Source organism: Rhodospirillaceae bacterium, from assembly GCA_018662005.1.
In the GTDB taxonomy this organism is placed as follows: domain Bacteria; phylum Pseudomonadota; class Alphaproteobacteria; order Rhodospirillales; family JABHCV01; genus JACNJU01.
This window is the reverse complement of the sequence record JABJHA010000037.1, coordinates 57,162-111,359: the sequence shown is the minus strand read 5'-3', so window position 1 is coordinate 111,359 and position 54,198 is coordinate 57,162. Positions and strand designations below refer to the sequence as shown.

The following is a 54,198-nucleotide window of genomic DNA, read 5'->3' as shown; positions in this document are numbered from 1 at the left end:
GGTCCTGGGCTCCGGAAATGATCATGTTTTCGTTGAAGACGTAGGAAGGGACACCGTTAATGCCTAAGCGGTGGGCATGGGCGTTGGCGTCGTAGATGTTGGCAATGCCGTCGTCACTTTTCAGGTGGGTGCTGAAGGCGTCTGCGTCCAGACCTGTATTATCTGCGATGCCGATCAGGACATCCGTCTCGCCAATATTCAGGCCTTCGACAAAATATCCCTCGAACAAGGCCTCAACGGCGGTTTCGGCTTTGTCCTCATGGGCCGCGAATTGGACCAGCCTGTGGGCGTCTATGCTGTTGGGGGTGTGGCGGATGGTGTCGAAATTAAAGCCGATCTCGACAGACAGGCCGACATCGGCGATGGCCCCGTAGATGCGCCTGATGCGGCTTTCGGAACCAAACTTTCCGGCCAGATAAGCATTGCGGTCAATGCCACCTGATGGCAGTTCCGGGTTGAGCAGGAATGGCTGCCAATTGATAACAGGAATCGGGCCGCCGCGTTCGGCCAGCATTTGCTCAAGCCTGCGCTTGCCGATGTAACACCAGGGACAGACGGCGTCGAAAAGGAAATCAATCTGCATGAGACTAATCCAGGTTGGCGTGGGCTCTATCGATCAGGGCATCAATGGTATCGCCTTTTTCGATCTCGGCAATACCGTATTCAACTGAAATGCTGACCGGCTGATAGACCTCGTCCAGGGCGAAATCGGTATAGGCCAACACCCCGGCAATACGGTTCATGACGAAAAGGGCTTCCTCTAACGGCGTGTCGGGCAGGGCGATGCAGAAATCGTGACCGGTGTAGTGGGCGACCATGTCCTCGACACGGACCATGGCGTTGATCCACTGCGGAAGCTGTTTAAGCAGATGCTCGCTGGCAGCTTCGCCGAACTGTTCCTTAACGCCCGGCGCGTCGGGGAACGAGAAGAAGACCAGCGTTAAATGCTTGTCCCTGATGCGGGCCGCTGCAACCAGGGATTCCAGATGGGCGCGCATGTACTCAAAAGTATAAGCGCCGGTACGGGGGTCGGTTGTTTCAGGTGTTTTGGTGTTAAGCATGGATTGGCGGATCAACCAACGGCTTTGCTGACGCCGTCCAAGAATGCTTAAAGTCGATGAAAGTTCGCCATCTTCGGCCCTTCGCGACAGCACCCTTGTCGCCCCGCCTTGCAAGGCGGTGCTGATGTCAATGCCACCTTCGTGCGGATTAATCAGCACCACCGGCATGTTGTAAAGCCTTGGGCTTAAACGGATTTGATTACACAAATCCATGGCCTGTTCGGGACTCACGGCTGAGCCGACCTCGTCAATAGCCAGAAAACAGGCATCGAAGAATGGTTTCGAGCTTAATAAAAGATTGGCGGTGAAGGCGTTGGGTGTCGTCGTGATGGCGCACTGGTCGCCCATGGTCTTTTTCAACGCCTCGACCTCACCCAGATCACGACCGATCTGCAACAACTCAAGCTTCGACTGGGCAGATAAGGGGGGCAAGGGTTCGACGCTGGCGCCAAATCGATTTGCTAGGCCTAAGCGTTCGGTCAATTCGCGGCGCATGGTGGCTAGGCGCAGGAGCGGTATCAGGCGCGGGCGCAAATCATCTAGGGTGGCGGGCTCGGTAAAAATATCATCTATGCCGGCCTCGACAGCCTGGGCGAATTGTTCTTCCGAGCCATCGGCCCCAAAAACAACCACCGGCATCCCGCCGAAATCAGGATTGGCGACAACCTGGGCCGCCAGTTCCATGCCTTCCAAATCGGCTGAGGCAAGGTCAATCAGGGCCAGATCGGGTTGGCCGATGCGGGCTTCTTCGAGCAAGCCTGTCGCACTGGTGCAACGGGTTGCCTGAAAGCCGTTTTCGGACAGGCTCGCAGCGAGATCGTCCAGACGCGAACCGCTGCTGCCTGCAATCAGAACATTGGCTAATCGGCTCACGGTTTGGCACACCCGATGATATGAGTTGGAAGCGAAGCGCGCCCCAGCGCACCGTTGATCCGGTCATTATGAAGAATCAGTGCAGCAAATTCAATTTATTAGAAATTTACACCATTTTGGCAATTTACGTACTCTTTGACCGATTTTTTCTTTTGTAAAATCAGTGGCTTATTGCAGTACATACGCTTTTGCTGTTGTTTCATTACGGAGCGCGGTACTGTTCGCAGGTGCAATATTGCATGTGCAACAATTTTGTCGAACAAGGCTTCCTGAATGCTCTACCACGCCTATGAATTGACTCACGCGACGCTGGCTCCGCTTAAGGCGCTTTCCGAACTGGGCCAGAAGATTAATTCCTCTATCTACAATCCCGTCGCCTATACGCCTATCGGGCGGTCCATGGCGGCTTCTTTTGAAGTCTTCAATCGGATGACCCGCCGTTACGGCAAGCCTACGTGGGACATCGAGACGACAACAGTCAACGGCAAGAGCGTGGATGTTGAAATTGATATCCAGTTGTGTACGCGTTTTTGCGACCTGATCCACTTCCGCCGTGACCTGCCTGAGTCGAAAAACAGGAAAGATCCAAAAGTATTAATCGTCGCCCCCTTGTCGGGCCATTACGCGACCCTGTTACGTGGCACTGTGGAAGCCATGCTGCCCGAGCATGATGTTTATGTAACCGATTGGCGTGACGCGCGTATGGTGCCGCTGTCATTGGGGCCATTTGACCTTGATGATCATATCGACCTGATGATCGACTTCATGCGCTATCTGGGACCGGATGTGAATGTTATCGCCGTTTGCCAGCCAGCGGTGTCGGTTTTGGCGGCGGTGGCGTTGATGGCGGCGGAAAAAGATCCCATGCAGCCACATTCCATAGTTCTGATGGGCGGCCCCATCGATACCCGCGAAAATCCGACAAAGGTCAACAAGCACGCCGAAACAAAAGACTTGTCGTGGTTCGAGAATTCGGTGATCTCACGGGTTCCGTTCCCGCTTGCCGGGGCCATGCGCAAAGTCTATCCCGGTTTCGTTCAGTTGACCGGTTTCATGACCATGAATCTTGATCGTCACATGAAAGCCCATGTCGGACTTTATAATCACCTTGTCGAAGGCGATGGGGATTCGGCCGACCAGCACCGGGAATTCTACGACGAATACCTGTCGGTGATGGACTTGCCGGGAGAATTTTTCTTGCAGACCATTGAGACGGTGTTCAAGGAACACTCCCTGCCAAAGGGCACCATGAAACATCGTGAAACGATCGTTGATCCGTCGAAAATCAGGAAGACGGCGCTGATGACGGTCGAGGGCGAAAAGGACGACATTTGCGGCATAGGCCAAACCAGTGCCGCCCATAAACTGTGCAGTAATCTGTCTGACGATAAGAAATTGCGTCATATCCAGATGGGGGCCGGTCATTACGGGGTCTTTAATGGCAGGCGCTGGAAAACCGAAATCCAGCCCCTTATTGCCGGGTTCATTCGTAAAAAATGACGACATACCGTATCGCCGCCATTCCCGGGGATGGTATCGGTAGCGAAGTCATTAGCGCCGGGCTCGAGGTGCTGGCCGCCCTGGCCGAAAAAGACGGCGGCTTTAGTCTGGATGTTCAGTCATTTCCCTGGGGTGCCGACTATTACCTTGAACACGGCCAGATGATGCCCGCGGACGGCCTTGATACCCTGAAGGGTTTTGACGCCATTTATTTTGGTTCAGCCGGTGACCCAAGAATTCCTGATCACATTACCCTGTGGCAGTTACGCCTGAATATTTGCCAGGGATTTGGCCAGTACGCCAACGTCCGCCCGACCCGGGTGCTGGCCGGCGTCAAAAGCCCGCTTGAAGGCATCGGTCCCGGTGATTTCGACTGGGTTATCGTGCGCGAGAATTCGGAAGGCGAATACGCCGGAATTGGCGGGCGCGCCCATCAGGATTTCCCCCAGGAAGTCGGTATGGATGTCAGTGTTTTCACCCGCAGCGGTGTCGAGCGCATTCACCGCTTTGCCTTTGATCTTGCCCGAAGCCGTCCACGAAAGCTTTTGACCATGGTCACCAAATCCAATGCCCAGCGTCATGGCATGGTGATGTGGGATGAAATTTTCGATGTTGTGAAAGTCGATTACCCGGACGTCCAAACTGACAGGATGCTGGTAGATGCCATGACCACCCGCATGGTGCTCGACCCCAAAAGCCTGGATACCATCGTCGCCACCAATCTGCACGCGGATATTCTCTCTGATCTGGCGGCGGCGCTGTCGGGCAGTATGGGGATTGCGCCAACGGCCAACTTGCGGCCGGAAAAAGATTTCCCGTCAATGTTCGAGCCCATACATGGTTCCGCCTTCGATATCATGGGGCAGGGCATCGCCAATCCGATCGGCGCCTTCTGGTCGGCTTCCATGATGCTGGAGGACTTGGGTGAATATCCGGCGGCGGCGCGTCTGATCGCGGCAATCGAGCGGGTGACGGCAGCCGGTCGGGTGATGCCAAGGGATCTGGGCGGCGAGGCGACGACAAGACAGGTCACGGACGCCGTGATTGAGGCTCTTCGCAGCGCTAACGATTAGCTTTCACCTGCACTGATACTTTCAACAGTTGCTCATAATTCAGCCTATTTGGGCTTTTTTTCGTTTTATTTGTAAATTATATTGAACACCAGATGGGTTTGATAGACAGTCTGTGTGTTGGTAATATCGATTTTTTGCAAAGAGCGACATGAATGAGTGAGCACACGGCTTCCTACTACGCAGCAACCGCCAATGACGATATCCGACATCCTCAATTGACGGAGGATATTAACGTCGATGTTTGCGTCATCGGCGGTGGTTTTACCGGCATTTCTTCGGCCTTGCATCTTGCCGAGCGAGGTTACGATGTGGTGTTGCTGGAAGGCGAGCGCGTCGGCTGGGGGGCATCGGGCCGGAACGGCGGACAGATTTGTACGGCCTACAATAAATCCATGAATACCATTGAAAAACTGGTTGGCAAGGATGGCGCCCAGGCCATGTGGGACGTCGAGGTGGATTCAAAAAACATGATCCGCGAGCGGGTCGAACGCCACAACATCGACTGTGATCTGCGTTGGGGATATTTACACGCCGCAGCAAAACCCAGCCACATGGGCTGGGTCAATGATACCCACGAAGAGTGGGAACGTTATGGCTATACGGACACGGCTGTTTACGACAAGCAACGGCTTGAAGCGCATTTGCAGTCAAAAATTTATCATGGCGCGCTTTGGGAAAACAACGCCGGTCACCTGCATCCTCTGAATTACGCCCTGGGTCTGGCGCGTGCGGCAAAAGAAGCGGGGGTGCGGATATTTGAGGACTCGCGGGTGCTGACCCTTGATAAAGGGCCAACAGTATCTGTAAAGACCGACAAGGGAAGCGTTCGGGCAAAATTTCTGGTTGCGGCGGGTAATGCCTATCTTGGCAACATGATACCAAAACTTTACCGCCGGGTGATGCCTGTCGGCAGTTTTATTGTCGCCACCGAACCCCTGGGAGCGGAGCGGGCGTCAGCCCTGATTGCCAATAATGACGCCGTAAGCTGCACCAACAACATTGTCGATTATTACCGGCTGTCCAGCGATGGCCGCATGTTGTTTGGCGGGCGCGCCAACTACAGTGGCTATGAGCCGTCCGATTTGTTTGCCGCCGTCAGGCCCCGCATGTTGAATGTCTTCCCGCAACTTGCCGACGCACGGCTTCATTACGCCTGGGGTGGAAATCTGGCGATCACTCTGGATCGCTTGCCCCATGTCGGATCGATGGATGGAAATATCTTCTTTGCCCACGGTTATTCCGGTCATGGTGTCGCCCACACGGGCATTTGTGGCAAGCTGATCGCCCAGGCCATTGCCGGAACCGCTGAACAGTTTGACGTGATGGCGAAAATCCGCCACCAGCCGTTCCCCGGCGGGCCGATCCGTACGCCAATGCTGGCCTTGGGCATGTTATATTACAAAATGCGTGATTATTTAAGTTAGGTGATATTGATGAGCGAAGTTTCCGAATTTTTGGACAAGCATCCGGACGTTGATACCTTCGACACTATTATTCCGGATCTTTGTGGTGTCATTCGTGGCAAACGCATAGCCCGCGATGGCGTCCGGTCAATTTACAAAAAAGGTTTCCAAATTCCCGGCTCCTCGGTGTTTCTTGATGTGCGGGGGGATACGGATGATCCGGGTGGCATGGGGGTCACTGACGGCGATCCTGATGTGACTGCCCATCCGGTTGCCGGTTCTTTGGTCATGGTGCCGTGGTTTGAAAAACCAATGGCGCAGTTGCTGGTTTCGTTCTTTGAAGAGGATGGAACGCCCTACATTTTTGATCCTCGCCATGTTTTGCAACGGGTGCTGGATCGTTTCACTGACATTGGCTTGAGGCCGGTTGTTGCGTTGGAGCAGGAATTCTATTTGCTTGATCCGGAAGGCGGCCTTCAAGGAAATCCGAAACCGCCGATCCTGCCTTCCACAGGACGCCGCGCTTCAGGAACGCAAGTCCTGAGCATCAGCGATCTTGAAGGGTTTGCGTTGTATCTGGATCAGGTGGCGGAAAGTTGCAAAATTCAAAAAATTCCGGTCGGGCCTGTGACGGCTGAACTGGCCACCGGACAATACGAAATCAACCTTATTCATACTGATGATCCGTTGGTCGCCTGTGATCACGCCTTGTTGTTACCGCGTGTGGTCAAAGGGGTGGCGCGCGCCCACGGCGTCAATGCAACATTTATGGCGAAGCCTTACCCGGATCAGTCAGGTAGCGGGATGCATATGCATGTCAGTCTGATTGATGAAAAGGGAAACAATGTCTTTTCGGGGGGTGATGAAACGGGCAATGAAACCCTGCATTTCGCAGTCGGTGGATTGCTGGGTACGATGGCTGATGCGATGGCCCTTTTTGCCCCCAACATCAATTCCTTCAGGCGTTTTATGCCCGGAACCTACGTCCCTGTTTCTCGTTCCTGGGGTGCTAACAATCGCTCCGTAGCAATCAGGATTCCAGCCGGGGACGACGCCAACCGCAGGTTAGAGCACAGGATTGCCGGGGCCGATGCTAATCCTTACCTGGCCCTGGCTGCAGTTCTTGCCGGAATGCATCACGGGATCAGTAAAAAAATATCCCCGCCACCAGCAGCGGGCATTGATACCCCACCGCAGGAAGATCACGGATTGCCAAAAAAATGGCACCGGGCTCTCGACGTGTTGGAAAAATCTGAGGTTATGGCAGATTATCTGGGTAAGGAATATTGCGACCTGTACGTCACCTGCAAACGTGACGAGATGGAAAGTTTCATGGCTGAGGCCAGCCCACGTGAATACGAATGGTATTTGAGGCCTGAAGGATGAGCCGCGATCCCAGATACGATATTCTGTTTGAACCGGTGAAGATCGGTCCGGTGACGGCGAAAAACCGTTTCTATCAGGTTCCTTACTGCAACGGCATGGGCCATCGTTACCCTTCGAGCACGGCGGCCATGCGGCGCACCAAGGCCGAAGGCGGCTGGGCTGTCATTTGTACCGAAGAATGCGAAATCCACCCCCGCACTGATGTTTCACCCAATGCAGAAGAACGTTTGTGGGATGACAGTGATATTCCCCACCTGGCGCGGATGACCGACGCCGTTCACGAGTATGGCTCGCTGGCCGGTATCGAGCTGGTTTATCAGGGCCATGAAACGGTTAATCGCTACAGCCGTGAAGTCCCCATGGCCGTATCCAACCTTATCGGGTCAAACCTTGATCCGGTGCAGGCCTACGCCATGGATAAAGCGGACATACGTGATGTCCTGCGCTGGCACCGTGAGGCGGCGGTGCGCGCCAAGCAGGCCGGTTTCGATATTGTTTACTGTTATGCCGGACACAACCTGTCACTGCCCATGCACTTTATGTCCCGTCGTTTTAATAACCGTACCGATGAATATGGCGGCAGTCTGGAAAACCGGGTTCGTTTTTTCCGCCAGATGATCGAGGAAACAAAAGAAGCCGTTGGTGACACCTGCGCTGTCGCCGTGCGTTTGGCGGTCGATGAATTGTTGGGACCTGATGGCATTACGGCGGCTGAGGAAGGTCGCGAGATCGTCGAGATGCTGGCGGAGTTACCTGACCTTTGGGACGTCAACATCAGTAACTGGGCAAATGATTCTGAAACGTCTCGCTTCGGGGAAGAAGGGGCGCAGGAAAAATACATTTCCTTCGTTAAAGGCCTGACCACGAAACCGGTCGTCGGGGTGGGTCGCTTTACCTCGCCTGACGCCATGGTCAGTCAAATCAAACGTGGTGTCCTTGATATGATCGGCGCGGCCAGGCCGTCCATTGCCGATCCTTTCCTGCCCAACAAAATCGAGAGCGGCGACCTTGACAGCATCCGTGAATGCATCGGCTGCAATATCTGTGTCAGTGGCGATAATATGATGACCCCGATGCGTTGCACGCAAAACCCGACAATGGGTGAAGAATGGCGACGCGGGTGGCACCCCGAAAAGATCCCCGGGAAAAAATCAGAGAGCAAGATTTTGGTCATTGGTTCCGGCCCTGCCGGGCTTGAATGTACCCGCGCCTTGGGCTTGCGTGGCTATGATGTGACACTGGCCGAAGCGAAAACCGAACTGGGTGGACGTGTCGCCAATGAATGCAAGTTGCCGGGCCTTGGCGCCTGGGGCCGGGTTCGCGATTATCGGGTCGGGCAAATCCAGACCATGACCAATGTGGAAATTTATCTCGATAGTAAACTTGACGCCGAACATGTGGAAGAAATGGCCGCCGATCATGTGGTCTTGGCGACCGGGGCGCACTGGCGTCACGATGGGCTGGGTCGCGCCAACACCAAGGCCATCCCTGGTAGTGACGGTGCACAGGTTATAACACCCGATGACATTATCGCCGGGGCGACACCCGCAGGACCAGTAGTGGTGTTCGACGATGATCACTATTACATGGGCGGCGTCATCGCCGAAGAATTACGCAGTCGGGGTCTCGAAGTGACGCTTGTGACTCCGGCTACCGAAGCATCAAGCTGGACCCATAACACCCTTGAGCAGGAGCGCATTCAGACACGTTTGCTGGAAATGGAAATCAAAATCGTCACCTGTCAAAATCTTGTAGAAATTCACGCCGGTCATATCGACCTGGCGTGTGTCTATACGGGGCGACAAACAAGCTTGCCGGCTGTCAGTGTTGTTTTGGTGACCATGCGGCTTCCTGATGACACGCTATACCGGGCACTTTCTGAAGCTGGCAATGTCACACGAATTGGTGACGCCCTTGCACCGGCGACCATTGCCCACGCTGTCTACGCAGGCCACCGCTACGCCCGCCAATTGGACGAGCCTGAAAATGACGGTGTTTCGTTCAAGCGTGAGCTTTCCCAGCTTGGTGAATTTTAAAAACCGGAGTGACATTCAATGATCGAGCAACCGACATTTTCAGGGATCAGACGTTTTCTTCAATTTCCCGACCAATTAATTGAAGGCGAAAAACCAGACGTCACTGTGGTCGGTATTCCTTTTGATTTGGGAACCACCAACCGTCCCGGTTGCCGTTTCGGTCCGGCCGCTATCCGTGATGCCAGCTTTATGTTGATGGATGGTGCACATCCTGAATTAAGGGCCAATCCTATTGAAGACCTTCGCTGTATCGACGCCGGCGACCTGAACATCGCCAATGGCTATCTGGAACAGTCACTGGAAATGATCGAAAACCAGGTCCGCGATATTGATAGCCATCTCATCGCCCTTGGCGGTGACCATACGGTGACCTTGCCGATCTTACGAGCCCAGGCTGAACGCAATGGCAAGGGTATCTCGCTGCTTCATTTTGACGCGCATGTGGATACCTGGAAGGATAATTTTGGTACCCCTGTTGGTCATGGCACGCCGTTTCATTACGCCGCCCAGGAAGGTTTGATAGATCCCAAACGCAGCATTCAGATTGGCATCCGTTCGCCCGTTGGTAACGACGTCATGGATTACACAACCGATGAGTTGGGATTTAATGTTGTCAGCGCCGAACAGGTTCACACCGGCGGGGTCGAGGCGGTCGTTGCGGCGATCAAAAAGACGGTTGGCGACAATGCTGTTTACCTGACCTTTGATATCGACGGCATTGATCCTTCCCAGGCACCGGGCACCGGAACCCCGGAAGTTGGCGGGTTGTTCACCTGGCAGGCGTTGGCGATTATGAAAAAGCTGGGTGATCTGAATCTTGTTGGCATGGATATGGTCGAGGTCGCCCCCGCCTATGACCAGGCGCAAATCACCTCGCTGGCAGCCGCGACGCTGGTCTGGACTTATTTGTGCCTGTTGGCAGTCAAAAAGAACACGTAGGAAGGTAAAATGGCTATCGATATTGGTGAGCGCCTTAAAACCATTCGCAAGATGCACAATTTGTCGCAGCGTGAATTATCGCGCCGCGCCGGTGTCACCAATTCCACCATTTCGCTGATTGAGCAAAACAGGGTCAGCCCTTCCATTGATTCATTGAAGAAGGTTCTGGCGGCGTTGCCCATGAGTCTGATTGATTTCTTCACCATGGACATGAAACCAAAACAGGATTCATTCTTCAGTCGTGATGATCTGGTTGAATTGTCCGATGGCGGCTCATCCCTGTTGCTGGTCGGGGCGACCCGCAAGGACAGAAAACTGCGTGTCCTGCATGAAACCTACGCCCCGGGTGGGGGTTCGGGCGACAACATGATCAGTCACGAAGGCGAAGAATCCGGCGTCGTCATCAAGGGCACAATCCAAATTACACTGGGCACCGAAGTCAGGGACCTGAAAGAGGGCGAGGCCTATTACATCGACAGCCTTATGCCCCACAGCTTCCGCAATGTCAGCGACGAGGAATGCCAGATCGTCAGCGCCGCCACACCACCTAATTTCTGAATCAGATCGGAAGTGCTCTAAGCCAACAATCCCCGGTTGGGATCAGGTATCGCCACCGTGCTTTCACTAACCGAAGAAATGGTCTCGCCCTGGGCAAGCCCGGATTGAGCGGCGGCTCTTGCCTCATCGGCACTACTCGCCGAGATCGAAGTGGCATGACTTTCACCTGATCTTTTGCTGATCATCACGGTGAACGTATGTTTTTGATTTGTGCTGCCTTGATCGGATTGGGCGTCCGGCGGATTCGATTCACCAGAGGATTCAATTTTCTTCTCGGCGTTGTTTGGCACCGGGTTGTCGAGGGCAGGGTTTTGAACGTCATGCCCACGCTGTTTTAACGGGATATCCTGTACGATCTTCGTATTGATGTCAGCCATGACTAAGGTTCTCCTTGATGACTAATTTTATCGATGGCCTATTTTAGGCCAGTTCTATGAAACTGCCAAATCCTGGGCCGATTTATCAAGACATTTTTCGATAACGACCATCAATTCATCAATCTGTTGCTTGCTGATGATCAGCGGCGGCGACATGATCATGCTGTCCCCGGTGGCACGCATAATCAGTCCGTTGCTTGTGCAATGATCGCGACAAATGGTGCCGGCATTTCCGGTTGGATCAAACAGGGTGCGGGATTTTTTGTCTTTTACCAACTCGATTGCAGCAACAAGACCAATACCGCGCACCTCACCGACAAGCGGATGGTCTTCCAGTTCGCGCAGTCTTTTTTGCAAATAGGGACCGGTGTCGGAGCCGACTGTTTCGATGATCTTTTCGCGCTTTAAAATTTCGATGTTGGCCAGGGCGACGGCGGCGGCGACCGGGTGTCCTGAATATGTGAAGCCGTGATTGAATTCGCCACCTTCATCGATCAGCACCTGGGCGACCCGGTCATGGACCATGACAGCAGATATAGGCAAGTAACCTGATGACATGCCCTTGGCCATAGAAATCAAGTCGGGCTTGATGCCATAGGTGTCGCTGCCGAACCAGTTGCCGGTACGGCCAAAGCCACAGATGACCTCGTCGGCGATCAGCAGAATATCATAAGTCTGGCAAATGCGCTGGATTTCCGGCCAGTAGGTATCAGGCGGAACAATAACCCCACCGGCGCCCTGGATGGGTTCACCAATAAAGGCGGCGACGTTATCCGGCCCCAGTTCCTTGATTTTATCTTCCAGTTGGCCCGCGATCTTAACGCCGAATTCATCGGGGCTCAGGTCTCCGCCCAGGTGATACCAGTAAGGTTGTTCGATGTGGACGATACCGGGGATTGGAAGCTCCCCTTGTTCATGCATATAGGTCATGCCGCCAAGGCTGGCCCCGGCCATGGTCGAGCCATGGTAGGCGTTGTTGCGGCTGATGATGGTTTTCTTGTTTTTGCAGCCCTTCAGGTCCCAATAGCGGCGCACCATGCGAACGACCGTATCGTTGGCTTCCGATCCGGAATTGGCGAAGAAGGCGTGATTGAAGCCCTCGGGCGTAATCTCACTAAGGGCCGCAGAAAGTTCCGTCGCTGGCATGGTGGTGGATTGGAAAAAAGTGTTGTAGTAAGGCAGTTCCTGCATTTGCAGGCGCGCCGCTTCGACCAGTTCACTTCGGCCATATCCCACATTGACGCACCACAACCCCGCCATGCCGTCGAGCAACTTGTTTCCCTCCGAATCCCATAGGTAGACGCCTTCACCCTTGGTGATGACACGGACCCCTTTGGCGTTCAGGGATTTACTGTCGGTAAACGGATGCAGATGGTGTTCCGCGTCCTGTTGTTGCCATTGTTCGGTAGTGTTGGATATGGGGTTCATGACGGGACCTGCTACTATTCAAAAGTGTTCAATATAATTTACACTTATCCTTAACGGCTGTCCATGTATTCCCGGCAAGCAGCTGAAAATTTCTCAAACAGGGACAGGTAAAAGGGGTTTTCCGTGACCTTCCATTCGGGATGCCACTGTACGGCGATGGCAAACGCCTTCGCCTGTTTGACCGACACCGCTTCGATCAGGCCGTCCGGGGCTTTGGCTTCCCAAAGCAGATCATCGGCAAGGCGATCAATACCTTGGCCGTGCAGGGAATTGACCCGGGCTGTGTCGCAGCCAACAATATCCCTGAATACGCCATCAGGATTGATCTCGATGGCGTGTACGGGATCATAGCGAAGGGCAATATCCAGATCGGGATTTTCCCGATGATCGAGCATTCCCGGTTGATCCTGAACCATTTGATGAAGGGTGCCGCCGAAGGCGACGTTTATTTCCTGAATTCCCCGACAGATACACAAGGTCGGAATGCCCGCAGCAATAGCCTCGCGGATCAGGGGCAGGGTGGTTGCGTCCCGGTGCGGGTCATGCAGGGTTCCTTCTTCACTGTCATCACCTTCATAATGATGGGGTTCGACATTTGAGTGGCTACCGGTAATGAGCAGCCCGTCAACCCGTCCAAGCAGTGATTTCCTGTCCAGGGCGTCGCCCGTGGTCGGGATAATCAAGGGTACGGCATGGCAACCCTGTTCAATCGCTCTGGTGTATTTGCGGCCGGCGCAATCGTAATCGATGCCGTGAATATCTTTACGGCATCCCGATACACCGATCAGTGGAGGTTGGGACTTGTTGCTCATTATATTTTACAATATCATAATTTAAAATGCGGCTTCAATGCCTTAATAATCAAGTAACACGGATTTCCAATGAGTGAAAATAAAAGGCCCGTCAGAACCCTGTCCAGCAAGACGGCAATCAGCATCTTTTTGATTGCCGTTCTTGGTGTCGGCGTTGTTATTGGCATGACGTTCCCGCTCGTGACGTTGTCGCTGGAACGCATGGGGTTGGGGCCCACTCTCATCGGCTTTAATAGCGCCACGGCGTCACTTGGCATTTTGGTTGTGGGGCTTGTCAGTGCCCGTTTGCTGGCCAGGTACAGTACGTCTTTGGTGGTGATAGCGTCCTGTATCTTGTCGGTGACCTCGCTGGTCCTGCTGCCCATTATCGGGACTGTCGCCGGGTGGTTCATTCTGCGCTTTTTGATGACCCTCGGCCTTGGTTTTTTATGGCTGATTTGTGAAACATGGCTGAACGCCGTTGCCGTTCCTGAAAATCGCGGAAAAATTATGGGTTTGTATGGGGCTGCATTTTCAGGCGGTTTCGCCCTTGGCCCATTGGTGATCTCCCTTACCGGATCCCAGGGGTGGTTTCCGTTTGCCCTTGCTGGCGGGTTTTTGGCTGTCTCCTCCCTGCCAATGTTGTTGCTGGGTGATTACCAGGATGAAAAAGAGGAAGAGCCCGCGGGTCATCTTCAAATTTTTCGTCTTCATCCCCTCATCTTTTTCGTCGCCTTTGCCGCCGGATTGTTTGAAACGACGGCTTATGCCTTGTTGCCCATCTACACCCTGGGCGAGGGTCTTGGTGAAAATGGCTCCATGTACGCACTAAGCGCTTTTTCTGCCGGTGGAATCGCTTTCCAGTATCCAATGGGCAAATTAGCGGACGCTGCCGGAAGAAATGCCCTACTGCTGATCACGGCTCTTAGTATACTGGTCGGAGTCGTCGCCATTCCCTTTGTCGTCGGCTCATCTGTTGGATTGCTTGCCGTTCTGTTTTTGCTCGGCGGCAGCATCTTTGGCCTCTACACACTTGGCCTTATTTTGTTAGGTGATGGTTTTGGCGCAAAAAATCTTGTTGCGGCCAATGCTATCTTTATCATTGCCTATGAATCCGGGGCCGTTGTCGGACCGGCATTTTCGGGCTCGGCGATGGATGTTTGGCCCGATAACGGATTTGTCGGTTTTCTATTGATCTGTGCCGTTCTGTTCGCAGGTATGGCTGTGAAAAAAGCGCGACAGTCAAGCGCTTAAGGGCGCGCACGTTGCGGCCAGCCACTGACGTTCATCTTCATCCAGATGCTCAGCGGCGTAGTCAAAAACTTTTTTGTAATAGTCATCGAGCCAGGCAAGTTCCTGTTTATTCATCAAGCTTACGTCAATGAGTTTACGGTCCATGGGAACAACGCTTAAGGGGGCGAATTCAAGGAATTTATCGATAGTGCTGTCGATGACGACAAACAAACTTTCAATGCGGATGCCGTACTGATTGGGAAGATAAAGCCCCGGTTCGTTGGATATAAACATCCCCGCTTCAAAAGGAACGGTGCTGCCTGCGGCCAACCGGTGAGGGCCTTCATGGACACCCAGAAAAGAACCGACACCGTGGCCGGTGCCATGCTGATAGTTCAAACCATCGCGCCACAGGTGTTGACGAGCCAGCGCGTCCAGTTGCCCGCCATTGGTGCCGACGGGAAACCGGGCCGAGGCAATGGCGATGTGACCCTTGAGCACAAGGGTGAAGTGCTTGCGCATTTCATCAGATGGAACGCCGACTGCCAATGTTCGGGTGATGTCGGTGGTGCCATCCAGATACTGGCCGCCGCTATCAAGCAGCAACAATGATCCTGTTTCAAGTTGCCGGTTGGTTTCGGGGCTCGCCATATAATGGACGATGGCGCCATTGGGGCCGGCCCCGGCGATGGTGGCAAAACTTAAGCCCTGGAACAAATCTATTTGTTCCCGAAATTCCAGAATTTTCACCTCGATATCCATTTCCGTTAAAGGCATTGAGGTGCTGGCCTTATCAAACCATTTGAGGAACCGTATCATGGCCAGCGCGTCGCGCCTGTGGGCAGCGTGGGCACCCCTGATTTCGGTGTCGTTCTTAAGCGCCCGTTGCAGGCTGGATGGGTCAGTCAGGTAAACAATTTCCGCTCCTGCCTCCCTTAATCGATTACTGATCCAGTCCGTCGCCGTGGATTTGTCGAGGCCAACTTTCAAACCGGCACTGCCAGCTTCATCCAGTTTTTCGGCAAACATTTCCATTGCGTATAGTGTTGTGCGATTGCCAAGTGTTGCCTTTGTCTGCGCTGAAAATTTGCCCGGGTCGGCAAAAAGATCAGCATGACCATTGGCGTGAATAAGGGCAGTGGCCTGCGTCAAAGGGGTAAATGCCGTATCGCCGCCACGAATGTTGAAAGTCCAGGCGATGGCGTCCATTTCGTTCAGGACGATGGCCTCGGCATCGGACTGTTTGAGGGCCTCGGCAATAGCGTCGATCTTGTCATCACTGCTGCGGCCTGTGTAGGCGATGTCGTGATGACTGACCGGTCCGTCAGGCGGGGCAGGGCGATCGCACCACAAACGGTCTATGGGATTATCCTTGATAGCAACTGCCTCGACTTGCTTCTTCTTCAAGGCGGCTTTCAGGGTTTGAATGTTGGCGATGCTGTGTAGCCTTGGATCGTAACCGATACGCGCTTGCTCGGCCACGTGTTTGGCCAGCCATTCGACCGGGGTAGGGTCACGGTGGCCGTGGACCTCGACCAGCGCCTGATCGACTTGCTCGGGAGCCTGCAGAGTATAACGACCATCGACAAACAGGTGAACCTTGCCCGCGTACAGGATCGCCGTACCGGCGGAGCCTGTAAATCCGGTCAGCCACTTAAGCCGCATGTTATTTTCGGAAATGTACTCGCCCTGGAATTCGTCGGCATATGGAACAATAAAGCCATCAAATGCGGCTTCAGCCAACAATTCCTGAGTCGCTTTGATAGGGCTTGCGGGTGGCTTGCTGTTCATGACGTTCCGGTGTTGTTTTTCTTATATTCCAAGGTGGGTTATCGCAGAATATCATTTAAGTGACCAGTAACAGATTTAAAGGACTATTTCCCCTTGCATTTGCTCGCTTTGCAGCGTATTTAACCGCCTCGTATGCACGAAAACCAAGTGCAAATTCACACGCGGGCTTAAGCGGCCCCAGCGCAAATTCGCTGGAATTCGTCGCTCCGGTGTTCGATTTTATCGAACGACGCCCGTGGAGGATCAACCGGAAAAGAAGGAGTAGCCACAATGGCTCTACCTACGTTTACAATGCGCCAGCTTCTGGAAGCAGGCGTTCACTTTGGACACAATACACGTCGCTGGAATCCCAAGATGGCTCCGTACATCTTTGGCGTTCGCAATGGCATTCACATTATCGATTTGCAACAGACAGCACCGCTGCTTTATCGCGCCATGACACTGGTTCGCGACACGGTCGCCGGTGGTGGTCGCGTGTTGTTTGTTGGCACCAAGCGCCAGGCATCCGAACGCGTTGCTGAAGCCGCCAAGCGTTGCGGTCAGTACTACGTCAATCACCGTTGGCTCGGCGGTATGCTGACCAACTGGCAGACAGTTTCAAAATCCATTCGCCGCTTGCGCGAACTCGACGAGATGTTTGCTGGCGATACGGTTGGACTGACCAAGAAGGAACTGCTGCGTTTGACCCGTGAGCGCGACAAGCTCGACCGGGCCCTGGGCGGTATTAAGGAAATGGGCGGCAAGCCCGATGTCATGGTCGTTATCGACACCAATAAAGAAGGCATCGCTGTTGCCGAAGCCAACCGGCTGAACATCCCGGTTGTTGCGGTTATCGATTCCAACAGCTCGCCTGACGGTATCGACTATCCGGTTCCGGGTAACGATGACGCCCTTCGCGCCATTAACATCTATTGCGAACTGATCGCCGGTTCCGTCCTTGACGGCATCCAGCAGGAAGTCGTCGCATCAGGTGGTGATCTTGGCGAGAAAGAAGTGACGCCTGTTGAGGACCTGTCCGCATCCACCCCGGTTGAGGAAGCCGCCCCTGCTGCAGAGAAAAAACCTGTTGAGGCAGCACCTGCCGTTGCTGAGGAAGCCGCCCCTGCTGTAGAGGAAAAACCTGCTGAGGAAGCACCTGCCGTTGCTGAGGAAGCCACTCCTGCTGCAGAGGAAAAGCCTGCTGAAGAAGCTCCGGCCGCTGCAAAAGAAGAACCCGCAGAGGACGCCAAGGCTGACGCCTGATTTGAAATTGTTGGTGGGGTCGGTTATCCCGACCCCACCCATAATCAACATTTTTTATAAGTGAGGAATAACATGGCTGAGATTACTGCCAGTCTCGTCAAGGAACTGCGTGAGATTTCCGGCGCCGGCATGATGGATTGCAAAAAGGCGCTCAGTGAAACCGATGGTGTCCTGGAACAAGCCGTCGACTGGCTTCGTACCAAGGGCCTTGCCGCCGCCGCCAAGAAGGCCGGTCGCGTCGCATCGGAAGGACTTGTCGGTATTGTTGCCGAGGGCACCACCGGCGCTGTTGTTGAGGTTAATTCCGAAACGGATTTTGTTGCCCGTAATGATGATTTTCAGGCATTTGTCTCCAACGTTGCCGGTCTTGCGGGTGATGCTGGCGACATTGACACGTTGAAAGCGGCCTCCTATCCGGGCGAAGATCGCACCGTTGAAGAGCAAATGACCCATATGATCGCCACGATTGGTGAAAACATGGGTTTGCGCCGGATGTCTATACAAAGTGTCGATAGTGGCGTTGTCGCCTCATACGTCCATAATGCTATTTCTGCCGGCCTTGGCAAAATTGGTGTACTGGTCGCCCTGCAATCGGACGCCGACGCAGACAAACTATCCGCCTTGGGCAAGCAACTGGCCATGCACATCGCCGCTGCTGCGCCGCTTTCAGTCTCTCAAGACGATCTGGACCCGAGCGCTGTTGAGCGTGAGCGTCAGGTATTGAGTGACCAGGCGCGTGAATCCGGAAAACCCGAAGAAATTATCGAAAAGATGGTTGAAGGCCGCATTCGCAAGTTCTTTGAAGACGTCTGCCTGCTCGATCAGGTTTACGTGGTCGATGGCGAAACCCGGGTTTCAAAAGTTCTTGAAGATGCCGGTAAGGAACTGGGTTCCGCCGTCACCATTACCGGTTTCACCCGCTTTGCACTGGGTGAAGGCATCGAAAAAGAAGAAGAAGACTACGCAGGCGAGGTTGCTGCCCTCGCAGGCGCCTGATCACGCACCTTTTTCGCCCCGTTATAAGCCGATATCGGCGTGACGGGGCCGATTAAGGGCGGGAAGCCAAAAAAACAAAGACCTCGCCCCTGAGCTTGGTATAATGCTGGCAACAATTTATAGCAGTGTGGAAGTGCCCGATCATGCCGTCTCAGCCGAAATACCGACGTGTCCTGTTAAAGTTGTCGGGTGAAGCGCTTATGGGGCCTAAGGAATTTGGCCTCGATTCTGAAACTGTTGAACGCATCGCCAGCGAAATTGCCGCTGTTCATAAAATGGGTGTTCAGGTTTGCCTGGTCATTGGCGCGGGCAATATTTTTCGTGGTGTCGCCGGCACCGCTGCGGGCATTGAGCGTTCCAGCGCAGATTACATGGGGATGCTGGCAACCGTCATTAACGCCCTTGCCATGCAAAGTATTCTCGAAGGCCATGACATTCAAACCCGTGTTTTGTCGGCTATTCCAATGGCCACGGTTTGTGAACCTTATATTCGTCGGCGCGCCGTTCGCCATATGGAAAGGGGGAGGTTAGTGATCTTTGCCGCCGGAACGGGTAATCCTTTTTTCACCACCGACACGGCCGCCGCCTTAAGGTCGGTCGAAATGGACTGTGATGCCTTGTTGAAAGGAACCCAGGTTGATGGCGTTTACAGCGACGATCCCAAAAAGGTTGCTGATGCCGAACGTTATGAGCGGTTGAGCTATCAGGATGTTTTAAGCCGTAATTTAAAGGTCATGGATACATCCGCCATCGCCCTGGCGCGTGAGAACACGGTTCCAATTCTTGTTTTTTCAATTCACAATCCGGGAGCTTTTGCAGAAGTGGTCAATGGCGAGGGTACCTTCACCATCATTTCGCAAGATGATTGACCGGTTCGCTGCGGGGGGAAAAGGATAAAGCAAATGAGTTCAACCGATATTAACAGTACAAAGAAAGACGTCAGCCGCCGTATGGAAGGCGCTATTACTGTTCTGCATCAGGAGTTTGGTGGTCTGCGCACAGGCCGGGCATCGGCCAGTCTTTTGGAACCCTTGATGGTTTCTGCATATGGATCAGAATTACCGATGAATCAGGTGGCCACGATCAGTGTTCCCGAACCCCGCATGTTGACGTTGCAGGTCTGGGACAAAAGCATGGTCAAGGCGGTCGAAAAGGCCATTATGGAATCAGGGTTGGGTCTGAACCCCGGTTCGGACGGGCAACTCGTTCGGGTTCCCATACCGGCCTTGACTGAAGAACGCCGCGTTGAATTATCCAAAATCGCCGGTAAGTATTCAGAAGATGCTCGCATCGCCGTGCGCAATGTTCGTCGCCACGCTATGGATGAATTGAAGCGTAGCGAGAAGGACGGCGAAATTTCCGAGGATGAACATCATGACTATGCCAAGGAAATTCAGGATATTACCGACGATTTTATCAAAAAAATTGATGACACGTTGGCTCACAAAGAACAGGAAATCATGCAGGTTTAACCGGTGAACCCATCCGATCCTATGAAGGCCGTCCCTGTTGACAGGGGGAACCAGGCCAGTCCTCCTGTCCATGTCGCAATTATCATGGATGGCAATGGACGCTGGGCGAAAAACCGCAATCTGCCAAAGGTTGCGGGCCACAAACGCGGGGCTGCTGCCGTTAAAACGGCGATCAAGAGCGCTATCGAGGCCGGGGTTTCTTATTTGACCCTTTATGGATTTTCTTCGGAGAACTGGAAACGTCCCTCAAGCGAGGTCAAGGACCTTATGGGATTGTTGCGATTTTATCTAAAAAGTGAAATTTCCATTTTACACAAGGAAGGTGTCCGCTTCTGCGTCATTGGTGACCGCAAACGTTTAGATGACGATATCGTCAAGCTGATTGACGACGCCGAAAAACTGACGGCCGCCAATACCCGGCTTATCCTCTCAATTGCCCTAAGTTATGGCGGCCGGGCGGAAATTACCGAAGCCGCGCGAAAACTTGCAGAAAGGGCTAAAGCCGGTGAAATCGACGTGCAGGACATTGATGAGGATATTTTCGCAAGCAGTCTTTACACCGGTGATATTCCGGATCCGGATATTCTGATCAGGACCAGTGGTGAACAACGAATCAGTAATTTCCTGCTGTGGCAGCTTGCCTATGCTGAATTTGTATTTTTGGATGTTTTGTGGCCGGATTTCTCTAAACAGGACTTTGATCAGGCGATCTTGTCATTCCATGGCCGAAATCGGCGTTACGGCGCGACCAGTGAGTGAATTCCGCAATAGAAATTTACTCATTAGAATTTTGTCGGCAATGGCAATGATACCGCCTGTTCTTGCCGCCACTTACATGGGGGCTCCCTATTTTAATATATTGATCGCCGCCGCCGCCGCCGCCATGGCCTGGGAATGGTGTGGCATGATAAACGGCGGACGCTTTAATTATGAAGGATGGGTGCTGACGTGTGGGCTTGTCGGAGCAGTTATCGCCGCTTCGATGGGTGCTTACACACATTCTTTATTTGTTTTGGGACTCCTCGGAGCTTTGCTTGTTGGTATCAGTGAGGCCAGAAGGTTGACTACTAATTTACCGCTCCATTCAGACCAAATGGATCAGGCCGTTAATCCGAAGCGTACCATGTGGATGGTTGTCGGGGTTGTGTACATTGGCATTCCCTCGCTGTCGCTGATCTGGATCAGGAACGACTGGGAAAATGGGTTGCTGACTGTTTTCTGGTTACTGGTTCTGGTTTGGGCCGCCGACAGTGGCGCTTACGCCGCTGGTCGTTTGATTGGTGGCCCGAAAATGGCTCCTAAAATCAGCCCGAATAAAACCTGGGCCGGTCTTGGTGGTTGCGTTGTCGCTGCTGCCATAGCTGGCGCCGTCATTGCCCATGTGGCGGCCCTTGAGCACTTCGGAATGATCAAAGCACTACTTGTCAGTGCCTTGGTGGGACTGGTTTCCCAAGGTGGTGATCTTGTAGAGTCGGCCGTCAAGCGCCACTTCAAGGTTAAGGATTCAAGTCAATTGATCCCTGGCCATGGTGGCGTTCTGGACCGGGTCGACGCACTACTGGCGGCAATTGCCGCCGCCGCCTTGATCGGTTTTTCCAACAGGTTCGTGTTGATATCATGACCACATCCGGTTCTCATTCCCAAGCGGCAGTCATCGCCCAAACGCATGTCAGGTCAATTTCCATCCTTGGATCAACGGGGTCAGTCGGCTCCAATACCATCGACCTTGTGATGCGCACACCGGAACGCTTCAACGTGGTCGCACTCAGTGCCAACCGCAATGTCCAGTTGTTGGCCGAACAGGCATTGTCTCTTAACCCCCAAATCGCTGTGGTTGCAGACCCTGATTGTTACGGAGCGCTGAAGGAGGCTCTTTCGGGATCGGGTATTGAGGTCGCTGCTGGGCGGCAAGCCCTGATTGAAGCGGCCATGCGGCCGTCGGAGTGGTTGATGGCTTCGATTGTCGGTACAGCAGGGCTTGAACCCACCTTCAAGGCCGTAGAACGGGGTGCGATTATCGGCCTTGCCAACAAGGAATGCCTTGTTTCAGCCGGTGATGTGATGATTGGCGAAATCAAACGCCATGGCGCCACCTTGATCCCGGTTGATTCTGAACACAGCGCTATTTACCAGGTTTTTGATTTTGATGATCCGGGCAAGGTCAGCCGTATTATCTTGACTGCATCGGGCGGTCCGTTCAGGGATAAATCCTTAAGCAAAATGGCGGCGATGACGCCAAGTCAGGCAAAAGCCCACCCTAACTGGGATATGGGAGCAAAAATTTCTGTCGATTCAGCAACCATGATGAACAAGGGACTGGAACTCATCGAGGCTTACCATCTGTTCCCTGTCCGTGAAGATCAAATAGAAATTCTGGTTCATCCGCAGTCCGTTGTTCACAGCATGGTCGACTATGTTGATGGTTCCGTATTGGCCCAGATGGGGACCCCGGATATGCGCACCCCCATTGCTTATGCGCTTGGTTGGCCCCAGCGTATGGAAACGCCTGCTCCGCGTTTGCAACTGGAGGAAATAGCCAGCCTGACGTTTGAACTTCCTGACGAAGAACGTTTTCCGGCCCTCAAATTGGCCCGTCAGGCCCTGAAAAAGGGTGGAAATGCCCCAACAATATTAAATGCAGCCAACGAAATTGCCGTGGATGGTTTCCTTTCAGGACGGATTGATTTCCTTGAAATTGCCGCAATTGTCGAAAAGACTCTGGAATCTGCACCGCATTTTGAGTTAGGAACCCTTGGTGATGTTCTTGACGCTGACGGCGGTGCTCGTGAAATCGCCAAAAGTTACATCAAATAATAACCCTGTATAAAGAGTGGGGCGAGGCTTGGTTAAGACCTGAAGCCCCTTAAAAAGACTGAGTTACTGTAGAAATGATTATCGATTACGTTATTCCTTTTTTGGTCGTTCTGACCATTCTGGTTTTTGTTCACGAGATGGGACATTTTCTCGTTGCCCGCTACAACAACGTCCGGGTAGAGGTGTTTTCCATCGGCTTCGGCAAGGAATTGTTCGGTTTTAATGATACCCATGGAACCCGGTGGAAATTTGGCGCCATCCCACTTGGCGGATACGTCAAGATGTTTGGTGAAGGCGAAAGCATCGAAGAGGGGGAGAACGAGCGCCAACTGACCGACGAGGAAAGGGCTGTTTCCTTCCATCACAAGCGACTAGGGCAAAGGGCGGCCATTGTTTTTGCCGGGCCACTGGCCAACTTTGTCTTTGCGGTGGTCGTTTTGTCGGGCCTTTACTACATATCGGGGGCGCCTAACCCGCTGGCCGGGATTGGAACGGTTCAGGCAAGCAGCGCTGCCGAAAAGGCAGGGATCAACGCCGGTGACAGGGTCATCATGATCGCTGGACAGGAAGTTAAATGGTTCGAGGATCTTCGCCAAATTGTGATGGCCAACCCGGGCGTGCCCTTGTCTATGGAAATTCTTCGCGGCGATACGCAGATGACCCTGGTGGCGACACCAAAAGCCCATGTTATCCAGGAAAATGGCGTAGAACAGGAAATTGGCCTGCTCGGCGTCACGCCTAATCCGGAAATGGTAGAATTTGAAAAATCTGACTTTTTCGGTTCCATTGTTATGGGCAGTGAAAGAACCTACGCGTTGACGGTTAATATCCTGTCATCTGTTGGAAAGATGATTACGGGGTCGGTTTCAAGGGAAGATCTGGGCGGACCCCTTAGAATTGCTCAAATTTCGGGACAAATGGCGCAAGGCGGCATGGCTAATTTAGTCTTCTTTTTAGCCGCATTATCGATCAATCTTGGCCTGATTAACCTGTTCCCTATTCCCATGCTGGATGGCGGACACCTGCTTTTTTACTTTTTTGAGGCTCTTATCGGACGCCCGATCAATGAAAAAGCTCAAGAATACAGTTTTCGTTTCGGGTTGATTCTGGTATTGCTCCTAATGGTTTTTGTAACTTGGAACGATATTGTCCAGCTTAAGGTTTTTGAATATTTGAAAAACCTGGTTAGCTGATAACTAATTGAATCCTAGGGGGTTTATGTGGGACGCCTGTTTCGCGTCATAATTTTTGTCTGCTTTACGCTTGTTTCCGGGCTTGCGCCATCTGTTTCCATGGCGCAGTCGGAACAGGGCGGGGTCGTGCGCGAAATCGTCGTTGAGGGTAACCAGCGTATCGAGGCGGGCACAGTACTGTCCTATATGCTGCTTAAGGAAGGCGACGCCTTTGACAACCGGCGCATAGACAGATCGTTGAAAAGCCTTTTCGCTACAGGACTTTTCGCCGATGTGACCATGCGCCGTCAGGGCGAGTCATTAATTGTCAATATCATTGAAAACCCGGTCATCAACCGCATTGCCTTTGAAGGCAACAGCAAGCTTAAAGATGATGATCTTTCCGTCGAATTATCACTCAGGCCTCGGGTTATCTATACCCGCTCGAAAGTACAAAACGATGTGAAGCGAATTTTGACGCTTTATCGCCGCAAGGGACGTTTTGCTGCAACGGTCGAACCCAAAGTTATTCAGTTGGAGCAAAACCGGGTTGATCTGGTGTTTGAAATCAATGAAGGGAAATGGACGGAAGTTCGCAATATTCGTTTTGTCGGCAATCGGGAATATAGTGATGATCGCCTGCGTGAGATAATCAGGACGCGTGAAACCCGCTGGTACAGGTTCTTTTCTTCCGATGATAACTACGACCCTGACCGGTTGGGGCTAGATCGGGAATTGCTGCGCCGCTTTTATCTGAGCGACGGTTACGCAGATTTCAGGGTTTTGTCTTCTGTTGCAGAATTAACGCCCGACCGAAAAGATTTTTTCATTACGTTCACTATTGAAGAAGGCAACCGCTACACCTTCGGTAAAGTGGATATGGATATCAGGTTGCTAGACCTAAAGGCCGAAGACGTTCAACCGAGCATCGGTGTTGAAGGGGGCGACTGGTACGACGCAGAGTTGGTCGAAACAACAATCGACACGATGACAAACGATATTGGCACCTTGGGCTTTGCTTTTGTCGCCATTCGTCCCCGTATCAACAGAAACAGGGAAGAGCGTACCGTCGATGTGACCTTTGAAATTAACGAAGGCCCACGCGTGTTTGTTGATCGCATCGACATTGAGGGCAATGTCAGAACCGCCGATGAAGTCATTCGTCGTGAATTCCGCCTGGTTGAAGGTGATGCATTCAATCCTTCCAAGCTGCGCCGTTCCAAGCAACGTCTTCAAAACCTTGATTTCTTTGAAAAAGTTGAAATGGAACAAATTCCAGGTTCCGAACCAGACAAGACGGCGGTCAAGGTCGAGGTAGAGGAAAAATCTACAGGTTCCCTTTCCGTCGGGTTTGGGTTTTCAACGACCAGTGGCGCCTTGTTTGATGTTGGCGTTACGGAACGCAATTTGATGGGTAAAGGGCAATACGCAAGTGTTAGCGCACAGATTGCGGCGCGCCAGTCCCGTATCGATTTAAGCTTTACCGAACCCTATTTTCTAGATCGCGATATTGCCGCTGGTTTTGACCTTTTCCACACCAGTACGGACAATCAGGATGCCAGTTCCTATAACACCAAACAGACAGGTGGAAACCTGCGGGCGGGCTATTCCATATCAGAAAACTTACGCCAAAGCTGGAAGCATTCCCTTAAACAAATAGAAGTTGAAGATGTTCCCTCCAGTGCTTCACAGTACGTTCAAGATGCTGCCGGCAAGGATTTCCTTTCGGAACTGACCCATGGTATCGCCTACGACAAACGCAACAGCTCAACATTTCCGACCGATGGCTATATCCTGCGTATGAATAATGCGCTTGCCGGTATCGGCGGGACGAAACGTTACTTGCGCAACACTATTGATGCTGCACAATATTACCCACTATACGACCAGTGGATTCTTTCTTTTACTGGCAGTGTCGGGCATATTGTCGGCATTGGTGAAGATGTTGATTTACTCGACCGTTTCTTCATTGGCGGTGACAATCTGAGAGGCTTTGCGACTTCCGGTGTCGGGCCAAGGGACAAGTCGACGAAGGATGCCCTTGGCGGGGAATGGATGTACAGGGGAAGCACAGAACTTACCTTCCCGCTTGGATTACCAGAAGAGTTAGGCCTTGCGGGCAAACTGTTTACCGATATTGGCAGCGTCGGAAAATTGAGCCCCAGCGGGTCGGATGTTCATGATACGGGGAGTTTGCGCGTATCAGTCGGCACCGGTGTAACATGGGTCTCTCCATTCGGCCCGATTGCCGTTGATTTTGGGGTGCCGGTAATCAAAGAAGATTTCGATGAAGACGAAAATGTTCGCGTTAATTTCGGCACCAGATTTTAGGAGTTTCTCGTGAAGAAAATATTATCCCTCTTGGCCCTTATGGGGTTGATATCTTTAACTCCTGTAAATGAGTCTTTAGCACAGGATGCGACCACCGGAATCAGGATAGCGGTCATTGATATCAATATGATTCTGCGGGAAGCGGCGGCTTTTAAATCCATTCGCCAGCAAATTGGCGCCTATCGTGATACCTTCCAAAGTGAAATTCAAAAAGAGGAAGAAACCCTGAGAAAAGGAAATCAGGAACTGGCTCGGCAAAGGACATTATTATCAGCCGAAGCCTTTGCAGAAAAGCGCCAGGAATTTGAGGCAAAAGTTGTTGCTGTCCAACGCCTTGTTCAACAACGTAAACAGAACCTCGACAAATCCCAGGCCCAGGCGATGGGGCAAATCCAGGATGTGCTGAACGTCATTGTTACCGAATTGTCAGTAGAGCAGAAAATTCCGCTGATTTTGCGCAAAGACCAAACTATCCTGGCAGGTACGGCATTGCAGATAACCAAACAGGTGCTCGAGCGCCTTGATGCAAAAATGCCATCCCTTACGGTTCCCGATCCGGCTAAATAAAAGGGCAAAACCCGGTTATGGCCGATCCAGTTTTTTTTAATGTTAACGGGCCATTTTCCCTTAAGGAACTGGCAGAGATAGCTGGCGGACAACTGTCCGATGGCGCTGATGGCGATGCTATGTATAGTAACGTGGCACCCCTTGGCGAGGCGGCGAGCACTGACATCAGCTTTCTGGATAACAAGCGCTATATCGAAAGCTACTGCACAAGCGCTGCGGGGGCTTGCATCGTTGATCCTTCGCTGGCATCGAAAGCACCAGATGGTATGGATTTGGTCCTGATGGATGATCCTTACCGGGGCTACGCAAAGGTCGCCCGGGCTTTTTATCCGCTGGCTCCGCTCGAAGAAAATATATCCGATAAATCCAGCATTGATGGAACCGCCGACATTGGTGACGGTTGCAGAATTGATCCGGGAGTTTCTATCGGTGCGGGCGCGCGTATCGGGGAGGCTTGCTGGATTGGCGCCAATACGGTCATTGGTGCAGGAGTTAGTATTGGCAGTAATTGCCGGATCGGCCCCAGCGTTACCCTTGATTTCACGCAAATTGGCTCACAGGTCATCATCCATACTGGAGTTCGTATCGGCCAGGATGGATTCGGCTTCGCCATGGGACCACAAGGTCATTTGAAAGTGCCCCAGCTGGGTCGGGTAATTATTGAGGACGATGTTGAAATTGGCGCGAATTCGACGATTGACCGCGGCACCGGGCCTGATACGTTTATCGGTGCTGGTACGAAAATTGATAATTTGGTCCAGATCGGCCATAACGTTCGTCTTGGCAGGGGCTGTGTTGTCGTCGCACAGGTCGGAATTTCAGGTTCCACCCGTGTTGGGGATTTCGCCGCTATGGGTGGTCAGGTCGGGATCGCTGGCCATCTTGAAATTGGTGCTGGTGCTCAAATCGCAGCTCAAAGCGGGGTCATGCGCAATATTGACCCGGGGCAAAAAATCGGTGGATCCCCCTCGCAGCCGTTCCGTGAGTGGATGCGTGGTATAGCGGCAATAGAAAAATTGTCCAAAAAGAAAGGTAGCTAGCCGTGTCTGAGGAAGTAAACGATATCGACATCGTGCGGATTATGGAGATGATACCGCATCGATATCCCTTTTTGATGATTGATAAGGTCACAAAGGTCATTCCTGACGTCAGTGCCATTGGCATCAAAAACGTGACCATTAACGAGCCTTTTTTTCAAGGCCATTTTCCCGGCCATCCGGTCATGCCAGGTGTCTTGCTCATCGAAGCAATGGCGCAAACATCCGCCGTACTGGTCATTCAAACCATGGGTGTCGAGTCAGAAGGCAAGCTGGTTTATTTTATGTCCGTTGACCAAGCCCGCTTCCGTAAACCGGTAACTCCTGGTGATTGTCTTTCGATTACGGTTACAAAATTGAGAAGCCGGGGCAATGTCTGGAAATTCAAGGGCGAGGCGCGTGTTGGCGAAACCCTGATGGCGGAAGCAACTTTCGCCGCGATGATTGTGGATAACGAATAAAATGACTGAAATTCATCCAACTGCGGTTATCGCAGAGGGCGCCGATATCGGAAAAGATGTTGTCATTGGCCCTTATTGCATCGTCGGCTCTGAGGTTAAACTTGGCGATGGCGTTGAGTTGATTTCCCACGCCATCGTAGAAGGCATCACCAGCGTTGGTTCCAATACCCGCATTTTCCCTTTTGCCTCCATCGGACACCAGCCACAGGACTTAAAATATGGCGGCGAACCTTCCAGACTGGAGATTGGTTGCAACAACGTTATTCGTGAACATGTGACCATGAATCCTGGCACCGAAGGTGGCGGCATGTTGACCAGTATCGGCAATAATTGTCTGTTTATGGTCGGTGCGCACGTTGCTCACGATTGTCAGATCAAGGATCACGTTATTCTCGTCAACAACGCCACCCTGGGTGGCCATGTGATGATTGATGAGTGGGCAATTATCGGTGGCTTGTCAGCCGTTCACCAATTTGTCCGTATTGGTCGCCATGCCATGGTTGGCGGAATGTCGGGCATTGAAAATGACATCATTCCCTATGGTTCGGTAATTGGAAACCGTGCCCGCTTGCAGGGATTGAATGTGGTCGGACTGAAACGCCGCAACTTTGACCGGGAAACCATTCACGAACTGCGTAGCGCATACCGACTGTTATTCGCCCAAGAAGGCACGATGGCGGAACGGCTGGAAGATGTCGCCGAAATGATGAGCGATATCGAACCGGTTATGGAAATTGTGGATTTCATTCGTGCCGATTCGTCGCGTTCAATTTGCCAACCCAGTCTGGAAGATGCAGCCTAAATTAGGGGTCATCGCTGGTGGTGGCGAGCTGCCTGCACGTCTTATCCGGTCCTGTAGGGAAACAGGGCGGGAATTCTTTGTTATTGCCTTTGAAGGGCAAACCGATCCTGCCATTTTTTCCAATGACGTGCCTCATGCCTGGGTCCGCATAGGGGCGGCAGGAAAAACCCTGCAAGTTCTTCGTGACGCCGCTGTCAAAGAAATTGTCATGGCTGGCGCCATTAAAAGACCAAGCCTGAAAGACCTGCGTCCAGATTTGTGGGCGACTAAATTTTTTGCCGCCAGTGGGGCGGCCTCGCTAGGTGATGACGGTCTGCTGAAAGCCTTGATCAAGGCGCTGGAAGGTGAAGGCTTTGGCGTTGTCGGGATTGATCAGTTACTGCCTGATATCATCGCTCCCAAAGGCGTCTATGGGGCCGTTTCACCATCGGAAAATGACCTTGCCGACATAAAGCTCGCCAGACAGGCCGCCTTGTCAATCGGGGCCGCTGACAAGGGGCAGGGCGCGATCGCCTTTGAAGGCAAGGTTATTGCTGAAGAAGATGCCGATGGCACCGATGCCATGATCGGGCGTTCAGGAAAGGGCGGAGTGCTTGTCAAAGTCAGCAAACCTGGTCAGGAAACCCGTGCCGACTTGCCCACCATCGGGGTCACAACCGTTGATGCCGCCGCCCGGGCCGGATTAAAAGGGGTCGCGGTTGAAGCTGGCAGGGCGCTTGTTGTCGATATGAAGGCTGTTGTCGAAGCCGCCGATCGTCAGGGCCTTTTCGTCATCGGTATAGAAGCAGAAAGCACGCTGATATATGTGATCGCGGGTGAGGCCTCCGGCGATATTCTGGGGGCCCGCTTGATGGCCCAGCTAAAGGATAAAAAGGACGACATTCAATTCGCCGGTATCGGCGGTCCGAAAATGATTGAGCAGGGGTTGCAAAGTCTTTTCCCCATGGAAGAACTGTCACTTATGGGGATTGCTGAAATCCTTCCGCACATACCAAAACTTATGGGGCGTATCAAACAAACCGTGGCGGATGTTTTAAACAAGAAGCCACAACTACTGCTGACCATCGATGCGCCGGGATTTTGTTTTCGGGTCGCCAAAAAATTAAAGGGAAGCAATATCAAGCTGGTTCATTACGTCGCCCCTTCGGTGTGGGCATGGAAGCCGGGGCGGGCGAAAAGGGTGGCGGCGTTCCTGGATCATTTGCTGGCCCTGCTGCCATTCGAGCCGCCCTACTTTGAACGCTTTGATCTGCCGACAACGTTTGTCGGCCATTCGGTGGTCGAAGGCGATGCCGATAATGGCGACGGGGAGGCTTTTCGCAAGCGTTTGAATATTGATAATCAGACACCTGTTATGGTGCTGCTGCCGGGGTCGCGCCGTGGTGAAATTGAAAAACTGTTGCCGGTATTTTGTCAGGCTGCCCAAATAGTGTCGGCCAGCCATGAAGGTATAAAAATTATCATACCGACATTGCCATCCTTGTCGGAACGTATCGCCGGAACTCTCAAGGACTGGCATATTGATGTTCAGATCGTTGAAGGGGACAGGGATAAGTTCGGTGCCTTTGCCGCGGCCGACATAGCCCTTGCCGCTTCGGGAACCGTCGCCCTTGAACTGGCAATGGCTGGCGCCCCAACGGTTATTGGCTACAAGGTTCACCCCCTGACGGCATGGCTTGTCAGGAAGATGATCAAGACCCCCTATGCTAATTTGATCAACATCGTTCTTGGCCGCGAAGCCGTGCCGGAATTATTACAGGAAAAGTGCCGCCCCGACTTATTGGCCGCAGCTTTAAGCGGGCTGCTTGATGATGAAAGTACTGCAAGTCAGCAAATAGAGGCCGCCAATCAGGCCCTCAAGCAATTGGGTCGGGGTGGTCCATCGCCATCGGGCCGGGCCGCCGAAACAATAATATCGATACTTGAAAAGGAACCAGCATCATGACCGCCGACACCGAAAAATTCCGCTTGTTACACACCATGATCCGGGTGTTGGATCTGGAAAAATCAATTGATTTCTATTGCCGCCATCTGGGCATGAAGCTGATGCGTCGAACCGACTATCCCGGCGGTGAATTTACCCTTGCCTTTGTCGGCTACGGTGACGAAACAACCCACGCCGTGGTCGAGTTGACCCATAACTGGGGTCAGAGCGAGCCTTATGAAATTGGCGGCGGCTTCGGCCACCTGGCCATTGCCGTACCGGACATTTACGGTGCCTGTGACGGTATGCGGGCCGAAGGGGTAACGATTAGCCGCGAGCCGGGCCCGATGCAACACGGGACCAGCGTCATTGCCTTCATCGAAGACCCGGATGGTTACAAGATCGAACTTGTCGAAAAATCTTAAGTACGATCTTTCATCTCGACAAAATCACGCTCGACTTCACCAGTGTAAAGCTGGCGCGGACGACCGATTTTCTGGGTCGGGTCCTCGATCATTTCATTCCACTGGGCAACCCAGCCGACGGTTCTGGCAACAGCGAACAGGACCGTGAACATGGATGTCGGGATGCCCATGGCGCGATAGATGATGCCTGAATAGAAATCGACGTTCGGGTACAGTTTCTTCTCGACGAAGTATTCGTCCTCGAGGGCAATGCGTTCCAGTTCCATGGCCAGATCAAGCAACGGATCATTCTCGATACCAAGATCACCAAGCACCTCATGGGCTGTCTGGCGCATAATCTGGGCGCGTGGATCGAAGTTCTTGTAAACCCGGTGGCCGAAGCCCATCAACCTGAACGGATCGCTCTTGTCCTTGGCCCTTTTGATGTATTCGGGAACCCGGTCTTTGGTGCCAATTTCATCAAGCATGTTAAGCACCGCTTCATTAGCACCGCCGTGGGCTGGCCCCCAAAGGGAAGCAATGCCGGCTGCGATACAGGCAAAAGGATTGGCCCCTGATGATCCTGAAATCCTGACTGTCGAGGTCGAGGCGTTTTGTTCGTGATCGGCGTGCAGGATCAAAATACGGTCCATGGCGCGGGCCAGGATCGGGTTGACGACATATTCCTCACAGGGGTTGGAGAACATCATGTAGAGGAAGTTTTCGGAAAAACTAAGGTCGTTTTTAGGATACGTAAACGGCATGCCGATGGAATAACGGTATGCCGTCGCCGCGATTGTCGGCATCTTGGCGATCATCCGCGTCGAGGCGATAAAGCGGTGCTTGGGGTCATTGATATCGGTGCTGTCATGATAGAAGGACGACAGGGCCCCGACGACACCGTTCATAATCGCCATGGGGTGGGAGTCACGTCTGAAACCGCGGAAGAAATAGTTGATCTGTTCATGCAGCATGGTGTGATACATGATCCGGGTTTTGAATGTACTAAATTTATCTTCGGTTGGCAGGTCACCATAAATCAGCAGGTAGCAAACTTCGAGAAAATCAGATTTTTCCGCCAGTTGATCAATCGGGTAACCGCGATAACGAAGAATACCTATATCGCCGTCGATGAAGGTGATGGCGGATTCACAGCTACCCGTCGATGTGAAGCCGGGATCGAATGTAAAACACCCGGTCTCTGAATACAGCTTGCGCACATCAATGACATCAGGACCGGTCGTTCCTTTTAGGACATCCAGATCATAGGTATCGCCATTGCGGTTATCTTTTAGGGTAAAGGCATTTTTTTCCACGGGCGTTGGTGCGTCAGACATTTATGATCCTCCAGTTAGCGATTTTGTCAGCCGGTTTGATTATACACAATTTTTTGATACTTAAAGAACGTCATCTAGACGCCCCAGGGTCTCTTCGCGTCCCAGTACATCCATCACTTCAAAAATACCCGGCGAAACATTTGAGCCGCTCAATGCGGCGCGCAGGGGTTGCGCCAGTTTGCCAAGTTTAATGTCCTTGTCTTCGGCCAATTTCTTGACGGTGTCTTCCATCGCTTGCTGGTTCCATCCTTCAAGGGCGGCAAGGGTGGCGCGCAGGGAAGCAATCTTCTCAAGCCCGTCATCGGCGAGAAGTTTTTGGGCCTTTTCATTCATCTGCAGGGGCCTGGGGGCGATGTAGAAAAAGGCGCTATCGCTTAATTCGATCAGGGTCTTGGCGCGTTCTTTCAGGCCGTCCATGGCTTTTGCGAGCAGTTCCATTTCCGCCCCGGACAAGTCCCGGCCAAGGCGCTCGCCTAAAGCCGGTGCAATCAGTTCTACAAGCCGGGATGATGACGCTTCGCGCATGTATTGGGCGTTGAGGCTGGTCAGTTTGGCGACATCAAAGCGCGATGGCGATTTGCCGACCCCTGCAAGGTCGAACCACTCAATGGCCTTGTCGGTGGGGATGAACTCTTCATCACCGTGAGCCCAGCCAAGGCGTAGCAGGTAATTACGCATGGCTTCAGGCAGGAAACCGTCGTCTCGATAGGTTTCAACACCCAGCGCTCCGTGGCGTTTGGAAAGTTTCGCGCCATCGGCCCCGTGAATAAGGGGAATATGGGCGAATTCAGGGACGTTCCAGCCCAGCGCTAGGTAAAGCTGGTACTGGCGAAAGGCGTTGGTCAGGTGGTCATCTCCACGGATAACATGTGTGACACCCATATCGTGGTCATCGACGACAACGGCCAGCATGTAGGTCGGGGTACCATCGGCGCGCAACAGAACCATGTCATCAAGCTGGTCGTTAGCAACCTTGACCTGACCCTGGACCAGATCATTGATGATACTCTCACCCTCCCGGGGGGCCTTCAGGCGGATAACCGGATCAACACCCACGGGCGCATCTTCAGGCGATTTATCACGCCAGCGCCCGTCATAACGCATGGGGCGGCCTTCATTACGGGCCAACTCGCGCATTTCAGTAAGTTCTTCGGGCGAGCAATAACATTTGTATGCCTTGCCATCCGCCAGTAGCTGATCAACCGCTTTGCGGTGCTCATCAGCGCGGGAAAATTGCGAGATCGCCTCGCCGTCCCAGTCCAGTTCCATCCAATTCATGCCGGCGTAGATGGCCTGAACCGCCTCTTCCGTTGAGCGTTTGCGGTCTGTGTCTTCAACCCGCAGCAGGAATTTACCACCATGATGGCGAGCGAAGAGCCAGTTGAACAGGGCCGTGCGAGCACCGCCAATATGGAGGAACCCTGTCGGGGAAGGCGCAAAGCGTGTAATGATCGTCATGAAGGTATCAGTTTCAAAAATGGGAACATTTGTGATTTGATAGTGAAGGAAGCCTGTGAGGCCTCCGGGAATCATTATTTATCACATTCTGTTAGCAGTTGCAGCAAAATATTTTCAAAATGGTGGGTAAGCTGCTGAAAACAAGCAATAAGTATAGATTATTTTTTGAACGGGAACAAAGTCGCCTGGTGCTTTGGACGCCTGTAGCGTTGGGCGCGGGAATTGCCTTTTATTTTAATCTGAACGTCGAACCGCCGCTGTGGTCAGGGGTTTCATGCTTGCTTGTCATGCTGCTTGCCCTGTTTATGACCCGGGGCCGCGATACGCCGCTTTTGGCTGTTGTGTGCATAAGCGTTTCCCTTGCCTGTCTCGGGTTTGGTGCGGCTCAGTGGCGGACCGCCTTTGTCGGCGCTCCGGTTCTGATCAGGGCGGTGGGGCCAACCAGTGTTGAGGGACGTATCGTCAGATTGGAAATCAGGATTAAGGGGGACAGGGTAACCCTGGAAAAGCCAAGGATCGGCGGGGTTGGCCCTGAAATGACGCCTGAAAAAATCCGTATCGTGTTGAGCGGGACACAACCGGCCTTACAGACCGGCGACTGGATACGGGTCCGCGCCAAATTGGCACCACCGCCGGGCCCGGCCGCACCTGGTGCCTTTGATTTCCAGCGCCGACTGTATTTTTCAGGAATCGGCGGTGTTGGTTTTTCTTACGGAGCGGCCAAGGTGACAGCAAGGGCCAGTGATGTCAGTTCACCAAATCCGCTACATGCGACATTGTTGAGCCTGTCACGGTTGCGCAGTTTGATCGGCAAGCGTGTTCTTGAGGCATTTGCGGAACCTGACCAAATAGCCCAGGGTGCGGTTATCCAGGCGTTGATGACTGGTGAGCGCGGGGCCATACCTGAGCAGGTGCTTGTGGATTTTCGGGATTCCGGAATTGCCCACCTTCTGGCTATTTCCGGCCTTCATATTGGCCTAGTTGCGGGAATCGTCTTCGTAGGGTTCAGGGGCTTGTTAGCGCTTTTTCAACCCCTGGCGCTTACCTATCCAATAAAGAAATGGGCGGCGCTTATGGCCCTTGTTTGCGCATTTTGCTACGCCCTGATTGCCGGGGCGACTGTACCGACAATGCGGGCGTTTCTCATGATCGGGGTGGTTTTGCTGGCTGTTGTCTTTGAACGCCGGGGCCTGTCACTCAGGCTGATCGCCTTTGCAGCCTGCGTTATTCTGTTAATCAAACCAGAAAGCTTGCTCGGGGCCAGTTTCCAGTTGTCATTTGCCGCCGTGACGGCGCTTGTCGCGGCTTACGAGGCACTGTCGGAAAGTCGGTGGAGAAAAGCAAGAAGCGGCAAGGGCAGGGGGTTAACCTCACAATTGCTGCTCTATATTGGCGGTGTCGCCTTGACAACCCTGATTGCCGGATCGGCGACGGCGCCCTTTGCCGCTTTTCACTTCAACCGGTTTGCCGACTTTAGCCTCGCCGCCAATCTGCTGGCGGTACCGCTCACGGCTCTCTGGATTATGCCCTGGGCCGTGGTTGCCTTCGCCCTGATGCCGTTCGGGCTTGAATATCTGGCCCTGGTGCCCATGGGGGCCGGGGTTGGCGCGGTGATAGACATTGCCCACGAGGTCGCGTCATGGCCCGGTGCGGTAACATTGCTTCCGGCCATGGAAACCTGGGCCCTGGCCGTAATTACCCTTGGCGGCCTTTGGTTCTGCTTGTGGCGAAAAGCATGGCGATGGTTCGGCTTGTCAGGAATTGTCGCCGGGCTGGCTTCGCTGCTTTGGGTGCAAAGCCCGGATATTCTCATTGATGGCAAAGGCCGCTTGTTGGCGCTTGGGAATGATGACGGAAAAATATCTGTCTCCTCCCTGAAAACAGCGAAATTTACCCGCGATGTCTGGCTCAGAAGGGCGGCCCAGGATCAGGCAAAGCCATGGTCAGAATTGGAAAATGAAAAACCGGGAACGCTGAGTTGTGATCTCCTTGGCTGTATTTATCAGATCAGAGGACAAAACGTTGCCCTTGTCCGCCGTGTCGGGGCTGTCGAGGAAGATTGTCGAAGCGCCGATATCGTGATCGCAAGTGTACCAGTTCGCATTGCTTGCGCTCACCCGCGGCTGGTTATTGATCGCTTCGACTTATGGCGCAATGGTGCCCACGCTTTCTGGTTTGAAGACAACGGCACAGTCCGTGTTGAAACAGTCAATACAAGCAGAGGAAAAAGACCCTGGGTGCATCGGCCGACAAGACGCACGCCCCCGGCAAATGAACCTGGAACATAGATTTTCAGGACTCCTGATTTCGCGGAGGTGACGGAGGTTTTTTCTAATACTTGCGCAGCAAGCCGACAAGCTGGCCCTGTACCTTTACCCGGTCAGGGCCAAAAATACGGGTTTCAAAATCCTTGTTGGCGGCCTCTAAGGCGATTGAATTTCCCTTACGACGCAAGCGTTTCAGGGTTACTTCTTCATTGTCGATGATGGCAACGACGATAGCGCCGTTTTCGGCATTGTCAGCGTGACGGATAATCACCGTATCGCCATCGTGAATGCCTTCATCGATCATCGACTCGCCATCGATTTCAAGTGCGTAATGCTTGCCCTTGCCAATCATGTCGGCCGGGATAGCAATTGAGTTTGATGGGTGATCAACGGCTTCAATAGGCAGCCCGGCGGCAATTTTCTCATAGCGGGGAATGTGCACGGTACCACTCTCGTCAACAGAACTTGAAACCGGTTCCGCCCCGGATATTTTAAAGTCGCCCTGAATAACGTTGGGTTTGAAGCCCTCGTTTTCCGTGCGATTGCCCGTGGGTTCCATATTTTCAGGACGGCGCAGAATTTCAAGGGCGCGGGCCCGGTGTGGCAATCGGCGGATAAAACCACGCTCTTCAAGCCCGGTGATCAGGCGGTGAATGCCGGATTTTGAGGCCAGTCCCAGTGCGTCTTTCATTTCATCGAAGGAGGGGGATACGCCGCTTTCCTTAAGACGTTGATCGATGAAAAGCAGAAGTTCGCACTGTTTTTTCGTTAACATGATGGACGGCTCTCCGCTAAAGAGGTTTTCCACATCCTGTATGCCGTTTAAGGACATCATCAAGATATAGAACAAAAGCAAAACGTTATTAATGTTGTACTTTTGTTCTCATCGCCCGTCAAGGCACAAAATTGCCCTTATGGGATGTTTTTTTAGAGTGAGAGCACGGAACCGCGCAGCAGCATGATATCAACCCGCTCTCCGGCCTTAACCGGTTCGGCATGGGGTTTTCTGACGATCAGGCAATCGGCTTCGGCGAAACGAGCCTGCATGGCGCTGTCCTGTTTACTAAACGGCATAGCGACAAGCTCCCCCTCGGGCCCGCTTTCAAGACGGGCGCGAAGGTAGTCCTGGCGCAGGTCGTTGGCGTCAATATCCTGGCCCAGGACAACACTTTGCAGGGGGGTTTCGTCAGCTGATATGCCAAGCATAATGGCCAAGGCCGTTTTAAGAAAAAGCATGGAGCAGACGCCGGTAGAAACCGGATTTCCCGGCATTCCGAAGACGACCAATTCATCAATCTTGCCAAACAGCAACGGTTTGCCGGGACGCATGGCGATTTTGTGAAAGATCTGTTTTAAGCCCTTTTCCTTAAGCACCTTGCCAACCAGATCATAATCGCCGACCGAAACCCCGCCGATGGTGACCAGAACGTCACAGTCCATGGCCCCTTCAAGGGCTGCGTGCAATTGCTCTTCACTATCCCCGGCAATTCCCATAACGACCGGCTCGCCACCCATGGCGATGACGTAGGAATGCAGCGCGAAACTGTTTGACGAGATAATTTGCGACGGGCCAAGCACGTCCCCGGGCATGGCGACTTCGTTACCGGTTGCCAGAATGGCGACGCGGGGTTTGCGGCGTACCGGAAGCGAGGCCAGGTTCATGGCCGCAGCCAGGCCGATGTGACGGGCGCCAAGAACCGTCCCGGCCTTAATCAGCACATCGCCATCAGCAAAATCCATTCCGGCAGCGCGAACGAAATGATTGGTGGGGACACTTTGCTCAATGGTGATGTCCTGACCATCGGCGTTTGTGTTTTCCTGCATTTGCACGGCGTCGGCGCCATTTGGCAGTGGTGCTCCGGTAAAGATACGGACGGTCTGGCCGCTGCCAAGCGTGCCGGTGAATCCACCACCGGCCTGGGACTCACCGATCTGTTTGAGAACAACCGGGGAATTTCCCGTATCGGCGGCGCGCAGCGCGTAACCATCCATGGAGGAAACTGCAACCGGCGGATGTGACAGGCGAGAGGCCAGGTCTTGGGCCACGACACGACCCAGACATTCAAGCAGGGGAACGTTTTCAATCCCCGTCGGCGAAACGTTTTCTGAAACCAGTTTCAATGCCTCGGATACAGGGGTCATTTGGGGATTTCCAGTCTTCCGTCTTCAAGGATGGGGAAGTGTGGCACCCAGGAAATTTCCCAGGGATGACCATCGGGGTCGGCGAAATACCCGACATAACCACCCCAGGGCATTTCCACAGGGCTTGCCAGTATGGTCGCGCCAGCTTCTTTCACTTCATCCATAAAATGGTCGACCTCCTCGCGGGAACGGGTGTTATAGGCAAGGGTGATGCCGCCGGGTACGGGCTTGTTTTCAGTCAAACCACTATCCTTGCTCAAATTTGACTGGCCATACAATCCGAACATCCAGCCACCCATGTCAAAAAAAACAACCTCGTCCATGCTTGCGCTTGAAGCCGTCCAGCCTAAACGTTCATAGAAGGCCCTTGCCGTTGCCACGTTGGCGACGCCCAAGGTGACAAGGCTGATGCGCTGTTCCATCATTTGTCCTTACTCCGCCTCGAAAACGCCTGATTTGCCACCGGCCTTGTGGGTCAGCCGGATGTTGGATATGCGCATTCCCTTATCGACGGCCTTGCACATGTCGTAGACGGTCAGGGCGGCGACGGAAACGGCGGTCAGGGCTTCCATCTCGACGCCGGTCTGGCCGGTCAACTTGCAGGTCGCCTCAATATCAACGGCGTTGCGGGTGTTGTCACAGCTTAAAGTGACGTTGACGGACGACAAATTGAGCGGATGACACAGCGGAATAAGATCAGGGGTGCGCTTCGCCCCCATGATCCCGGCCAGTTGCGCGATCGACAGAACATCGCCCTTTTTAACACCGCCGCTTTCGATCAGGGCCATGGTTTCTGGCTGCATTTCGATGCTGCCTTTAGCCGTGGCCGTGCGTTCCGTTTCGCCTTTGTCGGAAACGTCGACCATGACGGCGTTGCCATTCTCATCGATGTGGGTCAGCTCAGACATAGTGAATCCTCAAGCAGTGTTCTGGTGGCGGTTTCAACATCATCCTGGGCCATCAGTGATTCACCGATCAGAAAACGTTTAGCCCCGACCTTGGCCATGCGGCGCAGGTCACCCTTCGAGTATAGCCCACTTTCGCAAACAAGTTGACGCTCTGGCGGAATAAAATCTGCAAGCTCCTCAGTCATCGCGATATCGACGGTCAGGGTTTTCAAGTTGCGGTTATTGATGCCAATGAGCGGAGATTTCAGGATCAGGGCCCGGTCCAGCTCTGCTTTGTTGTGGACTTCGATCAGGACATCCATACCCAGATCAAAAGCCAGTGTCTCCAATTCGCTGGCCTGGGCGTCTTCAAGGGCGGCCATAATCAGCAGGATACAATCAGCGCCCAGGGCCCGGGCTTCGACAACCTGATAAGGATCAAGCATGAAGTCCTTGCGCAAAACCGGCAGATCAACGGCTGTGCGGGCTGCTTCCAGAAAGCTGTCGGCACCCTGAAAATAGGGGGCGTCGGTCAACACCGACAGGCAGGCGGCTCCCCCTGCCTGATAGGCGCGGGCCAGGGCAGGTGGGTTGAAGTCTTCACGGATCAGGCCTTTGGATGGTGATGCCTTCTTGATTTCGGCAATCAACCCGTAAGCGCCTTGTTCGACCTTTGCTGACAATGCCCTGGCAAAACCGCGTGGAGCAGAGGCCGCGCGGGCTTTCTGCTCAACATCAGATAGGGGCACGCGCGCCTTGCAGTTGGCGATGTGGTCAAGTTTATCGGCACAAATTTTCGCGAGGACGTCATCAGCCATTGGTGATGGCGATCAGTTTATCGAGGGTCTGGCGAGCCCGGCCGTCGTCAATTGCGGCTGTGGCCTGGGCGACACCGTCCTTAAGGTCCTGGGCTTTGTCGGCGATCATCAGGGCGGCGGCGGCATTGTAGAGCACAATATCCCGGTAGGGACCTGCTTCTCCTGCAAGGACTGCGTTCAAGGCAGCGGCGTTGTGATCCGGGTCGCCGCCTTTCAGATCATCTGGCTGGGCAATGGCAATACCGGCGTCCTGTGGCGACACCTCAAAGGTCGTCACCTTGCCGTCTTTCAAATCAGCGACGAAACTGGGGCCGGTCGTGGTCAATTCATCAAGGCCGTCAGAGCCATGCACGACCCAGGCGCGCTCGCACCCCAGGTTGCCAAGCACTGTGGCCATGGGGACGATCCAATCGCGAGAAAATGCGCCACTGAACTGGCGTTTCACACCGGCCGGGTTGGTCAGGGGTCCAAGAAGGTTAAAGATGGTGCGGGTGCCAAGTTCGACCCGTGGACCACCAACATGTTTCATCGCCCCGTGATAAAGCGGTGCCATCAAAAAACCGATACCGGCCTCGCTTATGGCTTGCTCAACGTGGGCCAGGTCGGCATCCAGATTAACGCCAAGCGACGAAAGCACGTCCGATGCCCCGGATTTCGATGACAGCGCCCGGTTGCCGTGCTTGGCGATGGGAACGCCGCAGGACGCGGTAACAATGGCCGCTGCGGTGGAAATGTTGTAGGAACCCGAACCGTCGCCACCGGTGCCAACAATATCTATCGCGCCTGCTGGAGCTGAAACCTTCAGGGCCTTTGCCCGCATGGTCATTGCCGCGCCGGTGATTTCCTCGACTGTTTCACCGCGAACCCTGAGAGCCATCAGGAAAGCGCCAATCTGGGCCGGTGTGGCGTTGCCGGACATGATGATATCAAAGGCTTGCGTTGCTTCGTCCTGATCAAGGCTGTTGCCGTCTGCGACTTTGCCGATCAGGGGTTTAAGATTGTCGCTCATGCCGCAAGTTTCCCTTTCGTCAGTTCGATGAAATTGCCGAGCAGGGCGTGACCGTGTTCGGAGGCAATACTTTCGGGGTGAAACTGGACACCGTGAACGGGCCGGGTTTTGTGGGACAAGCCCTGAATGACTCCGTCAGGGCTTTTAGCGGTGATTTCAAGGCAATCGGGCACTGTTTCGGGGTCGACAGTAAGTGAATGATAGCGGGTTGCGGTAAGCGGGCTGGCAATATCGGTGAAAATGCCGTTGGCACTGTGATTAATGATGTCAGTCTTGCCATGCATGGGTGCCGGAGCGCGCACAATAACGCTGCCAAAATGCTGGGCAATCGCCTGATGACCCAGGCAAACACCAAAAACAGGCAAGTTTTCGGGCGCTTTGGCCAGCAGGTCGAGGCAGATGCCGGCCTTGTCAGGGTCACAGGGACCGGGTGAAATGACGATTCCTTGCGGCTTTAAGCCCAGTGCCTGTTCGGCAGTGATGGCGTCATTACGGTGAACGACGACCTCCGCGCCCAGCTCTCCAAGGTAGTGGAGCAGGTTGTAAGTAAAGCTATCGTAGTTATCAATTAGCAGAAACATTTCAATGGTCTATCTGGATATTCTTAAGCTAATACTTTAAGTGTATTGACGGGCCGTTTGACTTGCAAGCACACAATGCCGACAGCCCCCGCTATCGTCAAGTGTGGTGGCTGCGCTATATGTTAGATTCTATCAACGTCATTCGAGTATGAGAGTTCTATGGATTTTCTGTCCTGGCTTCAGGTTTTGACCGTTTGCGCCCTTGGCGCCATGTCTCCGGGGCCTTCTTTGGCCGTGGTCCTCAGGAACACGGTGAAAGGCGGAAAACGCCAGGGCGTCCTGACCGGGCTCGGTCACGGATTGGGCATCTTTTTTTATGCAGCCCTGGTGGTAACCGGCTTAAGCGTGGTCCTGGCCGCCGCACCGCAAATTGAGATGATCGTCAGTTATGCCGGGATTGTTTTGCTGTTCTGGCTTGGTTATTCCTTTCTTGGCATCGGGCGCTCCAGTGAACCCGAAAAGTACCAGGAAGTAACGATTTCCGGCCATGGCGGTTTTGTCAGTGGTTTCCTGATTGCCTTCTTTAATCCAAAGATCGCGGCCTTTTTTCTGGCCTTGTTCGCCCCTTTTCTGCGGGGCGACGCCGGTGCTTTGGAAAAGTCGATCCTGGCGGTGACCGTGGGAAGCGTTGATACGCTTTGGTACGTGTTTGTCGCCCTCATTCTTTCGGGGTCAGTGATGACAAAGGTACTTGAAAAACACGCCCAAAACATCGAGCGGCTGATTGGCTGCTTTCTTCTTCTTGTGGCTGTCGGATTTCTCTACCGTTTATGGCCTTGACATTCCGGTAGGTGGAAGCCTTACACCTTACTGGAAGGTTAAAAGGATCATCATGGATCAAGGGCTTGAAAATTTGACGGGCCATGTCTCGTTTCCGGTTGAAGGCATGACCTGTGCGTCTTGCGCGTCGAGCATTGAGCGGGTGATTGGCAAATTGCCTGGCATCGGCGAGGCCAGTGTCAATCTTGCCACTGAGCAGGCCGATGTGTCCTTTGATCCTGCGGCACTTGGCCCTTCAGACATTGCCGAGGCCATTGTCCGGGCCGGCTTCAAGGTGCCGCCGCAAACTTATGAATTGTCAATCGACGGGATGACGTGTGCGTCCTGCGTCGGGCGGGTTGAAAAGGTTCTGTTGAAGCAGGACGGGGTGCGCTCGGCGACGGTCAATCTGGCGACAGAAAAAGCAAGTGTCAGTGTAGATTTCGGAACAATCGGACCGGCAGACCTGATTGCGGCTGTTGAGAAGACCGGCTTTGGTGCCGCCATGGTCAGCGGCGAGGACGCCCAGTTTGTTGAAGACGAGCGCCGCGCCCAAAGCCGTGCCCGCCATGATCTTGTGGTTTTTAGCGGATCAGCCCTGCTGACGGCCCCCTTTATCGTGCAAATGCTGTCGATGTTGTCAGGCAACGAATTTGCCTTGTCGCCGATGCTGCAATTGCTGCTGGCGACGCCGGTCCAGTTTGTTGCCGGGGCGCGCTTTTACAAGCCTGCCTGGGGTGCGCTTAAGGCAGGGTCGGGCAATATGGACCTATTGGTGGTGCTCGGCACCTCGGCGGCTTACTGGCTGAGTGTGGCCATACTGGTGGTGCCGGAACTGGCGGGCGATGGTCATTTGTATTTCGAGGCCGGGGCCGCTGTTATCACTCTGGTTTTGCTGGGCAAACTGCTTGAAACCCGGGCCAAGCGCGGCACGACAGCGGCGATCCGGGCCTTGATGGACCTGCGTCCCGAATCCGCCCGCGTTCTGCGTGACGGTGTTGAGGTCGAAATTCCCTCGACTCTGGTGCAGAGCGGTGATGTGGTCATTATCCGCCCCGGCGAGCGGATCGCCGTCGATGGCGAGATTATTGACGGTGTCTCAGCTTGCGATGAATCACTGATTACCGGTGAGAGCCTGCCGGTTGAAAAGGCCCCCGGGGATACCGTTACCGGTGGCGCTATCAATGGCGAGGGGTTGCTTAAAGTTCGGGCGACGACGGTCGGGTCGGGCTCGGCTCTGGCCCGGATTATCGCCCTGATCCAAAGCGCCCAGGCGACGAAAGCGCCGGTTCAGCGGCTGGTCGACAAAATCGCCGCCGTCTTCGTACCCGTTGTCGTCGTCATCGCCGCCCTGACGTTTGCGGGCTGGATGGCTTTTGGCGCTGTTGATATGGCGACGGCCATTATTAACGCCGTCACCGTACTGGTCATCGCCTGTCCGTGCGCCCTTGGCCTTGCCACACCGACGGCGATTATGGCCGGGACAGGCTCTGCGGCCCGCTTCGGCATCCTGATCAAGGACGCCGAAGCCCTTGAGCGAGCCCACCGGGTCAACACGGTTGTGCTCGACAAAACCGGCACGCTCACGCAAGGCAAACCTTCGGTACGTGAGGTTGTTGCCCTGGATGGCGACGTCGACGCCTTGATTGCCAAAGCGGCGGCGGCCCAACAGGGCAGTGAACATCCGTTAGCTCATGCGGTGCTTGAACGGGCAGGGGAGAGACCCCTTATGGCTCTGAAGTCCTTTAAAAGCCATCCCGGCCGTGGCCTTGAGGCAGAACTTGATGACCAGATACTGCTCATTGGCAATCGCAGGCTTTTGGATGAGCAGGGCTTCGTTCTGGGGTCTCTGGAAGCTCAGGCCGTAGCTTTTGAAGAGGATGGGGCCACTGTCATGTGGGTTGCTGAAATATCTCCCGAAAAGCGGCTGTTGGGACTGATCGCCGTTGCTGACGCCATCAAGGAAAACGCTGCCGCTGCTGTTGCTCGCTTGAAAAGTTCTGGCATCGAAACCGTCATGCTGACCGGTGATAACGCCAGAAGCGCTGCCTCCGTCGCCCTTGCTGCCGGTGTCGACCGGGTCATTGCCGAAGTTTTGCCCGAAGACAAAGCCCGTGAAGTGACGTCCTTACAAGCTGCTGGACGCATCGTCGCCATGGTTGGTGATGGTATCAATGATGCTCCGGCCCTTGCCGCCGCTGACGTCGGCATCGCCATGGGAACAGGCACCGATGTCGCCATGCATACGGCGGGGATAACCCTGATGCGTGGTGATCCGCTGCTCATCGCGGCGTCGATCAGGATTTCCGGCGCTACCTACAGCAAAATCCGCCAGAACCTGTTCTGGGCCTTCATCTACAACATCATCGGCATTCCATTAGCAGCAGCGGGCCTGTTAAGTCCGGTGATTGCAGGCGCGGCCATGGCCATGAGCAGCGTCTCGGTGGTTTCCAACTCGCTGTTGTTGAAGAGGTGGAAGGTTTAGGAAATTATATTAAAGCCCCTCAATTATTGCCCCTCAAGCGCCGGGCGCTCACTCCGTTCGCTTGGCTTAAGCCTCTGGAAGCCAAGTTCCAATTGGCAACAGGAGCCATTACTGGCGTCGCCAAATTTGATTACCCAAGCCCGCGACTGCGGGCCGCCGCTTATACGGCGAGCCCAAGGGGTCGGAGAACCCGCCCGGCGCTTGAGGGATAATTATAAACCCATATAAACCTGAAAAACCTGCCCAACGGCCAGCGAACCAACGGCTGCCAGCAGCAGATACCACAGGAAAACCGGGCGGCGGACCAGCGCGAAAACGGCGATGGCAGCCGGGATCGAGGTTACCGCACCGGCCGTCATGAAGGCCAGGGCCGGACCTGGGGCCATGCCGCTATCCATCAGGCCCGCAACCAGCGGAATGGCCGCGTAGCCGTTCATGTAGGCCGGAACACCAGCGATCACCGCCAGCGGCAGGGCGAAGGTGCTGTCATTGCCGAGCCACTGGGCGACGGTGTCGGCTGGCAGATACATGACCATCAGACTTTCCAGCATGAAGGCGAGTAGCAGCCATTTACCCAGGAACAGCACGGTGACGGTAAAGATCGAGCCGAATTCCTGTTTGCGTTCGGCTTCCTTCCAGAATGCCCACAATGGTTTTTCATCACTGATTTGCGGCTTGCATGACGATCCACAACCCGCAACCTCGGCTTTCAATGGCGATGCGAAACCGCCTGAACGTTGTACGGCCCGCGTCGCAAGGCCGCCAAAGATCCCAATAGCGAAGGCCGCGATGGTTTTGGCGACGGCGAATTCAAAGTTTAAGCCACCAACGGTCAGGACGAACATTTCCGGGTCCATAATCGGCGAAGACAACCAGAAAGCCATAACAGCGGGAAGGGGAACACCGGCGGCGAGCAGGGCGGCGATAATCGGAATGACCCCGCACGAGCAAAACGGCGACAAAGCCCCAAACAGGGCGGCCGCCGCGATCACTTTGATGCCGTGGCCGCTGAAAACCCGGCCGATCATCTTGTCGGCACCGGCAGCGCTTAAGTAAGCGGCGGCCATGGCGCTGAAAATCAGGAACGGCGATATACCCAAAAGACTGCTTGTGGTGAAACGCAGGCTTTCCAAGGCGTCATCGCCGGGCAGGCCAAAGGCAATGCTGATCCCTATCAGGATTATTGCCAAAACGGCATTGTCGATTTTGTTAATACCGCGACCCAAGGTCATAACGATGGTGCTCATAATTGCTCTACTTTCCTTTGCAGGAGGCCAAGCCCCTGACAGCATTCGTCTTTAAGATAATCGATGGTTGCGTCCATAGCTTCAAATTCGGCCCGGCAGATCAGTTCCCGGCTGTGACGGTGTTGGGATACCAATCCCGCCTTGACCAGTTTCTGGATGTGGTGGGTCAGGGTTGAAGCAGGAATGTCGATGACAGTCTGAATGGTGCCAACATTGGCGCCGTTTTCGCCAGCCTTGATCAGGGCGCGAAAGATCGCCAGGCGAACCGGATTTCCCAGTGCCTCCATGCGTTCAGCCATTTCTTCTATCAACGGATCATTTTGTGTTTTCATGGTTGCATTATAACAGCTCTCCTCAATAATTCAATAGTTCTAGTATGATCGTAATATGTTGAAAAACAACATAATTTAAAATTTAAATTATAAAGATACAAACATTCCAGTTTAATGTAAGCTATTCCTGATTAATTCATGAAAAGGGGTGAAAACGATGAATATCGGTAGCGTATCCGAACAAACCGGCGTCCCTGCAAAGACCATTCGTTATTACGAGGAAATTGGTCTGATTCCGGCTCCCATACGAGCCGAAAACGGTTATCGCCATTATCAGGTAAAGGACGTTGAAACCCTGCGTTTTGTTCAACGGGCCCGCGGGCTTGGTTTTTCGGTCAAGGATGTCGGCAATTTGCTGACCTTGTGGCAGGACAAAAACCGGGTCAGCAGCGATGTTAAGAACCTGGCCATTGAACACATCAAGGAAATCGAGGATAAGATCGAAGAGCTCAATTCAATCCGCGAAACCCTGATTAGCCTGACCAACAATTGTCACGGCGACGACAGGCCGGATTGCCCAATCCTTGATGGACTGACCAAGTAGTGGAAAGTGAGCGAAAACAGTTTCGGCCAAATTTTGGACGCCAAATGGCCTATGCGGGGTCTTTGCTGGCGGTCATTATAGCCGCCTACTTGCTGACCACCTTTTTTATTGGACCTGTTCAAAAAAAACCTGATCCCGATCAGGTTGCTGGGCAAACTTCCGCGAAGCCCAAACCGACACCCTGGTATCAGCAGCAAAGCCCGCCACCGTCAATGATTACGACGCCGGACTTGCCCTTGTTCCCTGAAGTTGAAGACCAGCAGGACGCCCGCGCCTACGAAGAAGCGTTGCCCAAGGAAACCTATGTGCCGCCGGTTGTTGAAAGGGCCCCAGAACAGGTGAGTGCGCCGCAAGTGGCGGCGTTACCGGCAACCCCGGAATTGCAACGGTGGCGAAAATATTCGGTGGCGACACCCGTTAGCGGTCAAAAACCACTGATTGCCATTGTTATTGATGACATGGGGGTCGACAAAAGACGTTCCGCCCTGGCCATTGATTTACAAGGGCCATTGACCTTGTCGTTCCTGACCTACGCCAAGGATATCGAAAAGCAAACCCAAAGAGCCCGCAACCGGGGCCACGAATTGATGCTGCATGTGTCCATGGAGCCGGGTTCAAGCGCAGTCGATCCGGGTCCAAACGCTTTGCTGACGTCGTTAAGTGATGATGAACTGCGTCGTCGTCTTGAATGGAGTTTCGGGCGTTTTTCCACGTATGTCGGGGTCAACAACCACATGGGCTCGAAGTTTACCGCTAACAGCAAGGCCATGAGTATTGTCATTGAGGAAATCAAAAACCGGGGATTGTTATTTCTCGACTCGCGAACCTCGGGCCGGACAGTTGGCGCAAAACTGGCCCGGAAAATGGGCGTGCCCGTGGCCGAACGTAATATTTTCCTCGATCACGAAAACACCATCGAGGCTGTCCATGCCCAGTTGAGGAAAGTTGAACAACTGGCCCGCTCCAAAGGCTCGGTGATTGCCATCGGCCATCCAAGGGACGTCACGATCAGGGCCTTAAGTGAATGGCTTAAGGACATTGAGGGGCGGGGCTTCACGCTGGTGCCGCTGACAACCCTTGTCCTGCGTAACGCCAGCCCTTGACCTTCCCGCTGCGGGAAGGTCTTTAATGAGGTCATTGTTTCGGGAAAGGGAATAAGACGATGTCAGCGACCTACAGTGTTTTGGGAATGACGTGCCAGGGGTGCGCCAACGCGGTCACAAACGCCATCAAGACAGCGGCGCCACAGTCCGATATTAGCGTTAATCTGGATGCCAAGCAGATAACCGTTGACGGTTGTGACGATCAGGCCGTGATTGCTCAGGCTGTGGATGATGCCGGATTTGAATTCGCCGGTTCGGTTTAAAGGCTTTTATTTTGCCGGGCTGCAACTTTGCTGGAAGGTGTCATGCATGTTGTCCCTGGCCAAAGTGCAGGTCATCGTTTTGTCGTCTTTCTGCATAGTGTAGGTAACAACATAGATCAGGCGACCCAGATCTTCATACGGTGCAATGCCCGCCAACCATTCATCATGGGCGGTCTTTTCAACCATTTGCCAACCCGCCTGACGCAAACCATTGACGGTTTCCTCGCCACCTGCGCCCAGGGAAACGAAGGGTGTTAGTAGCACCGCCATAATTGCAGATGTTAAAAGCATACTGACGCCAGGGTGTTTGCTCTGGGCCCGGATGCCTGATTTCCTCGCCATCATTCAGTCCTCCTGCGACATTGAACAGACCATAGTAACAAATTTTCACGAAAAATGACAGCCCGACGCCCTCCACCGGGATACGGCATGGCTTGGTTTTTCTCTATATATTGAAAAATTCAATATAAAATATAAAATCTATATATTGGTTATATTTTAACATTTCTGAAAATATCGTCGCCATACAGACACAAACGGTTTCATGATTTATTCAACAGGAGAATTTCAAATGTTCAAGACACTGGCCATTACAACCACCGCCGCAATGATCGCTTTCAGCGCACTCAACCCGACAACCGCAGTAGCCGAAAACGTTCAGTTGGCCGCCCTTCAGCAGGCCGAGCACGAAGCCATCAATATTATTCATCACCTACGCAAAATAGCGGAAGAAGACAAACAATTAGACCGTAAGGGCGAGGAAATGAAGAAGGTTTTCAGTGAATTGCGGGGGAAGCTGAAAAAAGCCAAAAACGAAAATGAGAAGAAGCAGGCCGAACACGAGCTCAACAAATTTCAACATGAAATGAAAAAGATCGCTTTCATGCACCACAAGGTGAAAGAGCAATTAAGAAATGGCATAAGAATGGCCGATGAACTGGGCCGCCATCTTAAAAACAGGGCTCGTCACCTGGAAGAAAAGCTCAAGGGTATGCTGCATGAAATCGAAAAGATGGAAAAATCCAAGGACAAGAAAATGTTCAAGGATATCGAAAAGCTTAAAGCCGAAGTCGAAAAGGGGCATCAAGAACTCGGCAAAGTCAGCAGTTTTCTCAACCACCTGACAAGAGAATTGAAACAGTTCTCACGCGTCTAATTTACAATAAAATTGAATTTTCAAACACCCCCGGGGGAAACCTCGGGGGTGTTTTTAATTGCGGGCGCTGGCGAAGCGAACCGCTTCTTCGGCGGCGCGGATCAGGGCGCGGGCCTTGTTACGGCTTTCCTGGTATTCGGCTTCCGGGTCGCTATCGGCAACGATGCCACCGCCAGCCTGAACGTACATGGTGTCATCCTTGACCACGGCGGTACGGAGCGCGATGCAGGTATCCATATCGCCGTTAGCGCCGAAGTAGCCGATGCAACCCGCATAAATGCCGCGTTTTTCATTCTCCAGTTCGTCGATAATTTCCATCGCCCGGACTTTCGGTGCGCCTGACACCGTGCCTGCCGGGAAGCCTGCGAAAAGGGCGCCAATGGCGTCGTAGTCCGGGGCCAGTTCGCCCTCCACATTGGAGACAATGTGCATGACGTGGGAATAGCGCTCGATCTTCATCTGCTCTGTGACCTTGACGGTGCCGACCTTGGCGACCCGTCCGACATCGTTGCGACCAAGATCAAGAAGCATCAGGTGTTCGGCAAGTTCTTTTGGATCGGCGAGAAGTTCTGCGGCCAGCGCCTCGTCTTCATCAGGCGTCGCCCCGCGCGGCCTTGTTCCGGCGATGGGCCGGATCGTCACCTTGCCCTCGCGCACCCGCACGAGAATTTCAGGGCTTGAGCCGACGATGGAAAAATCACCGAAATTGAGGTGAAAAAGGAATGGTGAAGGGTTCAGACGGCGCAAGGCCCGGTACAAGGAAAACGGCGGCAGTTTGAACGGCACGGCAAAGCGCTGCGACAGGACAACCTGAAAGATATCACCGGCCAGAATGTACTGTTTGGCTTTTTCGACAATTTCGTGAAAGCGACTATGGGGCATGTTGGAGACCGGCTCAGGCGTCTCCAGCTCCTTACGGTCGCTTTGCTGGGGCAGGCTGCTTTCCATCAGCGAGACGGCTTCAGCCAACCGGTTCACGGCGTTATCGAAAGCATCATCAGCGCTGATACCCTCTACAGGCCTGGCCGGGGTGATCAGTGTGACCGTGTCTTCAATGGTGTCAAACACGGCCATGATCGTCGGGCGAACAAAAATACCATCGGGCACACCCAGCACATCAGGATTTATGTCAGGAAGGTTCTCGACCAGTCGCACACTGTCGTAAGCCATATAACCGACAAGACCGGCGGCCATCGGCGGCAGACCGTAAGGCAGATCGATACAGGATTCTTCGACCAGTGCTTTAAGCGATGGGATTGAAGGTTCGTCGCAAGCCTCGAAGGCGTCGGCATTGGTCGCGGCCTGTCGGTTGATTTCGGCCTTGTCGCCAACGCAGCGCCAGATCAAGTCCGGTTTCAGGCCGATGAACGAATAGCGACCGCGAATAGCCCCGCCCTCAACTGATTCCAGCAGGAAACTGTTTGCCTGATCCTTGGCCAGTTTTAGGAACGCCGAAACCGGCGTGTCCAGATCCGATACAAGGGTCGTCCAGACAACCTGGGAAGTTCCAGCCTGATAAGCTTTCTTAAAAGCGGAAGCGTCCGGAAAAAGGTCCATGAGTTTAAATCTAAAACTGGGCGTTGATGGCCTCGGCATTAACACTCACCGGGTACCACTGACGAAGGCCTTGGGCGAGCTGGCTCATCAGGTCGCCGCGAATGGAATTGCTAAGCTCTCCGCTTAAGGCCTTGACCTTGTCAGCATCGGCGATCGGGTTCGCAGACAGGGTCTCTTTCAATAGGGCGACGATATAACCGTCACCACCGGCAGCCGCCACGGCTTTTCCGATTTTGGCTTCAAACAAGCCACTGATCAAATCACGCGGCAGTCCTTGACCGCCATTGCGACCGACAGGTTCTCTCGATGTAACGCTCAAGCCTTTTTCAGCCGCCAGTTTGGCAAAATCGCCGCCACTATTGATTTTTTCAATCAGGGCGTCGGCGCTTTTTTGGGCGATCTCTCTTCGCTTCTGGTCTTGCCAACCGGCAACGACATTTGCCCTGACACTCTCAAGGGGGCGAAGGGCGGACTCGGTCACGTTGTCGACGCGGACGATGAAATAACCATCATCACCGGCTTCCGTTAAGGAACTTTCCTGCCCGTTTGGGGTGGAAAAAGCGACTTCGAGGAAATTGCCTGCCGGCAGGCCCGAGACTTTGGTTTCAGCAGGGGTCATACCGGTTTTGCTGACGTCAGCCTGTTTTTTAAGGGTCAAATTCAGGGCGAGAGCGGTTTCTTCAAGGGAGGAACCCCCACCAAGATGATCTTCCATCCGGTTGGCAAGATTATACAAAGAATCGATAGCCTGTTCGGCGGCGATCGTTTTTTCCAGTTCCGGGGTGACTTCTTCAAGAGATTTACTGCGTGCCGCCTGAATGCTTTTCAGGCGCAGGATATGCCATCCCAGAACGCTTTTCAGGGGTTTTGTGTAACCCTCGGGAACAAGCCCGAAGGCGGCTTCGGCAAGCCCTGGAAGCAGTTCAGACTGCTTCATACTTCCCAATTGCGTGGCCTCAGGTTCCATATCAGCCAGTTCCTTGGCAATTTTCAAAAAATCGTCGCCGGCTTGCAGTCTGTCGTAACCGGCCCCGGCACTGGCTTCATCCTTGAAACGAATTTGCAGAAGATCGCGTTTTTCGGGTTCGGAATATTCGCCGATCCTTTCTTCATAGGCTGTGGCGATGGTGTCGTCGGATATGGCCATTTCCTTGGCGATTTCTTCCGCCGTCAAACTGATGAAAGTCAGGTTGCGGTATTCGGGTGCGGTGTAGCTTTGCGCATTGTCGTTGTGAAATTTGGTTAATGCAGCAGTGTCCGGTTCAGCAACACTGCTCACAGCGTCGTATTTGAAGGTCACGGTTTCGGCGATGCGTTGCTCGTTGCGATATGTATAGAGCGCACGGGCCAGTTGTTTGGGCGCCAGCGTCTTGGAGTTGATCATGCTCAGGTACTGTTTGCGGGCGATATCGTTTCTGGTCATTTCAATATAAGCGCCTTCGGACAGGCGATTGGATTGCAGGACTTGCGAAAAGCGGGCCCGTTCAAATTCACCATTGGCGTTTTTGAAGCCGCTAAAATTACGAATATCCCGACGGACAAGGTCATCATTGACCAGAATACCCAACTCACGCGCACCCAGGTCATACAGGGAGCGCTCGACCAGGCGCTGAACGACGGCCTGTCCGATGCCAAACATGCGTGCCTGTTCTGCGTCAAGACGGGTCCCGAAAGCGGTCGATAAACGCTCGATTTCACGTTGGTATTCACGCCGTACCTGTTCGGGTTGAACTTCGATTTCACCAATGGTGGCAAGGGTTTGGTCTCTGCCGCTGGGGTTAAAAACATCGGCGATCCCCCACATGGCGAAACTCAGGATCAATAGCCCTAGCAGGCTCTTGACGACGATACCGGCGGAACGTTTACGAATGGCTTCAAGCATGAATGTGTTCTTTGGTCCAAAATGTTAGAAAGTCGGCGGCATCATAAGAGCGCCGGGGTGGGGGGGCAACCAGTGAATTAATGCCCTTCGCCCACCCATTAGGGGGATTTGTCATTTGGGTCGCCTGTGTTAGGAATGTGGCCGCTGATTTGACTTGAAATTTAAGGAACCAAACCATGACTGCTGCCAGACGTATTCTTATCGCCGGAAACTGGAAAATGAACGGATTGCAGGACGATGGCGTGGCCCTGGCCCGTGCCGTCGCAGGAAATTTGCAAACAGCAGGCGATATCCCTTTCGATATGTTGGTTTGTCCGCCCTATACATTGATCGGTGCGGTTGTTGCGGCTGCTTCGGGCACACCTTTGCATGTGGGTGCTCAGGATTGCCATACCGCCGGGCAGGGTGCCCATACGGGTGATATTTCATGTGCCATGCTTGCCGATGCCGGTTGCTCATCAATTATTGTCGGTCATTCCGAACGCCGCGCCGATCACGGCGAAAGTGACGAACTGGTCAAAGCCAAGGCCGAAGCGGTCAATGGCGCCGGCCTGAACGCTATTATCTGCATTGGCGAGACAGAGGCCGAACGTGACGCGGGCGAGACCCTGAATGTGGTCAAAAGCCAGATCGCCGGTTCGGTTCCGGACAGCGCCACGGCCGCCAACACGGTCGTTGCTTACGAACCGGTGTGGGCCAT

At 53.5% G+C, this 54,198-nt stretch carries 51 protein-coding genes (1 of these 51 cut by a window edge); 31 read left to right on the top strand and 20 right to left on the bottom strand.

The features are described from left to right. On the bottom strand, positions 1–583 hold a 583-nt coding region (locus tag HOL66_14640), incomplete at its 3' end, for a DsbA family oxidoreductase (protein ID MBT5245472.1). A 4-nt stretch (positions 584–587) separates the two neighbouring features. Further along, complete coding sequence (locus tag HOL66_14635) at positions 588–1,934, bottom strand: diguanylate cyclase (GenBank protein ID MBT5245471.1); 1,347 nt, start codon at positions 1,932–1,934, stop codon at positions 588–590. Between the two features lie 273 nt (positions 1,935–2,207). On the opposite strand from HOL66_14635, the gene HOL66_14630 reads away from it, so the two are divergent. The 7 genes from HOL66_14630 to HOL66_14600 all read left to right on the top strand — a co-directional run bounded on the left by HOL66_14630 (position 2,208) and on the right by HOL66_14600 (position 10,829). Further along, complete coding sequence (locus HOL66_14630) at positions 2,208–3,434, top strand: polyhydroxyalkanoate depolymerase (protein ID MBT5245470.1); 1,227 nt, start codon at positions 2,208–2,210, stop codon at positions 3,432–3,434. Then, positions 3,431–4,507, top strand: a complete 1,077-nt coding sequence (locus HOL66_14625; GenBank protein ID MBT5245469.1) for a tartrate dehydrogenase — start codon at positions 3,431–3,433, stop codon at positions 4,505–4,507. The genes HOL66_14630 and HOL66_14625 overlap by 4 nt, the downstream gene beginning before the upstream one ends. Before the next feature lie 152 nt (positions 4,508–4,659). After that, a complete protein-coding gene (locus HOL66_14620; GenBank protein ID MBT5245468.1) occupies positions 4,660–5,931 on the top strand; it encodes an FAD-binding oxidoreductase in 1,272 nt (423 codons plus the stop codon). Between the two features lie 9 nt (positions 5,932–5,940). Beyond that, on the top strand, positions 5,941–7,296 hold the full coding sequence (locus tag HOL66_14615; GenBank protein ID MBT5245467.1) for a glutamine synthetase: 1,356 nt from the start codon (positions 5,941–5,943) through the stop codon (positions 7,294–7,296). Then, on the top strand, positions 7,293–9,332 hold the full coding sequence (locus HOL66_14610; GenBank protein ID MBT5245466.1) for an FAD-dependent oxidoreductase: 2,040 nt from the start codon (positions 7,293–7,295) through the stop codon (positions 9,330–9,332). Before HOL66_14615 ends, HOL66_14610 begins: the two co-directional genes overlap by 4 nt. Positions 9,333–9,350: 18 nt before the next feature. Then, positions 9,351–10,271 carry an agmatinase gene (gene speB / locus HOL66_14605; protein MBT5245465.1) on the top strand — a complete coding sequence of 307 codons (921 nt, stop codon included), beginning with the start codon at positions 9,351–9,353 and terminating at the stop codon, positions 10,269–10,271. Positions 10,272–10,280: 9 nt separating this feature from the next. Continuing rightward, a complete protein-coding gene (locus HOL66_14600) occupies positions 10,281–10,829 on the top strand; it encodes a cupin domain-containing protein (GenBank protein MBT5245464.1) in 549 nt (182 codons plus the stop codon). 17 nt (positions 10,830–10,846) lie between these two features. On the opposite strand, the gene HOL66_14595 is transcribed toward HOL66_14600, so the two are convergent. Genes HOL66_14595 through HOL66_14585 form a run of 3 tightly spaced genes read right to left on the bottom strand, consistent with a single transcriptional unit; the run spans position 10,847 to position 13,446 of the window. Then, complete coding sequence (locus HOL66_14595) at positions 10,847–11,206, bottom strand: hypothetical protein (GenBank protein ID MBT5245463.1); 360 nt, start codon at positions 11,204–11,206, stop codon at positions 10,847–10,849. A gap of 54 nt (positions 11,207–11,260) precedes the next feature. Beyond that, positions 11,261–12,634: an aspartate aminotransferase family protein gene (locus HOL66_14590; GenBank protein MBT5245462.1), complete on the bottom strand. Its 1,374-nt coding sequence runs from the start codon at positions 12,632–12,634 to the stop codon at positions 11,261–11,263. A 50-nt stretch (positions 12,635–12,684) separates the two neighbouring features. Beyond that, positions 12,685–13,446, bottom strand: coding sequence for a gamma-glutamyl-gamma-aminobutyrate hydrolase family protein (locus tag HOL66_14585; GenBank protein MBT5245461.1), 762 nt, complete (start codon positions 13,444–13,446; stop codon positions 12,685–12,687). A 69-nt stretch (positions 13,447–13,515) separates the two neighbouring features. Between HOL66_14585 and HOL66_14580 the strand changes: the two genes are divergently transcribed. Further along, on the top strand, positions 13,516–14,679 hold the full coding sequence (locus HOL66_14580) for an MFS transporter (GenBank protein MBT5245460.1): 1,164 nt from the start codon (positions 13,516–13,518) through the stop codon (positions 14,677–14,679). On the opposite strand, the gene HOL66_14575 is transcribed toward HOL66_14580, so the two are convergent. Further along, positions 14,668–16,449: an aminopeptidase P family protein gene (locus HOL66_14575; GenBank protein ID MBT5245459.1), complete on the bottom strand. Its 1,782-nt coding sequence runs from the start codon at positions 16,447–16,449 to the stop codon at positions 14,668–14,670. The genes HOL66_14580 and HOL66_14575 overlap by 12 nt on opposite strands. Before the next feature lie 270 nt (positions 16,450–16,719). Between HOL66_14575 and rpsB the strand changes: the two genes are divergently transcribed. From rpsB to gloA, 15 genes are all read left to right on the top strand, one after another. Beyond that, positions 16,720–17,691: a 30S ribosomal protein S2 gene (gene rpsB, locus HOL66_14570; GenBank protein ID MBT5245458.1), complete on the top strand. Its 972-nt coding sequence runs from the start codon at positions 16,720–16,722 to the stop codon at positions 17,689–17,691. A 72-nt stretch (positions 17,692–17,763) separates the two neighbouring features. Then, the gene (locus HOL66_14565) at positions 17,764–18,687 is read left to right on the top strand and encodes an elongation factor Ts (protein MBT5245457.1); all 924 of its coding nucleotides are present in this window, start codon (positions 17,764–17,766) and stop codon (positions 18,685–18,687) included. A 143-nt stretch (positions 18,688–18,830) separates the two neighbouring features. Beyond that, positions 18,831–19,556: a UMP kinase gene (locus tag HOL66_14560; GenBank protein MBT5245456.1), complete on the top strand. Its 726-nt coding sequence runs from the start codon at positions 18,831–18,833 to the stop codon at positions 19,554–19,556. 33 nt (positions 19,557–19,589) lie between these two features. After that, a complete protein-coding gene (gene frr / locus HOL66_14555) occupies positions 19,590–20,159 on the top strand; it encodes a ribosome recycling factor (GenBank protein MBT5245455.1) in 570 nt (189 codons plus the stop codon). A 21-nt stretch (positions 20,160–20,180) separates the two neighbouring features. Next, on the top strand, positions 20,181–20,918 hold the full coding sequence (locus HOL66_14550; GenBank protein ID MBT5245454.1) for an isoprenyl transferase: 738 nt from the start codon (positions 20,181–20,183) through the stop codon (positions 20,916–20,918). Positions 20,919–20,958: 40 nt separating this feature from the next. Continuing rightward, positions 20,959–21,780: a phosphatidate cytidylyltransferase gene (locus HOL66_14545; protein MBT5245453.1), complete on the top strand. Its 822-nt coding sequence runs from the start codon at positions 20,959–20,961 to the stop codon at positions 21,778–21,780. Then, a complete protein-coding gene (locus HOL66_14540) occupies positions 21,777–22,973 on the top strand; it encodes a 1-deoxy-D-xylulose-5-phosphate reductoisomerase (GenBank protein ID MBT5245452.1) in 1,197 nt (398 codons plus the stop codon). The genes HOL66_14545 and HOL66_14540 overlap by 4 nt, the downstream gene beginning before the upstream one ends. A gap of 74 nt (positions 22,974–23,047) precedes the next feature. After that, entirely contained in the window at positions 23,048–24,166 is a 1,119-nt protein-coding gene (rseP, locus tag HOL66_14535; protein ID MBT5245451.1) for an RIP metalloprotease RseP, read from the top strand. Between the two features lie 99 nt (positions 24,167–24,265). After that, positions 24,266–26,476 carry an outer membrane protein assembly factor BamA gene (bamA, locus tag HOL66_14530; GenBank protein MBT5245450.1) on the top strand — a complete coding sequence of 737 codons (2,211 nt, stop codon included), beginning with the start codon at positions 24,266–24,268 and terminating at the stop codon, positions 26,474–26,476. A gap of 9 nt (positions 26,477–26,485) precedes the next feature. After that, positions 26,486–27,043 carry an OmpH family outer membrane protein gene (locus HOL66_14525; protein MBT5245449.1) on the top strand — a complete coding sequence of 186 codons (558 nt, stop codon included), beginning with the start codon at positions 26,486–26,488 and terminating at the stop codon, positions 27,041–27,043. Positions 27,044–27,060: 17 nt separating this feature from the next. After that, the gene (lpxD, locus tag HOL66_14520; GenBank protein ID MBT5245448.1) at positions 27,061–28,083 is read left to right on the top strand and encodes a UDP-3-O-(3-hydroxymyristoyl)glucosamine N-acyltransferase; all 1,023 of its coding nucleotides are present in this window, start codon (positions 27,061–27,063) and stop codon (positions 28,081–28,083) included. Positions 28,084–28,124: 41 nt separating this feature from the next. Next, entirely contained in the window at positions 28,125–28,541 is a 417-nt protein-coding gene (gene fabZ, locus HOL66_14515) for a 3-hydroxyacyl-ACP dehydratase FabZ (protein ID MBT5245447.1), read from the top strand. A gap of 1 nt (position 28,542) precedes the next feature. Further along, a complete protein-coding gene (gene lpxA / locus HOL66_14510; GenBank protein MBT5245446.1) occupies positions 28,543–29,343 on the top strand; it encodes an acyl-ACP--UDP-N-acetylglucosamine O-acyltransferase in 801 nt (266 codons plus the stop codon). Further along, on the top strand, positions 29,333–31,288 hold the full coding sequence (gene lpxB, locus HOL66_14505) for a lipid-A-disaccharide synthase (protein ID MBT5245445.1): 1,956 nt from the start codon (positions 29,333–29,335) through the stop codon (positions 31,286–31,288). Before lpxA ends, lpxB begins: the two co-directional genes overlap by 11 nt. After that, positions 31,285–31,692 (top strand): lactoylglutathione lyase, encoded by a 408-nt coding sequence (gloA, locus tag HOL66_14500; GenBank protein MBT5245444.1) that lies wholly within the window; start codon positions 31,285–31,287, stop codon positions 31,690–31,692. The genes lpxB and gloA overlap by 4 nt, the downstream gene beginning before the upstream one ends. Here gloA and HOL66_14495 read toward each other — a convergent pair. Together HOL66_14495 and HOL66_14490 are read right to left on the bottom strand one after the other, a co-directional pair. Then, on the bottom strand, positions 31,689–33,008 hold the full coding sequence (locus HOL66_14495) for a citrate synthase (GenBank protein MBT5245443.1): 1,320 nt from the start codon (positions 33,006–33,008) through the stop codon (positions 31,689–31,691). The genes gloA and HOL66_14495 overlap by 4 nt on opposite strands. Positions 33,009–33,068: 60 nt before the next feature. After that, entirely contained in the window at positions 33,069–34,466 is a 1,398-nt protein-coding gene (locus HOL66_14490; GenBank protein ID MBT5245442.1) for a glutamate--tRNA ligase, read from the bottom strand. Positions 34,467–34,654: 188 nt separating this feature from the next. On the opposite strand from HOL66_14490, the gene HOL66_14485 reads away from it, so the two are divergent. Beyond that, the gene (locus tag HOL66_14485; protein ID MBT5245441.1) at positions 34,655–36,754 is read left to right on the top strand and encodes a DUF4131 domain-containing protein; all 2,100 of its coding nucleotides are present in this window, start codon (positions 34,655–34,657) and stop codon (positions 36,752–36,754) included. Positions 36,755–36,797: 43 nt separating this feature from the next. Here the strand turns inward: HOL66_14485 and lexA are convergent, their stop codons facing one another. The 7 genes from lexA to HOL66_14450 form a co-directional block, all read right to left on the bottom strand. Next, positions 36,798–37,508 (bottom strand): transcriptional repressor LexA, encoded by a 711-nt coding sequence (gene lexA / locus HOL66_14480; GenBank protein MBT5245440.1) that lies wholly within the window; start codon positions 37,506–37,508, stop codon positions 36,798–36,800. 152 nt (positions 37,509–37,660) lie between these two features. Then, entirely contained in the window at positions 37,661–38,875 is a 1,215-nt protein-coding gene (locus tag HOL66_14475; GenBank protein ID MBT5245439.1) for a molybdopterin molybdotransferase MoeA, read from the bottom strand. Next, on the bottom strand, positions 38,872–39,297 hold the full coding sequence (locus tag HOL66_14470) for a VOC family protein (GenBank protein MBT5245438.1): 426 nt from the start codon (positions 39,295–39,297) through the stop codon (positions 38,872–38,874). Before HOL66_14470 ends, HOL66_14475 begins: the two co-directional genes overlap by 4 nt. A 9-nt stretch (positions 39,298–39,306) precedes the next feature. Next, the gene (gene moaC, locus HOL66_14465) at positions 39,307–39,783 is read right to left on the bottom strand and encodes a cyclic pyranopterin monophosphate synthase MoaC (GenBank protein ID MBT5245437.1); all 477 of its coding nucleotides are present in this window, start codon (positions 39,781–39,783) and stop codon (positions 39,307–39,309) included. Further along, positions 39,771–40,580 (bottom strand): indole-3-glycerol phosphate synthase TrpC, encoded by an 810-nt coding sequence (trpC, locus tag HOL66_14460; GenBank protein ID MBT5245436.1) that lies wholly within the window; start codon positions 40,578–40,580, stop codon positions 39,771–39,773. The genes moaC and trpC overlap by 13 nt, the downstream gene beginning before the upstream one ends. Continuing rightward, entirely contained in the window at positions 40,573–41,589 is a 1,017-nt protein-coding gene (trpD, locus tag HOL66_14455) for an anthranilate phosphoribosyltransferase (protein MBT5245435.1), read from the bottom strand. Before trpD ends, trpC begins: the two co-directional genes overlap by 8 nt. Then, complete coding sequence (locus HOL66_14450) at positions 41,586–42,170, bottom strand: aminodeoxychorismate/anthranilate synthase component II (GenBank protein ID MBT5245434.1); 585 nt, start codon at positions 42,168–42,170, stop codon at positions 41,586–41,588. Before HOL66_14450 ends, trpD begins: the two co-directional genes overlap by 4 nt. A 159-nt stretch (positions 42,171–42,329) precedes the next feature. On the opposite strand from HOL66_14450, the gene HOL66_14445 reads away from it, so the two are divergent. Together HOL66_14445 and HOL66_14440 are read left to right on the top strand one after the other, a co-directional pair. Continuing rightward, positions 42,330–42,950, top strand: coding sequence for a LysE family translocator (locus tag HOL66_14445; protein MBT5245433.1), 621 nt, complete (start codon positions 42,330–42,332; stop codon positions 42,948–42,950). 73 nt (positions 42,951–43,023) lie between these two features. Next, positions 43,024–45,414, top strand: coding sequence for a copper-translocating P-type ATPase (locus HOL66_14440; GenBank protein MBT5245432.1), 2,391 nt, complete (start codon positions 43,024–43,026; stop codon positions 45,412–45,414). A gap of 212 nt (positions 45,415–45,626) precedes the next feature. Here the strand turns inward: HOL66_14440 and HOL66_14435 are convergent, their stop codons facing one another. Together HOL66_14435 and HOL66_14430 are read right to left on the bottom strand one after the other, a co-directional pair. Further along, a complete protein-coding gene (locus tag HOL66_14435; protein MBT5245431.1) occupies positions 45,627–46,661 on the bottom strand; it encodes a permease in 1,035 nt (344 codons plus the stop codon). Then, positions 46,658–46,993 carry a helix-turn-helix transcriptional regulator gene (locus HOL66_14430; protein ID MBT5245430.1) on the bottom strand — a complete coding sequence of 112 codons (336 nt, stop codon included), beginning with the start codon at positions 46,991–46,993 and terminating at the stop codon, positions 46,658–46,660. Before HOL66_14430 ends, HOL66_14435 begins: the two co-directional genes overlap by 4 nt. Before the next feature lie 157 nt (positions 46,994–47,150). Here HOL66_14430 and cueR point away from each other — a divergent pair, with 157 nt between their 5' ends. Genes cueR through HOL66_14415 form a run of 3 tightly spaced genes read left to right on the top strand, consistent with a single transcriptional unit; the run spans position 47,151 to position 48,903 of the window. Beyond that, positions 47,151–47,537, top strand: a complete 387-nt coding sequence (gene cueR / locus HOL66_14425) for a Cu(I)-responsive transcriptional regulator (GenBank protein MBT5245429.1) — start codon at positions 47,151–47,153, stop codon at positions 47,535–47,537. 44 nt (positions 47,538–47,581) lie between these two features. After that, entirely contained in the window at positions 47,582–48,640 is a 1,059-nt protein-coding gene (locus HOL66_14420; protein MBT5245428.1) for a divergent polysaccharide deacetylase family protein, read from the top strand. A gap of 59 nt (positions 48,641–48,699) precedes the next feature. Further along, positions 48,700–48,903 carry a heavy-metal-associated domain-containing protein gene (locus HOL66_14415; GenBank protein MBT5245427.1) on the top strand — a complete coding sequence of 68 codons (204 nt, stop codon included), beginning with the start codon at positions 48,700–48,702 and terminating at the stop codon, positions 48,901–48,903. A gap of 6 nt (positions 48,904–48,909) precedes the next feature. Here the strand turns inward: HOL66_14415 and HOL66_14410 are convergent, their stop codons facing one another. Then, a complete protein-coding gene (locus HOL66_14410) occupies positions 48,910–49,248 on the bottom strand; it encodes a hypothetical protein (GenBank protein ID MBT5245426.1) in 339 nt (112 codons plus the stop codon). Positions 49,249–49,474: 226 nt separating this feature from the next. Here HOL66_14410 and HOL66_14405 point away from each other — a divergent pair, with 226 nt between their 5' ends. Continuing rightward, the gene (locus tag HOL66_14405) at positions 49,475–50,059 is read left to right on the top strand and encodes a hypothetical protein (protein MBT5245425.1); all 585 of its coding nucleotides are present in this window, start codon (positions 49,475–49,477) and stop codon (positions 50,057–50,059) included. Positions 50,060–50,113: 54 nt separating this feature from the next. On the opposite strand, the gene HOL66_14400 is transcribed toward HOL66_14405, so the two are convergent. Both HOL66_14400 and HOL66_14395 read right to left on the bottom strand, forming a co-directional pair. Further along, positions 50,114–51,616 (bottom strand): anthranilate synthase component I, encoded by a 1,503-nt coding sequence (locus HOL66_14400; protein ID MBT5245424.1) that lies wholly within the window; start codon positions 51,614–51,616, stop codon positions 50,114–50,116. Between the two features lie 10 nt (positions 51,617–51,626). Next, positions 51,627–53,498, bottom strand: a complete 1,872-nt coding sequence (locus HOL66_14395; protein ID MBT5245423.1) for a hypothetical protein — start codon at positions 53,496–53,498, stop codon at positions 51,627–51,629. A 176-nt stretch (positions 53,499–53,674) separates the two neighbouring features. On the opposite strand from HOL66_14395, the gene HOL66_14390 reads away from it, so the two are divergent. Then, positions 53,675–54,198 carry the 5' portion of a triose-phosphate isomerase gene (locus HOL66_14390; protein MBT5245422.1) on the top strand. It continues 241 nt past the right edge of the window, so 524 of the gene's 765 nt are visible here — the first part of the coding sequence; the start codon lies at positions 53,675–53,677; its stop codon lies beyond the right edge, outside the window.

Bases quoted from the DNA above. Each gene is read 5' to 3' on its own strand.
- HOL66_14420 (MBT5245428.1), top strand. From the start codon at position 47,582: ATGGCCTATGCGGGGTCTTTGCTGGCGGTCATTATAGCCGCCTACTTG.
- HOL66_14575 (MBT5245459.1), bottom strand. From the start codon at position 16,449: ATGAACAGCAAGCCACCCGCAAGCCCTATCAAAGCGACTCAGGAATTG.
- HOL66_14620 (MBT5245468.1), top strand. From the start codon at position 4,660: ATGAGTGAGCACACGGCTTCCTACTACGCAGCAACCGCCAATGACGAT.
- HOL66_14630 (MBT5245470.1), top strand. From the start codon at position 2,208: ATGCTCTACCACGCCTATGAATTGACTCACGCGACGCTGGCTCCGCTT.
- moaC (MBT5245437.1), bottom strand. From the start codon at position 39,783: ATGTCTGAGCTGACCCACATCGATGAGAATGGCAACGCCGTCATGGTC.
- speB (MBT5245465.1), top strand. From the start codon at position 9,351: ATGATCGAGCAACCGACATTTTCAGGGATCAGACGTTTTCTTCAATTT.
- HOL66_14545 (MBT5245453.1), top strand. From the start codon at position 20,959: ATGGCAATGATACCGCCTGTTCTTGCCGCCACTTACATGGGGGCTCCC.
- HOL66_14625 (MBT5245469.1), top strand. From the start codon at position 3,431: ATGACGACATACCGTATCGCCGCCATTCCCGGGGATGGTATCGGTAGC.
- rseP (MBT5245451.1), top strand. From the start codon at position 23,048: ATGATTATCGATTACGTTATTCCTTTTTTGGTCGTTCTGACCATTCTG.
- HOL66_14435 (MBT5245431.1), bottom strand. From the start codon at position 46,661: ATGAGCACCATCGTTATGACCTTGGGTCGCGGTATTAACAAAATCGAC.
- HOL66_14450 (MBT5245434.1), bottom strand. From the start codon at position 42,170: ATGTTTCTGCTAATTGATAACTACGATAGCTTTACTTACAACCTGCTC.
- HOL66_14580 (MBT5245460.1), top strand. From the start codon at position 13,516: ATGAGTGAAAATAAAAGGCCCGTCAGAACCCTGTCCAGCAAGACGGCA.
- lpxB (MBT5245445.1), top strand. From the start codon at position 29,333: ATGCAGCCTAAATTAGGGGTCATCGCTGGTGGTGGCGAGCTGCCTGCA.
- rpsB (MBT5245458.1), top strand. From the start codon at position 16,720: ATGGCTCTACCTACGTTTACAATGCGCCAGCTTCTGGAAGCAGGCGTT.
- lpxD (MBT5245448.1), top strand. From the start codon at position 27,061: ATGGCCGATCCAGTTTTTTTTAATGTTAACGGGCCATTTTCCCTTAAG.
- HOL66_14475 (MBT5245439.1), bottom strand. From the start codon at position 38,875: ATGACCCCTGTATCCGAGGCATTGAAACTGGTTTCAGAAAACGTTTCG.
- HOL66_14565 (MBT5245457.1), top strand. From the start codon at position 17,764: ATGGCTGAGATTACTGCCAGTCTCGTCAAGGAACTGCGTGAGATTTCC.
- HOL66_14400 (MBT5245424.1), bottom strand. From the start codon at position 51,616: ATGGACCTTTTTCCGGACGCTTCCGCTTTTAAGAAAGCTTATCAGGCT.
- HOL66_14495 (MBT5245443.1), bottom strand. From the start codon at position 33,008: ATGTCTGACGCACCAACGCCCGTGGAAAAAAATGCCTTTACCCTAAAA.
- HOL66_14590 (MBT5245462.1), bottom strand. From the start codon at position 12,634: ATGAACCCCATATCCAACACTACCGAACAATGGCAACAACAGGACGCG.
- HOL66_14410 (MBT5245426.1), bottom strand. From the start codon at position 49,248: ATGATGGCGAGGAAATCAGGCATCCGGGCCCAGAGCAAACACCCTGGC.
- HOL66_14415 (MBT5245427.1), top strand. From the start codon at position 48,700: ATGTCAGCGACCTACAGTGTTTTGGGAATGACGTGCCAGGGGTGCGCC.
- fabZ (MBT5245447.1), top strand. From the start codon at position 28,125: ATGGAGATGATACCGCATCGATATCCCTTTTTGATGATTGATAAGGTC.
- HOL66_14470 (MBT5245438.1), bottom strand. From the start codon at position 39,297: ATGGAACAGCGCATCAGCCTTGTCACCTTGGGCGTCGCCAACGTGGCA.
- HOL66_14550 (MBT5245454.1), top strand. From the start codon at position 20,181: ATGAAGGCCGTCCCTGTTGACAGGGGGAACCAGGCCAGTCCTCCTGTC.
- HOL66_14600 (MBT5245464.1), top strand. From the start codon at position 10,281: ATGGCTATCGATATTGGTGAGCGCCTTAAAACCATTCGCAAGATGCAC.
- HOL66_14405 (MBT5245425.1), top strand. From the start codon at position 49,475: ATGTTCAAGACACTGGCCATTACAACCACCGCCGCAATGATCGCTTTC.
- HOL66_14490 (MBT5245442.1), bottom strand. From the start codon at position 34,466: ATGACGATCATTACACGCTTTGCGCCTTCCCCGACAGGGTTCCTCCAT.
- gloA (MBT5245444.1), top strand. From the start codon at position 31,285: ATGACCGCCGACACCGAAAAATTCCGCTTGTTACACACCATGATCCGG.
- bamA (MBT5245450.1), top strand. From the start codon at position 24,266: ATGGCGCAGTCGGAACAGGGCGGGGTCGTGCGCGAAATCGTCGTTGAG.
- HOL66_14615 (MBT5245467.1), top strand. From the start codon at position 5,941: ATGAGCGAAGTTTCCGAATTTTTGGACAAGCATCCGGACGTTGATACC.
- trpC (MBT5245436.1), bottom strand. From the start codon at position 40,580: ATGGCTGATGACGTCCTCGCGAAAATTTGTGCCGATAAACTTGACCAC.
- HOL66_14585 (MBT5245461.1), bottom strand. From the start codon at position 13,446: ATGAGCAACAAGTCCCAACCTCCACTGATCGGTGTATCGGGATGCCGT.
- trpD (MBT5245435.1), bottom strand. From the start codon at position 41,589: ATGAGCGACAATCTTAAACCCCTGATCGGCAAAGTCGCAGACGGCAAC.
- HOL66_14540 (MBT5245452.1), top strand. From the start codon at position 21,777: ATGACCACATCCGGTTCTCATTCCCAAGCGGCAGTCATCGCCCAAACG.
- HOL66_14445 (MBT5245433.1), top strand. From the start codon at position 42,330: ATGGATTTTCTGTCCTGGCTTCAGGTTTTGACCGTTTGCGCCCTTGGC.
- lpxA (MBT5245446.1), top strand. From the start codon at position 28,543: ATGACTGAAATTCATCCAACTGCGGTTATCGCAGAGGGCGCCGATATC.
- HOL66_14595 (MBT5245463.1), bottom strand. From the start codon at position 11,206: ATGGCTGACATCAATACGAAGATCGTACAGGATATCCCGTTAAAACAG.
- frr (MBT5245455.1), top strand. From the start codon at position 19,590: ATGAGTTCAACCGATATTAACAGTACAAAGAAAGACGTCAGCCGCCGT.
- HOL66_14610 (MBT5245466.1), top strand. From the start codon at position 7,293: ATGAGCCGCGATCCCAGATACGATATTCTGTTTGAACCGGTGAAGATC.
- HOL66_14395 (MBT5245423.1), bottom strand. From the start codon at position 53,498: ATGCTTGAAGCCATTCGTAAACGTTCCGCCGGTATCGTCGTCAAGAGC.
- HOL66_14560 (MBT5245456.1), top strand. From the start codon at position 18,831: ATGCCGTCTCAGCCGAAATACCGACGTGTCCTGTTAAAGTTGTCGGGT.
- HOL66_14430 (MBT5245430.1), bottom strand. From the start codon at position 46,993: ATGAAAACACAAAATGATCCGTTGATAGAAGAAATGGCTGAACGCATG.
- cueR (MBT5245429.1), top strand. From the start codon at position 47,151: ATGAATATCGGTAGCGTATCCGAACAAACCGGCGTCCCTGCAAAGACC.
- lexA (MBT5245440.1), bottom strand. From the start codon at position 37,508: ATGTTAACGAAAAAACAGTGCGAACTTCTGCTTTTCATCGATCAACGT.